The organism is Pseudomonas cichorii (assembly GCF_003700275.1).
GTDB lineage: Bacteria > Pseudomonadota > Gammaproteobacteria > Pseudomonadales > Pseudomonadaceae > Aquipseudomonas > Aquipseudomonas cichorii_B.
On sequence record NZ_RBRE01000103.1, the window covers coordinates 1 to 57,671 of the forward strand.

The window sequence follows — 57,671 nt, forward strand, 5'->3', positions numbered from 1 at the left end:
TTCAGGCGCACATATAAACCGACCATGACCAGCGCGGCGCTGAGCAGGAAAGGAATTCGCCAGCCCCAATCACGGAATTGCTCGTCGTCCAGCGTCAACGCCAGTGCCAGGAACAGGCCATTGGCGGCCAGGAATCCAATCGAGGGGCCCAGTTGCGGAAACATGCCGAACCAGGCGCGTTTGCCCTTGGGCGCATTTTCGGTGGCCAGCAGTGCTGCGCCGCCCCATTCACCGCCCAGTCCCAGGCCCTGGCCGAAGCGCAGCAGGCAGAGAATGATCGGTGCCCAGGCCCCGATGGTCGCATAGCCCGGCAGTACACCAATCAGGGTGGTGCAGACGCCCATCAGCAGCAATGAGGCGACCAGCGTCGATTTGCGGCCTATGCGGTCACCGAAATGGCCGAACAGTGCCGAGCCCAATGGGCGGGCGAGGAAGGCTATACCAAAGGTCAGGAACGACGACAGCATCTGTGCGGTGCCGGAGGTCTGCGGAAAGAACACCGGACCGATCACCAGCGCCGCTGCCGTGGCGTAGACATAAAAATCGTAGAACTCGATGGCGGTGCCGATGAAGCTGGCCGTCGCTACGCGGGTTGCCGAGTTGGTGGGTGGTGTTTGAGTGTCGTCGTTTTCGTTGAGTGTGGCGGTGCTGGTCATGCGGTTATCCCTGACAGTCATCTTGCCTGGCGTTTATCACGCAGCGGCAAGTATTCATTCTTGTGATTGTGGGCAGCAGCGCTGAGCAGATTGGCCCGGTTGGGCCTGGAGGCAATGGCAAGGCTCGGGGATGGGAGCGTGCCAGGGAATATACGAGTCGTTCAGGCTGAATGACTGGCCGTCTGCGCTGGGTGCGGGTAGCACGCGCGACGGCTGGCTGGGTAAGCGCAAGGATTATAGGAAGGGCTTCGCTCGCGAAACAAGTAGCCACATCTCGTCGGGATTCAGTTAAAGACCAGACTCGGTGCGTTCTGCCACATCATGACGCGCTTCACGCGATTGTCCTCGGTTTCCAGGATTTCCAGCCGGTACGGGCCGATCTTAAGGCACACCGGACCTTCGGGTATGGTTTCCAGCGCTTCGGTCACCAGGCCGTTGAGGGTCTTGGGGCCGTCGGAAGGCAGGTGCCAGCCCAGGCTTTTGTTCAGCTCGCGAATCGATGCGGCGCCTTCCACTTCAAGGCGACCGTCGGCCTGACGGGTGACGTGGGGGTTGTTGAGGGTCTGTTCGTTCTCGAACTCGCCGACGATTTCTTCGAGGATATCTTCCAGGCTGACAATCCCCAGCACTTCACCATATTCATCTACCACCACGCCCAGTCGGCGCTGTTGCTTGTGGAAGTTGAGCAGTTGCAACTGCAGGGGCGTGCTCTCGGGCACAAAGTAAGGCTCGTAGCAGACGGCCAGCAATTGCTCCTTGGTCAGTTCGCCCTTGGGCAACAGGTGGCTGATCTGGCGGGTGTTGAGGACGCCCTGCACCTGATTGATATCGTTGTGATAGACCGGCAGGCGAGTGTGGCGCGAAATGATCAGGCTTTCGATGATCTCTTCGATGGGGTCGTCGATGTTGACGCCATCCACTTCGTTGCGTGGTATCAGAATGTCGTTGACCGTAATGCTGTCCAGGGCATGAATGCCGGACAGTACATTGGCCCGCGGGTGATGCTCTTGAACGCCATCGTGGCTGGGCTTCTGAGCGTCCTCGGCAAAGTCCTGATCCTGGCTGGCGACCTGACGCATGCCGAAAAGGCGCAGCAGGTACTTGGCAAGGGCGCTGAATACGCGGGCCAGCGGCCAGACGATTTTCATCGGAATGTGCAGGGTGCCGTTGCCGAGCAATAGCGTGGCGACCGGGTAGCGGGCGGCCAGCCGACGCGGGATGAACTCGGCAAAGACCAGCATGACGCCTGCGGTGACGAGCCAGGCCACGGTCGGGCCATTATTGAACCAGCCACCGAGGGCGATCAGCGTGGCGATAACGGTGATCAGGGTCTTGATCAGCGTATTGCTGAAAATCAGGCTGTTGAGTTCAAAGGCCAGTTCGGGAAAGGCCGCCGCTTCGTGGGGGCGACTGCCGGCGCGCAAGGCCTTGAGCTGATGATGCGCGGTTTCGACTGCGGTCAGCAGTCCGGACCAGAGCATCAGGAGAGTCAGCACACCCAGAAGTGGGCCGATGGGCAGATTATCCATGATCGACGCCCGTCAGATATGCAGAATGAATTCGCGTACCAGCTTGCTGCCGAAATAGGCCAGCATCAGCAGGCAGAAGCCGCCCAGGGTCCAGCGAATGGCCTTGTGTCCACGCCAGCCGAGATGGTTGCGTCCCCACAGCAATACGCTGAACACTATCCAGGCCAGACAGGCTAGCAGGGTCTTGTGCACCAGATGCTGGGCAAACAGGTTCTCGACGAACAGCCAGCCGGAAATCAGTGACATCGACAGCAGTGTCCAGCCGGCCCAGAGAAAACCGAACAGCAGGCTTTCCATGGTTTGCAGCGGCGGGAAGTTCTTGATCAGTCCGGAAGGGTGCTTGTGCTTGAGCTGGTGATCCTGCACCAGCACCAACAGCGCCTGGAACACAGCGATGGTGAACATGCCGTAGGCCAGAATGGAAAGCAGGATATGACTGAGAATGCCCGGCTCTTCGATGATCGGCTGCACCGTGCCGCTGGGTGCGTACTGGGCCAGCAGGACGGTGGTCATGCCCAGTGGAAACAGCAGCACCAGCAGGTTTTCCACGGGAATGCGCGTGGTGGCGATCAGGGTCAGGGCTATCACCGAGACGGCGATCAGGCTGGCGGCATTGAAGAAGTCCAGGCCCATGCCCGCCGGGTTGGCCAGTTGCGAGTAAAGACCGATGGCGTGGGCAATCACGGCCAGTGTTCCCAGCAGGCCAAGCAGCCGCTTGTCGGGTTTGGCGGTCCGGCTCAGGCGGACGCCCTGATAGACGGTCGCAGCGGCATAGAGGCTGGCGGCGGCGAGGCTTGAGAGCAGGCTGGTGGATAAAGGGAACATAGATCCTGATGGACGGGCCTGAAAGACGCTGAGTTTGGCATACAACCGACATTTCACGAAAGACTACATAAGCAGTCTGCGTAGTGTCAGTTCCGCGGAGTCTTCGCTATAATCCGCGACCTGCTCAAGCCGCAGGCTCGCCGAGCGCCATTTTCTTCATCGCGGGCCGGGCCGCATCAACCGGGGTTCGACCAGAGCCTTAAAGGATCGCGCATGTTTGAAAACCTTACCGACCGCCTCTCGCAGACGCTGCGCCACGTAACTGGCAAGGCCAAGCTGACCGAGGACAACATCAAAGATACCTTGCGCGAAGTGCGTATGGCTTTGCTCGAAGCCGATGTCGCCCTGCCGGTGGTCAAGGACTTCGTCAACAACGTCAAGGAACGCGCCGTCGGCACCGAGGTGTCGCGCAGCCTGACGCCGGGCCAGGCGTTCGTGAAGATCGTTCAGGCCGAACTCGAAAGCCTGATGGGCGCCGCCAACGAAGATCTGGTGCTCAACGTCACGCCTCCGGCAGTGGTGCTGATGGCCGGTCTGCAGGGTGCGGGTAAAACCACCACGGCCGGCAAGCTGGCGCGCTTCCTTAAAGAGCGCAAGAAGAAAACCGTGATGGTGGTGTCGGTGGACGTCTATCGTCCGGCCGCTATCAAGCAGCTTGAAACCCTGGCCAACGATATCGGCGTGACATTCTTCGCCTCCGATATCAGCCAGAAGCCTGTGGATATCGCCCAGGCGGCCATCCGCGAAGCCAAGCTCAAGTTCATTGATGTAGTGATCGTCGATACCGCGGGTCGCCTGCACGTCGATGCCGAGATGATGGGCGAGATCCAGGCGCTGCATGCCGTGGTCAAGCCGGCAGAAACCCTGTTCGTGGTCGATGCCATGACCGGTCAGGATGCGGCCAACACCGCCAAGGCGTTCGGCGATGCGCTGCCGTTGACCGGTGTGATTCTCACCAAGGTCGATGGCGATGCCCGTGGCGGTGCTGCGTTGTCGGTACGTGCGATCACCGGCAAGCCGATCAAGTTCATCGGTATGGGCGAGAAGAGCGAAGCGCTGGAACCCTTCCATCCGGATCGTATCGCCTCGCGTATTCTCGGCATGGGCGACGTGCTCAGCCTGATCGAGCAGGCCGAGCAGACTCTGGATAAAGAGAAAGCCGACAAGCTGGCGAAGAAGCTCAAGAAGGGCAAGGGCTTCGATCTCGAGGATTTCCGCGATCAACTGCAACAAATGAAGAACATGGGTGGCCTTGGTGGCCTCATGGACAAGCTGCCAAGTATCGGTGGCATGAATGTCTCGCAAATGGGCAATGCCCAGGGCGCCGCCGAGAAGCAGTTCAAGCAGATGGAAGCCATCATCAACTCGATGACTCCTGCCGAGCGTCGTGATCCCGATCTGATCAGCGGTTCGCGCAAGCGTCGCATCGCCATTGGTTCAGGGACCCAGGTGCAGGACATCGGGCGCCTGATCAAGCAGCACAAACAGATGCAGAAGATGATGAAGAAATTCTCCGCCAAGGGCGGAATGGCAAAAATGATGCGCGGCATGGGTGGAATGTTCCCCGGCGGCGGCATGCCGAAGATGTGATTGCGCCGCGCGCAAGTTGCTTTGCGCGCGCTCATTCCGGAGGCCTGGCCTCCGGCAAGCCCGCATTCTGCGGGACTCAACACGCTGTCTGACGACAGCTTCATGGCAAATCTGCACGGCATGCCGACAGGCGCCGGAAAAAGACATTTGCAAAAGTCGGGATATTCCTTAGAATATGCGGCCTTTCGGGCACCTATGCCCGCTGTGCATCTTAGATTTGCAGCACCGACTACAGGAACGATGTTCAATGCTAACCATCCGTCTTGCCCTTGGCGGCTCCAAAAAGCGCCCGTTTTACCACCTGACCGTAACCGACAGCCGCAACGCTCGTGACGGTTCCCACAAGGAACAAATCGGCTTCTTCAACCCGATCGCTCGTGGTCAGGAAGTTCGTCTGTCCGTCAACGAAGAACGCCTGAACTACTGGCTGGGTGTTGGTGCTCAGACTTCCGAGCGCGTTGCTCAGTTGATCAAAGAGCACAACAAGGCCAAGGCTGCGGCCTGAAACCTATGAACGCGACGCCTGCATCTGCCGACGATCTGATCGTCATTGGCAAGATTTTCTCGGTTCATGGCGTTCGCGGCGAAGTGAAGGTTTATTCCTTTACGGATCCGGTTGATAACCTGCTGGACTACAACACCTGGACGCTACGGCGCGAAGGGCGAGTGGAAAAACAGGTAGAGCTGGTCAGTGGACGCTTGCAAGGCAAGTTCCTGGTCGCAAAGCTCAAGGATCTCGATGATCGCGACGAAGCTCGTCTTCTGTCCGGTTGCGAAATCTGCGTGCAGCGCAGCCTGTTCCCTGATCTGGACGATGGCGAGTACTACTGGTACCAGCTTGAAGGCCTCAAGGTCATCGACACGCTCGGGCAATTGCTCGGCAAGATCGATCACCTGCTTGAAACCGGCTCGAACGATGTAATGGTGGTCAAGCCCTGCGCGGGCAGTCTGGATGATCGCGAGCGTCTGTTGCCCTATACGGAGCAATGTGTGCTGGCAATCGACCTGGGCGCCGGCGAGATGAAGGTGGATTGGGATGCGGACTTCTAAGTGCCATGGCTAGCCTACGCATAGAAGTCATCAGTTTGTTCCCGGAGATGTTTTCCGCCATCAGCGAATACGGCATAACCAGCCGAGCGGTGAAACAAGGGCTCATGCAGCTGACTTGTTGGAATCCGCGGGACTACACCACTGATCGTCATCACACTGTGGATGATCGCCCATTTGGCGGTGGTCCGGGCATGGTGATGAAGATCAAGCCCCTTGAAGATGCTCTGGTTCAGGCCAGGCAAGCGGCGGGGGATGCGGCGAAGGTGATTTACCTGTCGCCACAAGGCCGCAAACTGGATCAGTCGGCGGTACGCGAACTGGCGCAGGAGGAAGCGATTATCCTCATCGCCGGTCGTTATGAAGGCATTGACGAGCGTTTTATTGATGCTCATGTCGATGAAGAGTGGTCGATTGGTGACTATGTACTGTCCGGTGGCGAGCTACCGGCGATGGTGCTGATCGACGCGGTTACGCGACTGCTGCCTGGAGCTTTAGGGCATGTGGACTCCGCGGAGGAAGATTCCTTCACGGACGGTCTGCTGGATTGCCCGCATTACACCCGACCTGAGGTGTATGCGGATCAGCGTGTTCCCGACGTGTTGCTAAGTGGCAATCACGCGCACATCCGGCGTTGGCGTTTACAGCAGTCCCTTGGGCGGACCTGGCAACGACGCGCCGATCTTCTGGAAAGCCGCTCGCTTTCTGGAGAAGAGAAGAAGCTGCTGGCGGAATACATCCGCGAGCGGGACGATAGTTAACGTATCGATGGTCGATCCATACGGATTACCTTAGGAGCACCAGCATGACTAACAAAATCATTCTTGCCCTCGAAGCAGAGCAGATGACCAAAGAGATCCCTACCTTTGCCCCGGGCGACACTGTTGTCGTTCAAGTGAAAGTGAAGGAAGGCGACCGTGCACGTCTGCAAGCGTTTGAAGGCGTTGTAATTGCCAAGCGTAACCGTGGCGTGAACAGTGCTTTCACTGTTCGTAAAATCTCCAACGGTGTTGGCGTTGAGCGTACTTTCCAGACCTACAGCCCGCAAATCGACAGCCTGGCTGTGAAACGTCGCGGCGACGTTCGCAAGGCCAAACTGTACTACCTGCGTGACCTGTCCGGTAAAGCAGCTCGCATCAAGGAAAAACTGTCCTGATACAGTTTTTCGATGCATAAAAAAAGCAGCCTGCGGGCTGCTTTTTTGTGGCCGGGTGTTTAATCATGCAACTCATCTGTCGCAATACGAAGCCCGAGTCAAAATGCCTGCCATCGACCACCCTCTGATTGACCGTTTTCTGGATGCGCTGTGGCTGGAAAAGGGTTTGTCCGATAACACCCGCGACTCTTATCGCAGCGATCTGGCCCTGTTCAATGGCTGGCTGCAGGAGCGTAACGTGGACTTGATCAGTGCCGGGCGCGATGTGATTCTCGATCACTTGTCCTGGCGGATGGATCAAGCCTACAAGCCCCGTTCGACCGCCCGCTTTCTGTCCGGAGCGCGTGGTTTCTATCGTTACCTGCTGCGCGAGCGGCTGATTGGCGTCGATCCGACCTTGCTGATCGACATGCCGCAACTGGGCAAGCCATTACCCAAATCCCTTTCTGAAGCCGATGTCGAAGCCCTGTTGGCGGCTCCCGATCTGAGCGAACCCATCGGCGAGCGTGACCGGGCGATGCTGGAAGTTCTGTATGCTTGTGGCCTGCGGGTCACCGAACTGATCAGCCTGACGCTTGAGCAGGTCAATCTGCGCCAGGGCGTGTTGCGTATCATGGGCAAGGGTAGCAAGGAGCGTCTGGTGCCCATGGGCGAGGAAGCCATCGTCTGGGTCGAGCGTTACATGCGCGGCGCCCGTGACGAGCTGTTGGGCGGACGCCCCAGCGACATCCTGTTCCCCAGCCTGCGGGGCGAGCAGATGACGCGGCAGACCTTCTGGCATCGCATCAAGCATCAGGCGGCGGTCGCCGGTATCGGCAAATCCCTGTCGCCTCACACCCTGCGCCATGCCTTTGCCACGCATTTGCTCAATCACGGTGCCGACCTGCGGGTGGTGCAGATGTTGCTGGGACACAGCGATCTGTCCACGACCCAGATTTATACCCATGTTGCGCGTGCCCGATTGCAGGATATGCATGCCCGGCACCACCCGCGCGGCTGAACATCCCTGTAACTTATGTCCCCGTACTTATGTCAGTGCAGGTCGGTGTTACAGGCCTTATGTGATAGGCTTTGCCGGTTTCGCAGATTGAAGCTGGCGTCCGCCGTTTTCGGCGCCACCGGTCTGTCCGCCGTTATAGGAGTTTTCATGCGCTTGCCTCATGTTTTTGCTGCCGCCATTATTGCTCTGGCTGGCTCTTTCAGTGCGTTCGTCCAGGCTGATGCGGTACCCGATCAAGCCATTCGCAAGACTCTGGAATCGCTGCAACTGGAACTGCCTGTAGAGAGCATCGCAGCCAGCCCGCTCAATGGCCTCTATGAAGTCAAACTCAAGGGCGGCCGGGTTCTTTATGCCAGTGCCGATGGCCAGTTCGTGGTGCAGGGCTACCTGTTCCAGATCCAGAACGGCAAACCGGTCAACCTGACCGAGAAGACCGAGCGTCAGGCTATTTCCAAAACCATCAATGGTATTCCGACCAATGAAATGGTGGTTTACCCGGCCATCGGTGAAACCAAGTCGCACATCACCGTCTTTACCGACACCACCTGTCCTTATTGCCATAAGCTGCATGAAGAAGTGGCCCAACTGAACAAGATGGGTATCGAAGTGCGCTACCTGGCTTTCCCGCGTCAGGGGCTGGGTTCGCCGGGCGACCAGCAATTGCAGGCGGTGTGGTGTTCCAAGGACCGCAAGCAGGCCATGGACAGCATGGTCGAGGGCAAGGACATCAAGGCCGCGAAGTGCGAAAACCCGGTCAGCAAACAGTTTGAAATTGGTCAGTCGATTGGTGTGAATGGCACGCCGGCCATCGTTCTGGCTGATGGCCAACTGATTCCTGGCTATCAGCCTGCTGCTCAGGTTGCAAAGCTGGCGCTGGGCGCCAAATAATCCTGCCTCGTCAGGGCAACCTGATGGGCATGGGGTGACGTCGTGACGTCGCCCCGCTAAACATCTGGAGCTGCATGGCGACATGCGGCTGTTTTCCACGGCCGACTTCGGGGCGGCCGTTTTTCGGGGAGTTCATCAGTGAAACCGGTCAAAGTAGGCATCTGTGGGCTGGGTACTGTCGGTGGCGGTACCTTTAACGTACTTCAGCGTAACGCCGAGGAGATTGCCCGCCGTGCCGGGCGTGGAATCGAAGTTGCGCAAATTGCGGTTCGTACAGCTAACCCCAACTGCCAGATTACCGGTACCCCGACCACTACCGACGTGTTCGCGGTGGCGGAAAATCCTGAAATCGATATCGTCGTCGAGCTGATCGGTGGCTACACCGTTGCCCGTGAACTGGTGCTCAAGGCTATCGAGAACGGCAAGCATGTGGTCACCGCCAACAAGGCGCTGATCGCGGTCCACGGCAATGAAATTTTCGCCAAGGCTCGCGAGAAGGGCGTGATCGTGGCATTCGAGGCCGCTGTTGCCGGTGGTATCCCGGTCATCAAGGCCATCCGTGAAGGTCTGTCGGCAAACCGCATCAACTGGGTCGCCGGGATCATCAACGGTACCGGTAACTTCATCCTGACCGAAATGCGCGAGAAAGGCCGTACCTTCCCTGACGTACTGGCTGAAGCCCAGGCGCTGGGTTACGCCGAAGTCGATCCGACCTTCGACGTCGAAGGCATCGACGCTGCGCACAAGCTGACGATTCTGGCTTCCATCGCATTCGGTATCCCGCTGCAGTTCGACAAGGCCTACACCGAAGGCATTACCAAGCTGACCACTGCCGATGTGAACTATGCCGAAGCGCTGGGTTATCGCATCAAGCACCTGGGCGTTGCGCGCAGCACCGAGCAGGGTATCGAGCTGCGTGTTCACCCGACGCTGATCCCGGCCGACCGCCTGATCGCCAACGTCAATGGCGTGATGAACGCGGTCATGGTCAATGGCGATGCATCGGGCTCGACCCTGTTCTACGGCGCTGGCGCCGGCATGGAGCCAACCGCTTCTTCCGTGGTCGCCGATCTGGTGGACGTGGTACGTGCCATGACCTCCGACCCGGAGAATCGCGTTCCGCACCTGGCCTTCCAGCCGGACTCGCTGTCCGCTCACCCGATCCTGCCGATCGAAGCGTGCGAAAGTGCCTACTACCTGCGCATCCAGGCCAAGGACCATCCAGGAGTGCTGGCCCAGGTTGCAAGCATCCTGTCCGAGCGCGGCATCAATATTGAATCGATCATGCAGAAAGAAGTCGAAGAGCAGGACGGGCTGGTGCCAATGATTCTGCTGACGCATCGCGTACTCGAGCAGCGCATGAACGATGCAATCACGGCTCTGGAAGCCTTGCAGGATGTAGTGGGCCCGGTTGTACGGATCCGTGTCGAACATCTGAATTAATGATAGCGGCAAGCTTCAACCGGCAAGCTGCAAGTAGAAGCCCGTGTGCTCTTGCTTGAAGCCTGTAGCTTGAAACTTGCAGCTCAAACCAAAGGTTTGAAAAAAATGCGCTATATCAGTACCCGCGGCCAGGCGCCGGCGTTGAATTTTGAAGATGTGCTGCTTGCCGGTCTGGCCAGCGATGGTGGTCTGTACGTCCCGGAAAACCTGCCACGTTTCACGCAGGAAGAAATCGCCTCATGGGCGGGCCTGCCGTATCACGAGCTGGCTTTCCGGGTGATGCGTCCGTTCGTGGATGGCTGCATCCCGGATGCCGATTTCAAGAAGATCCTGGAAGAAACCTACGGCGTGTTCGCCCACAGTTCGGTTGCGCCACTGCGCCAGTTGAACGGCAATGAGTGGGTGCTTGAGCTGTTCCATGGCCCGACCCTGGCGTTCAAGGACTTTGCCCTGCAACTGCTCGGTCGTCTGCTGGACTATGTGCTGGCCAAGCGTGGCGAGCGTGTGGTCATCATCGGTGCGACTTCAGGCGATACCGGCTCTGCCGCGATTGAAGGCTGCCGTCGTTGCGACAACGTCGATATCTTCATCCTGCACCCCAACAAGCGTGTTTCGGACGTTCAGCGTCGGCAGATGACTACCATCTTCGGCGACAACATCCATAACATCGCCATCGAAGGCAACTTCGACGATTGCCAGGAAATGGTCAAGGCCAGCTTCGCCGATCAGGGCTTCCTGAAAGGTACACGTCTGGTTGCGGTCAACTCGATCAACTGGGCGCGGATCATGGCCCAGATCGTCTACTACTTCCATGCGGCCCTGCAGTTGGGTGGCCCGGCGCGTTCGGTTTCGTTCTCCGTGCCTACCGGTAACTTCGGCGACATCTTCGCCGGTTACCTGGCACGCAACATGGGGCTGCCGGTCAATCAACTGATCGTGGCCACCAACCGTAACGACATCCTGCACCGCTTCATGAGCGGCAACCAGTACGTCAAGGAAACCCTGCACGCGACACTGTCGCCTTCGATGGACATCATGGTGTCGTCGAACTTCGAGCGTCTGCTGTTCGATATGCATGGTCGCAGCGGTGCCGCGATTGCCGGCCTGATGGATACCTTCAAGCAGGGTGGCGGTTTCAGCGTCGATGAAGACCGCTGGACCGAAACACGCAAGCTGTTCGATTCGCTGGCAGTCAGTGACGAGCAGACGTGCGAGACCATCGCCGAGGTGTTCGCCCGAACCGGTGAAGTGCTGGATCCGCACACCGCTATCGGGGTCAAGGCCGCGCGTGAGTGCCGTCGCAGCCTCGACACGCCGATGGTGATCCTCGGAACGGCCCATCCGGTGAAATTTCCTGACGCCGTTGAGAAAGCTGGTGTAGGAAAAGCTCTTGAGCTCCCTGCACATTTGTCTGATTTGTTCGAGCGCGACGAACGCTGCACCGTTTTGCCAAATGACCTCAAAGCCATGCAGGCCTTTGTCAGCCAGCACGGCAATCGTGGTAAAGCGTTATAACGGAATCGTTGTGTAACAACTTTAGGCCCGCCACTTGGCGGGCCTTCTCATTTTCACGTGCCAAACTTTGGAGGTTTTTGAGTTCATACGGATGAGTCAATTGTTGTGAAACAGGCAAGTATGCAAGGTGAAGTCAGGAGGACAGGCAACCTGATCACCGGACGTGCATGGCGCACGATTTTATTCCTGTTGGCGCTGTCTTTCGGTCAGGCCGCAAGTGCCGTACAGAATCTGCAGTTTACGCTGAGTGCACCCTTTGTCCTGCTGGACGATTTGCCCCTCGATGCGGCTGAACGCCAGTGGCTGGAGCAGCGCAAGGTGCTGCGGGTCGGAATTGCCAGTGCCGACTACGAACCCATCGATATCACCAGCGACCGCAACCGTTATCAGGGCATCAGTGCCGACTACCTGAGCCTGATTGGCGACAAGCTGAACATGCCGATCCAGGTGACCGGCTTTTCCAAGCGCGAGCAGGCGATTGCGGCATTGCGCAGTGGCAGCATCGACATGATCACCAGTGCCAACGGTTTCGAGCGCGCCGTGCAGGGGCTGGCATTTTCCCATGAATACATGCCCGACTCTTCAGTGGTGGTCGGCCGAGGCAGCGATCCGAGCCCGTCGTCGGGACTGACAGGCAAGAAAGTCGTGTTGCTCGATGGATATGCCGACTCAAGGGTTGTGCATAGCACCTATCCCTACAGCGAAATCATGATCGCGCCCAATCTCTATAGTGCGCTGGAAGCCTTGAGCCAAGGGGAGGTCGACGCCTTTATCGGCAATGAAGTGATTGTGCGTTCCTATAACGCATTGCGGCCGTATCTGGGCCTGCAGGTCAAGTTCGAGAGTGCATTGCCGCCAGTGGGTTTCGCCTTTGCCGTGCGTGAGGACGATCAGCGCCTGCTGGGCTTGATCAACCGCGTTCTGAGCAGCCTCGATCCTGCGGTCGGGCGCGAGGTGCTGGGGCGCTGGACCCAGGGGCTGGGGGCCGATGTGGGCGGGCAGCGCATCACCCTCTCCGGGGCAGAAAGGCTCTGGGTCAGCAAGCACCCTGGCGTGACGATCTCGACTACCCAGCATCCGCCTTATGTCTACAAGGACAATAACGGCAACTGGGTCGGGCTGAATGTCGATGTGCTGGCGCGTATCTCGCGCATGACCGGCCTGCAGTTCATCTACAAGGAAGTACCTTCGACCCAGCAGAGCCTCGAAGTACTGAAGGCCGGAGAGGCTGAAATGAATACCACGATGGCCGAAAATGCCGAGCGCCGGCAGTTTCTGGATTTCACCTATGCATTCGGTGGTAATAGCTGGGTATTCGTCGTGCGCTCGGACAGTTCTTCGCAAGTATCCCTGAGCAGTCTTTCCGGGCGAATACTGGCCTTGCCTGCAAGGCATGCGCTGGAAGGCGACATCCGGCGCAATTTCCCGGGGATTGAGCTTCGGCTGGTCGCCACGTACGCCGAGGCGCGCAAACTGGTGGAAAGCGGTGAAGCGCATGCCACGATCCAGAACGAGGCCGGGGCCTATCTGTTTCCGGCCGGTCGCTTGAAAGTGGCACGCAGTGTCGAAGGCAAGTGGTCCCCCGACCGTTTTTCAGTGATCAAGTCGCAACCCGAACTGCTCAGCATCCTGAACAAGGCCCTTGAAGCGTTTCCGGTGGCCGAGATGCGCTCCATTCGCATGAAATGGTTGGGTTCGGTACTGCCTCAGCCTTCGCTCTGGAGCCGGATCCCGCAGTGGGTATTCTGGATTGTGGTGCTGGCCTTGTTGCTCGGCATGGTATCTCTGGTCTGGAGCAGCCGGCTCAAGGTCCAGATTCACCAGCGGCTCAAGGCAGAAACCCAGCTCAATGACCAGTTGGCTTTCAAGCATGCGTTGTTCGATGGCATTCCCAATCCCATTTATGTCCGTGACCTCAAGGGGCGGCTGATCTCCTGCAACCGCAGCTATGAAGAAAGCTTCGGTATCAGCTTCGAGCAGATGAATGGCCGCCGCCTGATCGATGTCGAGTTGATTCCGCGCTCCGTCGCCGAACAGATGCACGCCGACTATCTCAAGCTATTGGAAACCAGGCGGCCGATCTTTGCCGACAGAACCATGGAGTTGTCAGGCAAACAGGTCGATGCCTGGCAATGGACGGTGCCTTTCTTCGGTGCCGATGGCCAGTTGCAGGGTCTGCTGGGTGGCTGGGTCGATATCACTGAACGCAAGCAGCTGGCAGCTCAGCTTGAAGAAGCGCTGCGGCATGCCGATCAGGCCAGCGAGGCCAAGAGCGCGTTTCTGGCCAGCATGAGTCACGAGATTCGTACACCCATGGGTGCCATCATCGGCCTGCTGGAGCTGGAATGTGAACAGGCATTGCGGCGCGGCGAAACGCCCTCGCAAAGCATTCAGGTGGCGCATCGATCGGCCAGGGAACTGGTCGCGTTGATTGGCGACAGTCTCGATCTGGCCCGGATCGAGGCCGGAGGCATGCAACTGTCCTTGTCTGCGACCGCGTTGCATCCGTTTTGCGAGGGGATTGTCCAGCTGTTCTCGGCCCTTGCCGTGCAAAAAGGCGTGGAGCTGAGACTAGAGTTTGCCAGTCAGGCCCAGGGCGACTATTGGCTTGATCCGCTGCGGTTGCGTCAGGTGTTGCATAACGTGCTGGGCAACGCCTTGAAGTTCACCCAGCAGGGCTCCGTGGTGCTTACCGTCAGCGTGCTTGAGGAGCACAGCGAGGCGTCGCGTATCCAGATAGTTGTCCAGGACAGCGGAGCAGGGATCGATCCTCGCCGTCAGGAACAGATCTTCCAGCCTTTCATCCAGGCCAGTGCCGAAATTGCCGCTCGCTACGGCGGCACCGGGCTTGGCCTGAGTATCTGCCGTCAGCTTGTGGAACTGATGAACGGGAAAATCAGCCTGTGCAGTGAGCCGGGGCAGGGCACGCAAGTAACTGTCGAACTCACCCTGACACGTGTAAAGCGCCTGAGCAGCGTGCAGGACGAGCCGAGGATGCAGGACCCGCAGCCAGGCCAGCGCAGTCTGCGTTTGCTGGTAGTGGATGACATGTCTGCCAACCGTCTGGTGCTGACCCAGCAATTGGAATTTCTCGGCCATCAGGTGGTGCCCGCCGAAGGCGGCGCGCAGGCGCTGGAGTTATGGCGTGAAGCGGGGTTCGATGCGGTGATCACCGACTGCAACATGCCCGGAGTCAGCGGTTACGCACTGACCGAAGCGATCCGCAATATCGAGGCGCAGGAACAGCTTCCACGCTGTCCGGTCATTGGTTGTACGGCCAATGCGATGAAGGACGAAGGTTCTCGCTGCGAACGTATCGGCATGGACGGCCTGCTGGTCAAACCCTTGTCTCTGGAGCGTTTGTCGGCGGAGCTGGCAAAGGTCATTCGCGAACAGACATTCGACATCGGCACTTTGCGGCGCATGACCCAGGCCAATGAGCAGCAGATGCAGCGCCTGCTGGGAGAACTGTGGAAAAACCTGCGCCATGAACGTGAGCTGTTGCAGCCTGCCATCGGTGCCTGTGACTGGAAGGCCTTGAGCGCCTCCCTGCATCGTTTGAAAGGTGCTGCCTGTCTTGTCGATGCGGTGCCTCTGGCCAAGGCCTGTGCAGCGCTGGACGCCAGCGTGAAGAGCGAGTCCGGGTCGACCCTGATCGAGCGTTGGCCGGTGCTGGATGCTTCGATTGAAAGCTTGCGGGCGGATATCGAGTTACAACTGGAGCAGGTGCCCTGATTTTAGGACTTGTCTTATGGGGCAAAGACACAAGGTTGCCTAGAGTACGGTTACTTTCGCCCCAAGGCCGTGATCTGGAAATATGACCGTGCGCTCTCTCAAAGTACTGATCCTCGAAGACAATCCTTTTCAATTGATGGCTCTGCATCAGATGCTCAATGCCAATCAGGTTTTCGACGTGCTGACCGCCGACAGCGTCGAAGTCGCCAGGCAGTCGTTGCTCAATCGTGGGGGCGTCGATATCGCCATCTGTGACCTGCAGATGGACGGGGCTGATGGCCTGGAGCTGATTCGTCATCTGGCGCAGACGGGCCAGGCCCGGGCGCTGATCGTACTGAGCAAGGCTTCGCAAACGGTGCTCGATGGCGTGGTGCAATTGGCCCGCAGCCAGGGCCTGGAAGTGCTGGGCTACTTGCAGAAACCGGCGTCAGCAGCGCTGCTGTGCGATTTACTTGAGGTCTATGAGCCGATCCCTGAACAGCGTTCGTCGAGCTCTCAGCCTTATCCGGTGTTCTGTGGCGAGCAATTGCTGGTTGTGGCGCCCGGCCAGAATGGTCCTGACCCGCAAGCACTGGCTGAGCAATGGGTCGCCCATTTTCAACCCAAGGTCAGTGTTGATGGCGATGTCCTGGGTGTCGAGGCACTGGTTCGTTGGCAGCATCCCGTGCATGGATTATTGGCCCCCGGCAGCTTCATGAGCGCAATCGAACATGCCGGACTGCTGGTGCCATTGACCTGGCGTGTGCTTGAGCAGGCCCTGCAACTGTCCGCCGATGTCCGCGGCTGGCAGGGCGAAGCCTTGCCGGTGGCGGTGAATATTGCTCCTCAGGTGCTGGAGCAGACAGATTTCGCTTCGCGAATCATGGCGCTGCTAAACCGCTATGAGTTGCCGGCAAGCGTGTTGACACTCGAAATTCTAGAACATGACGCCCGGCAACCCAGGGTCTGGCAGCTGGAAGCGCTATTGCGCCTGCGCATGCAGGGCTGCAAGTTGTCCATCGATGATTTCGGGATGGGCGCCTCGAACATTCAGCGGCTTTTACAGCTGCCGTTCTCTGAGCTGAAGATTCCCACCGAGTTCGTCCGGGGCATGGCGGACGATCCGCGCAAGTCGGCAGTGGTCGCCGGGGCGATGTTCATGGCGCGGCGCCTGTCGATGGACATCGTGGTGGAAGGGGTGGAAAACATCGATGACTTTCACAGCCTGCTGGTCCTGGAGACGCCTGCGATTCAGGGGTATTTCGTCTCGCGGCCGCTGTCTGCGACAGATCTGGCGTGCTGGCTCAGGGAACGTAAAAAGTACAATCCTTACCAGCAAAGAAAGCTCAGGACAGGCCATGCTCCTGCAGGTAAATGAAAAACGCGGCTTCGTTGCCCAGGCCGAGCTTGCGCATGGCACTGACTTTTTGCGCACTGACGGTCTGTTTGCTGCGGTTCAGTTGCGTGGCGATTTCCCCGACGGCATTGCCGGCGGCCAGCAGACGCACCACTTCCAGCTCTCTGGGGCTCAACTGATCGAGTGCTTTGAGCCGGTCGCTCCCATGATCCTCGGCTTCGAGCAGAATCCGCTGCACCGAATCGGCCATGAACACTTTATTGCGACGAATGCTCCGGATCGCCGCCGGCAACTCGCCGGCCACGCTGGCCTTGCTCAGCAGCCCTTGTACATTGAGCGAGAGCATCGCCCGGAACAGCCCGGCATTGCTCAGGGTTGTCACCACGATAACCGGTAGCCTCGGGAAGTGGCGATGAATGCGTTGTAGCAGGCGCAAGCCATCGTTCTGCCGCTCGGCAGGCATCATGAAGTCCGTGACCAGCACATCGCAGTCATGGTTTTGCAGTTCCTGCAACAGTTCGTCCGGGCAGCAGGCCTGGGCGACGACATGCGCGGCATGGTCTTGCTCGATCACCACCCGCAGGCCGATCAGAAAGATCGGATGGTCATCGGCGAGGATGATCCGCAAGGGACGATCAGTGGAAGCGCTCAATGTATTGCTCCATCGAAGGGCAGCTAACGTCATTGCACATGATGTTGCTGTTTGGGGATCGCCTTGAGCTAGAGCGGGTTTGTAGGATTCTGGATGTTTGTACGGGTGAATATTCCTATAGCTGATGAGCTGATCTGATCCGCGGTTTTTTCCTTGTCATATTTGGCAGGCATGCTCGGTCATCTGAGCCGTCCAGTCATCCGTGCAGGCAAAAGAACTTTCCGCGCTTGCCGATGGTCAGTGATAAGCACCTTTGCATTCAAACTGTTGAGTGGTGATCCAGATGGAAAATATCAGCTTACTGTTAAGTGAAGCGCTGGCTCCCTACCAGGCCAGCCTCAGCCCGGAAGGTTCTCGTGGAGAGCGCCTGGTGACGCTGAAAGATGCGGCAGGTGCCATTGTGATCGAGCGCAGTTTCAGTGCCGATCAATTACGCGACAAGCGCCAACTGACCGATGTCGTGGACGGTTTGCGCCGGGATCTGATGGTTGCCGAAGGGCGGATCGAGCCTTGTGTGATTGCTGCAACGCGCCATGCAGCCATGAGTCGTGCGTTCGTTGCCCCGGCGTTTGCCTGAGTCTTGAACGAGTCAGGAACCTTATCCGTCAACCGCGTTCAGATTAATTGTGGCAGGTACGATCATTGTGCTCCGGTGATCGAAAACCTCCCAGGTGTTTGCCCCGGGCAGTCTTCCCCTCTGCCCGGGGTTTCTTTTATCTAATTTGCCTCGAAGAACGCCTTGGCGTCACGGATGTATTGCGGGCGAAATTCCGGCTCCAGCCAGTTTGCGTAGAGATTCAACAAGCTGGTTTCGCGCAGGCTGCGCATTTCCCGGTTGATGATTTCCATGGCTTGCCGGCCTTTGGGGTTATCCGAGCAGCCAATGTGGGTGAACTGGTATTTGGGCGTGTCCTTGACTGGCAGGAACACCAGTTCTTCCGGATTGATTCCCTGATGCATGGCCTGGGCGCGAGCTTCGGGCCAGTAGCTGATCAATGCCTGCAGGCGCCCTAGCCGCTCCATCTGCAGCAGGCTGCCGACCGCATCGTTGCCATAGTGCTCGCTCAACTCCTCCCGCGGCGTGTGGCTGAGAATCTCATCGATCACGATCCCGTAACTGCGCTCGGCCACAACACCCAGCTTGATGGTCTTGCTGTTCATCAGTGCGAGCAGATCGATGTGGTCGTCGGTAATGAACGGCGTGAATAGCTGCATGTCGTTCTTGCGCACCACCAGTCCGTTGCTGAGCACGATGTAGGTCGGAATCGAAAAGACGATGGTCCTGGCCCGTAACGGAGTCCACAACAAGGTGGGGTCGCAGGTGAGTGTAGGGTCGTTGAGCATCTGTGTGCCACGTGCTCGATTGACCCGCATCAGCACATGTTCGTACTCGGGCATCCGGGCGGTCAGGATCGGCATGAATTGATCGATGGCTCCCTGCCCTTGGTAGGGCCCGGAAAATATCGTTGCGGGCGGCATGTCACGCAGGAGCCAGATCAGGGTCTCTTTAGCCTGGCTGATGCAAGGTAACCCGGACAACACCATTGCCAGCAGTAGCCGGGCCAGATGCGATCTTGCAGACTGCGAGGCAAGAGAAGACATTCCCTGGTTTCATCCCCGAAAATTATTGTTCAAGTGAACAGACGGTGATTGGATCGTTGTTGCGCCGCTGGCGTCACAAGTCCTTTGATTCCTGACATCCGAGTCAAGATGATGGCCTTTTCCGCTGCCTTAAGTTGCATCAATGTTCACGATCAGGCCAGTGGATTTTGCAGGCCGCGCGAATGCTCTGGCTGCCGATTGCCTGCCAAGGTCGTTCGCCGGCCCGGTATCGGTTAGACTTGCGCCTTTTCCCCGACTCTAGAAGCCCGTTCATGGCCCAGCCGTCCACGACCTACAAGTTTGAACTGAACCTCACCGATCTTGATCGTGGAGTCTATGAAAGCGTCAAGCAGACCATCGCCCGCCACCCGTCCGAGACGGAAGAGCGCATGACCGTGCGTCTGCTCGCCTATGCCTTCTGGTACAACGAGCAATTATCGTTTGGTCGTGGACTGTCTGAAGTAGACGAACCAGCCCTTTGGGAAAAAAGTCTCGATGACCGTGTCCTGCACTGGATCGAGGTGGGCCAGCCCGACGCCGATCGCCTGACCTGGTGTTCGCGACGTACCGAGCGCACCAGCCTGTTGGCCTACGGCAGTCTGCGGGTCTGGGAAGGCAAGGTGGTTCCGGCGGTCAAGAATCTGAAGAACGTCAACATCGCAGCGGTACCGCAGGACGTTCTGGAAGAGCTGGCCAAGGATATGCCGCGGGTCATCAAATGGGATGTGATGATCAGTGAAGGCACCGTGTTCGTGACCGATGATCGCGGTCAGCACGAAGTGCAGTTGCAATGGTTGGCCGGTGAGCGCGGCTGACCGCCTGGCTCTGACCGACCCGATCCGATTGTTGAAACCATAGAGAATCAGCTGAACCGCATGCGCATCGAACCTCGTCTGTTGCCCGACACCCTGCCTTTTCTGGGCGACCTGCCGCCCTTGCTTACCCGGCTGTACGCTTCAAGAGGGGTGATGTCCGAAGCTGAACTGGACAAGGGCCTGAAGCGACTGATTCCCTGGCAGCAGCTCAAGGGGATCGATGCGGCTGTCGAGTTGTTGGTTGTTGCGCTTGAGCAGCGCCAACGGATCCTGATCGTCGGTGACTTCGATGCCGACGGTGCTACCGCCAGTTCGGTCGGCGTATTGGGGTTGCGCCTGTTTGGCGCGGCACATGTGGATTATCTGGTGCCCAATCGTTTCGAGTACGGTTACGGCCTGACCCCGGAAATCGTCGCTGTGGCCCTGCAGCGTCAGCCGCAATTGCTGGTTACCGTGGATAACGGCATCTCCAGCGTCGAAGGTGTGGCAGCGGCCAAGGCAGCGGGGCTGCAAGTGTTGGTCACTGATCACCACTTGCCCGGTCATGAACTGCCGCTGGCCGATGCCATCGTCAACCCCAACCAGCCCGGTTGCACCTTCCCGAGCAAGTCGCTGGCCGGTGTCGGGGTGATTTTCTACGTATTGATGGCCTTGCGCGTGCGTTTGCGCGAGATCAACTGGTTCGAGAGCAATCAGCGCGCCGAGCCGAACCTGGGTGATCTGCTGGATCTGGTGGCATTGGGCAGCGTTGCCGACGTGGTGCCGCTGGATGCCAACAACCGCATCCTGGTGCATCAGGGCCTGATGCGTATTCGTGCTGGCCGTGCCCGTCCGGGATTGCGGGCGATTCTCGAAGTGGCGCGTCGCGATCCGTCGCGCATCACCTCGACCGACCTGGGGTTCATCCTCGGCCCGCGCCTGAATGCTGCCGGTCGTCTGGATGACATGAGTCTGGGCATCGAATGTCTGCTCTGTGACGATCCGCTCATGGCGCGGGAAATGGCCGTGCAACTGGATGAGCTGAATCAGGACCGCAAGTCCATCGAGCAAGGCATGCAGCGCGAAGCACTGGCCCAGCTCAAGGATCTGCCGGTGGAGTCCATGCCGTTCGGCCTGTGTCTGTTCGAGCCGGACTGGCATCAGGGCGTGATCGGTATTCTCGCTTCGCGCATGAAAGAGCGTTATCACCGTCCGACCATTGCCTTCGCCAGTGCCGGTGAGGGCGTGCTCAAGGGCTCGGCTCGCTCGGTGCCCGGCTTTCACATTCGTGATGCGCTGGACGCAGTTGCCGCCCGTCACCCGCACCTGATCAGCAAGTTCGGCGGGCATGCCATGGCGGCCGGCCTGTCCTTGCCGGAAGAAAACTTTCCAATGTTTGCCGAAGCCTTCGATCTGGAAGTGCGTCGTCAACTCAATGAAGACGACCTCACGGGCCGCTTGCTGTCCGATGGCACTCTGGCGGTCGAAGAGTTTCATCTGGAACTGGCGCGAGCCCTGCGTAACGCCGGTCCATGGGGCCAGCATTTTCCCGAGCCGTTGTTTCATGGCGTCTTTCAGTTGGTCGAGCAGCGTGTGGTCGGCGAGCGTCACCTGAAAATGGTGCTCAAGACCGAATGCGGCAGTGTAAAGCTCGATGGCATTGCCTTCGGCGTTGATCGCGACATCTGGCCCAATCCCAATATTCGCTGGGTAGAGCTGGCCTACAAGCTGGATCTCAACGAGTTTCGCGGCAATGAAACCGTGCAGTTGATGGTGACCCATATCGCGCCCCGCTAGTCAGGCGGAACCCGGCCTCTTTTCATGTTGTCGACTAGGCTCTGTAGACGAAAAAAGTCCAGCGCCTGATTTTCAACTTGAGAGGTCGCCATGAGCCTGCTGCTTGAACCCTATACCCTTCGCCAGCTCAACCTGCCCAACCGTATCGCTGTCTCGCCCATGTGCCAGTATTCTAGTGTCGATGGCCTGGCCAACGACTGGCATCTGGTCCATCTGGGCAGTCGCGCCGTGGGCGGGGCAGGGTTGGTGTTCAGTGAAGCTGTCGCGGTTACCGCAGACGGTCGCATCACGTCCCAGGACCTTGGCCTGTGGAGCGATGAGCAGATCGAGCCGTTGCAGCGCATCACCCGTTTCATCACCGCCCAGGGCTCGGTAGCCGGTATCCAGCTGGCTCATGCCGGTCGCAAGGCCAGCACCTGGCGTCCCTGGCTGGGCAAGCACGGCAGCGTGCCCGAGAGCGAAGGTGGCTGGAAGCCATGGGGACCATCGGCAATTGCTTTCGACCCGCAACATACAGCGCCGGTGCAACTGAGCGAAGCGCAGATCCAGGGCGTGATCCAGGCCTTTGTCGATTCCGCCCGTCGTGCGCTGATCGCCGGATTCAAGGTGGTCGAGGTTCACGCTGCCCATGGCTATCTGCTGCATCAGTTTCTCTCGCCGCTGAGCAATCAACGTACCGACCAGTATGGCGGCTCGTTTGAAAACCGTATCCGCCTGACCCTGGAAGTGACTCAGGCCGTGCGCGATGTCTGGCCGGAAGAATTGCCGCTGTTCGTCCGGGTGTCAGCCACCGACTGGGTGGAAGATGGCTGGAACCCCGACGAGACGGTGGAACTGGCGAGTCGTCTGAAAGCGTTGGGTGTCGACCTGATCGATGTTTCTTCGGGCGGTACTTCGGCCAATGCCGAAATTCCGGTCGGTCCCGGTTACCAGACGCGCTTTGCCGAGCGGGTCCGCAAGGAATCAGGGATTGCCACCGGTACGGTCGGCCTGATTACCGAGCCGGCCCAGGCCGAACATATCCTGCGTACCGGTCAGGCCGACATCATTCTGCTTGCGCGGGAGTTGCTGCGTGACCCGTACTGGCCGCTGCATGCCGATGACGATCTGGGTGGACGCAAGGCGGTCTGGCCCGCGCAGTATCAGCGAGCGACTCATCGTGACCAGCCGATCCATGAGTCTGATCTGCGCGACTGAGCATTGCAGCGCAACGGCTCAGGAAAGCTCCTGAGCCGATCCATCGAGCAGTGCCGTGATGCGGCTGCTCAGGGCGGTGATGGAGAACGGCTTGGTCAGGATATGCATACCCGGCTCCAGGTTATCCTGGTCCAGGGCGGCGTTTTCGGCGTAGCCGGTCACGAACAGCACCTTCAGCTCAGGACGCACCGTTCTGGCCGCATCGGCCACCTGACGCCCGTTCATGCCGCCCGGCAGACCGACATCGGTGATCAGCAAGTCAACCGCCGCTTTCGATTGCAGAATCACCAGGGCTGCGGCTCCCTGCTCGGCCTGCAGCACGGTATAGCCTTGCTCTTCGAGGACTTCGGTCATCAAGGCGCGTACGGCCGGTTCGTCATCCACCACCAGAATGGTTTCGCTGCCAGTGGCCGGCCTGGGCTCGGATCCCAGGCAGATGGCGTATTCGACAGGTTCGCTTTCGCCGACGAACTGCGGCAGGAGGATACAGATCTTCGAGCCCTTGCCGGGCTGCGAGTCAATGCTGACACCGCCGCCGGATTGCCGGGCAAAGCCATAGACCATCGACAGACCGAGGCCCGTGCCCATGCCGATGGGCTTGGTGGTGAAGAACGGATCGAATGCCCGACCCACCACTTCTTCGGACATTCCGGTGCCGGTATCGCTGACGCACAGCGCCACATAATGCCCAGCCTGCATTTCATGTCTGGCCGCTGTCGAGGCATCCAGGTAGCGGTTGCCGGTTTCGATGATTATCGTACCGCCGTCCGGCATGGCATCCCGGGCATTGATACACAGATTGAGCAGCGAGTTTTCCAGTTGATGCGGGTCGACCATCGTTGCCCACAGATCTTCGGTGGGCCTTACCTGCATGTCGATGCCAGGCCCGACGGTGCGGCGGATCAACTCCTCCATGCCGGTGACCAGTTGATCGACATGCGTGGCTTTCGGGGCCAGCGTCTGGCGGCGGGAGAAGGCCAGCAGCCGATGAGTGAGGGCTGCCGCACGCCTGGAGCCTTCCAGGGCCGAGGTGATATAGCGTCCCAAGTCCATGCGGCCCTGGTTCACCCGTGACTGAAGCAGCTCGATATTGCCGGTTATCCCCATCAGCAGATTATTGAAGTCATGTGCCAGGCCACCGGTCAGTTGCCCGACAGCCTCCATTTTCTGCGACTGGCGCAAGGCTTCTTCAGCCACGCGCAAGGCTTCGGAATGCAGCCTTTCCTGAGTGATGTGCTTGCCCAGCGCGAAGATCAGGCTATTGCCCGGCGCAGCGGTCCAGCCAAGCCAGCGATAGCTGCCATCCTTGTGCATATAGCGGTTTTCAAACAGCGGCAGCACTTGGTCAATGGCATGCTGCAGAGCGTCCTGGGTCCTTGATACATCGTCAGGGTGAACCAGATCCAGGATCGATGTTCCGACCAGTTCCTCCGGCTCTCGTCCCAGAATCACGCCCCAGGCCGGGTTGACCCGCAGGAAATAACCGCTGAAGTCGACCATTGCCAGCAGGTCCGGGGAAATCTCCCAGAACGTATTCAATTCGGCAGTGCGCTGTTCCAGCTGGGCGGACTGATGCTTTTCCAGTTCGATCAAGTTGCTGATCAACGCCTGGCGTTTGCGCTCGCTGGACTCCAGCGCCTGCTGATCCAGGACGTGGCGAGTGGTTTCATTGGTGATGCAAAACACGCCGACGGTCACGCCATGCTCATCAATGACCGGGGAAAACGAGAACGACCACCAGGTTTGTTCGGGTTCGCCGTAGCGTGCCATGGTCAGGGGCATGTCCGTGCAATGACAGGATTTTCCGGCAATGGCGTCCTCGACCAGAGGCGAAACCTGATCCCAGACATCGGCCCACAGTTCGGCAATCCGCTCGCCGATGGCCTTGCCTTTGCGCGGTCCGAGAATGGGGGTGTAGGGATCGTTATGGAAGAAGATCAGTTGCGGCCCCCAGAGCAGATACATGGACTCCGGCGAGTTCAGCATCAGGTTCAGGGTGCTTTTCAATGAGGCAGGCCAGTGCTCTATCGGCCCCAGAGGTGTCTGGCTCCAATCCTTGTCCCGGATAATCCGGGCCGCTTCACCTGTGCCAGCAGGAAAACCAGTGCTTGAGGTCACGTCAGGCAGGCTCCGGTACGGCAACGCTGGTGGAATGGGCTGTTCATAGGCTTTCAGGACCGATTATCAATGCGCCGGGCTACGGCGTAAGGTCTTCTTGAGTGAGTTGACCCTTGAAACGGATCAGGGTTGCACCTTCGGCGGGTTTAACTTTTCCTGCTCTTTACGAAGGCCTTGTTGCTCTCGGGGGCAGGCCATCTGCAACATTCAGATGCACACCTGAAATCAACCGTTCGAGACTTCGCTTTAACCTGCTGGTCAATGAATCATCTGACAAGCCTTATGGAGGTTTCTTATGAATACCCGTGGTTTACTCGATCAGTTGCTCAAGTCTGGTCAAAGCATGTTGCAAGACAAGGTCAGCGGCAAGTCCGGCAAGCGTTCTTCGGGCAGCGATGCACTGGTCAAAGGCCTCGGCAGTCTGATTTCCGGTTCCAAATCCGGTAGCAGCAGCGGCGGATTGGGCAGCCTGTTGTCCGGAGCCGGCGGTGGCGCATTGGCGGCCGGGGCGATGAGTCTGCTCAAGGGCAAGCGTTCGTCCGGGATGGGTGGCAAGGTCTTGACCTATGGCGGGCTGGCAGCACTCGGTGTGCTGGCCTACAAGGCCTATAACAACTGGCAGGCCAGCCAGGGCGTCAGCGCGCAGCGCGAGCCACAGACCATCGACCGCTTGCCCGAGTCTCAGGCCGAGGAACACAGCCAGGCGATCCTGCGGGCTCTGGTGGCGGCCGCCAAGGCGGACGGGCATGTCGACGAGCGTGAACGTGAATTGATCGAGGGCGAGTTCAGCAAGCTGAGCAACGATAATGAGCTGCAACACTGGCTGCATGCCGAGTTGAACAAGCCTCTGGACCCTTGCGAAGTGGCGCGGGCGGCAAAAACGCCGGAAATGGCAGCCGAAATGTACATCGCCAGCGTGATTCTGGTGGATCAGGAACACTTCATGGAAAGGGCGTATCTGGACGAGCTGGCGCGCCAGTTGAAGCTGGCTCCGGGGCTTCGGGCCGAGCTGGAAGAGCAGGTGCGTCAAGCGCAGTAAACGGCTTTTTGCCGTTGACAGGCAGTCGCTATCCAGCCCCCGTGGCAAGCCTGAATGAAGCCTTGTACAAGGACGCACTCGGGCTTGCGGACCCTCAGGGTTTCCCGCTTACAACTCCCCCGTCGCAGGCCGTTTTTTCGGGCAACGATTGCAGGCCTCCCTGCCTTGCCAGCCCGCCAATAACGGCACTTTCAATTTCCTTTGGTGGCAACACGCTAATACCCAAAAGGCTGGGCTATACTCAGGCCGCTTGGACCGTCTGTCGGTCCGCTTCTTGAACACGGCCAGAAGCCGTTGTTGAACTCTTGAGGGCTGACTGTGAAGAACTGGACCCTGCGCCAAAGGATTTTGGCGAGTTTTGCCGTCATCATCGCGATCATGTTGTTGATGGTGGTGGTGTCTTATTCGCGCTTGTTGTCGATCGAGTCGAGTGAGGAACAGGTCCGTCTGGATGCACTTCCAGGTGTCTATTACAGCACTCTGGTCCGCAGTTCATGGGGCGAGAGCTATATTCGCACCCTGGAGCTGATCGGCGAAGGCCGCGCCCGCCCGCTGACCAAGCAGGAGCAGGACCAGTTCGAAGCTTTCGACGATAACCTTCAGAACCAGATCGACGGTTACAAGAAGTCCATTTTCGATGACGCCGAAAGGGCCAACTTCGCCCTGTTCGAGAAGCGCCGTGAAATCTACAGCCGCCTGCTCAAGGAAGTTCATACCGCTTACGGGGCGGGCGATTATCCCCGTGCTCGTTCGGAATTCTATGAGCAGGTGAACCCGGTCTGGAGTGACGGGCGCAAACAGCTCAACGACATCATCGTCGCCAACAAGCTCCTGGCGGACAAGGCCACCGAGAACATCGTTTCCGCGGTATTGGGCGCCAAGATCAGCATGGTCTTTTCCCTGTTGATCGCGATCATCGCGGCCGGTGCCTGTGGCTTGCTGCTGATGCGCTCGATCACCTCGCCGATGCAGCTCATCGTGAAAATCCTCGACACCATGCGCACCGGCGACCTGAGTTCGCGCCTGAATCTGGCTCGCAAGGATGAGTTCAATACGGTGGAAACCGGTTTCAACGACATGATGACCGAGCTGACGGCCCTGGTAGCCCAGGCCCAGCGCTCTTCGGTGCAGGTGACCACCTCGGTGACCGAAATCGCCGCCACCTCCCGCCAGCAACAGGCCACAGCCACTGAAACTGCGGCCACTACCACTGAAATCGGTGCTACTTCGCGGGAAATCGCTGCCACTTCCCGGGATCTGGTGCGCACCATGAGCGAAGTCACCTCGGCCGCCGATCAGGCTTCGGTCCTCGCCGGTTCCGGTCAGCAAGGTCTGGCGCGGATGGAAGACACCATGCATCAGGTGATGGGGGCAGCCAGTCTGGTCAATTCCAAGCTGGCGATCCTCAACGAGAAGGCCGGCAACATCAATCAGGTGGTGGTGACCATCGTCAAGGTCGCGGACCAGACCAACCTGCTGTCGCTCAATGCTGCCATCGAGGCCGAAAAGGCCGGTGAATACGGTCGCGGTTTCGCGGTAGTTGCTACTGAAGTGCGGCGTCTGGCCGACCAGACTGCCGTCGCTACCTATGACATCGAACAGATGGTGCGCGAGATCCAGTCGGCGGTATCGGCTGGCGTGATGGGCATGGACAAGTTCTCCGAAGAAGTGCGTCGCGGCATGTTCGAGGTTACCCAGGTGGGCGAGCAGCTTTCGCAGATCATTCATCAGGTGCAGGCCCTGGCGCCACGGGTGCTGATGGTCAACGAGGGCATGCAGGCCCAGGCTACGGGCGCCGAGCAGATCAATCAGGCATTGGTGCAGTTGGCCGATGCCAGCAGTCAGACTGTCGAGTCATTGCGTCAAGCCAGTTTCGCCATCGACGAGTTGAGTCAGGTAGCGGTAGGGCTGCGCAGTGGCGTTTCGCGTTTCAAAGTGTGAATCCGGCCATGATGGATCACTCGTCCAAACGCCAGGGTCCTGCGCCGGTCGTGAACAAGCTGTTTCTGTTGTTCCGTATTGGCGAGGAACGTTACGCGCTGGAGGCGATTGAAATTGCCGAAATCCTGCCGCGTGTGAAACTCAAGGCCATCGCTCACGTGCCGCATTGGGTGGCGGGGATCTTTGCCCATCGTGGTGAAATCGTGCCGGTCATCGATATCAGTGCGCTGAGTTCGGGGCAGGCGGCACCGGCCCGTACCAGCACCCGCATGGTGCTGGTGCATTATCGACATGACGCGGCGCATCCTGCGCAGTTGCTCGGTCTGATCCTGGAGCAGGCGACCGAAACCCTGCGCTGCCCGGCTTCGCAGTTCAAGGAGTATGGCCTGGAGAATCGCCTGGCACCCTATCTGGGGCCGGTGCGCGAAGACGAGCTGGGACTGCTGCAATGGATTCACGTCCAGGAATTGCTGACCGAGCCGGTGCGCGAGCTGCTGTATCCCATTGCGCCGCTCGACCTGGAGCTTCTTGAGGATGCGCCATGAGCGATGACTCGCGCTTTTTCGCTTTCCTCAAGGATCGCATCGGCCTGGACGTCACTTCCGTGGGGGAGGCGATCATTGTTCGGGCGTTGCGTCAGCGCTTTCAAACTACCCATTCGCTGGACGACGAAGCCTATTGGCAGTTGCTGCTGAGCTCGGCCGAGGAACAGCAGGCCCTGATCGAGGCAGTGATCGTTCCCGAAACCTGGTTCTTCCGTTATCCCGAGTCCTTCCTGACCCTGGCCAGGCTGGTTGCGGAGCGTCTGCTGCCGCTTGGCGATGCAAGGCCGTTGCGGATTCTCAGCCTGCCATGCTCGACAGGCGAAGAGCCGTATTCGATTGCCATGGCACTGCTGGATGCCAATATCGGCATCCAGCATTTCAGGATCGATGCCATCGACATCAGTCCCTTGTCGATTCAGAAGGCCTGTCGCGGCATCTATGGCAAGAACTCGTTCCGGGGCAGCGATCTTGGCTACCGCGAGCGTTTTTTCAAGCCGGTGGAAGATGGCTACCAGATCGAGGAACGGGTACGGGCGCGGGTCAACTTTCAGTCCGGCAATCTGCTTGACCCGAATCTGGCGACTCAGGAGCCTTACGACTTCGTGTTCTGCCGCAATCTGGTGATCTATTTCGACCAGCCGACGCAACGGCATGTCTTCAAGGTGCTCAAGCGTCTGACCCGGGAGGATGGCGTGCTGTTCATCGGTCCGGCCGAAGGTAATCTGCTGGCACGTGTCGGCATGCGTTCTACCGGGATCGCCCAATCTTTCGCGTTCCGTCACGCACCTGTGCAGAGTGAGTCTGTGCTGGCCGAACCGGTACCGATTGCCCGCACCGTGGCTCCGCCGCCAGCTCGCGAACCTTCGCCGCGGCCTTATGCGCCCGCCAATCCTCCAGTGGCTTCCAGGCCGGCGCCCATCACCAGCGGCAAGGACGAGACAGCTGCCCAGTTAGCGAGCATCGCCAGCCTGGCCAACGAGGGCAAAAGCGCCGAGGCGCGGATTGCCTGCGAGCGTTACCTGCAACAGCACGAGCCGGTGGCGCAAGTGTTCTACTGGCTGGGGCTGCTCAGCGAAGTGGAGGGCAATGCGGCGCAGGCTCAAGGCTTCTATCGCAAGGCGCTGTACTTGCAGCCGCAGCACGCCGAATCCCTGGCGCAACTGGCTGCGCTCCTGGCTGCCCAGGGCGACAGCGCCGGTGCGCGTCGCCTGCAGGACCGCGCGGCGCGTGGTGCCAATAAACAAGGAAGCAACCGATGACGGGGCTGTCCAATCTTTTGAGTCTGACTCACGACGACGCCCAGGCCATCGATGATTGCTGGAACCGTATCGGTATTCACGGTGACCGTTCCTGCCCGGTGCTGCCGGAGCATATTCATTGCCGCAACTGTGCGGTGTACTCCGCTGCGGCTACCCGGCTGCTCGATCGTTACTCTCTGCAGCAGGAGCACCGTGACCAGTTCCAGGGCAGCCAGTTGCTGCGTGATGTCCAGACCCGCTCGATTCTGGTTTTCCGTCTGGGTGACGAGTGGCTGGGGCTGGCGACCCGCAGTCTGGCGGAAGTCGCGCCTGACCAGCCGATCCACTCGCTGCCGCATCAACGCTCCCGTGCCCTGCTCGGGGTCGCCAATGTGCGCGGTGCGCTGGTGGCCTGCATATCCCTGGTCGAGCTGCTGGGGCTTGATAGCAACACGGTCATTGCAACATCCGGACGAATCGTCCCGCGCATGCTGATCATCGCCGCAGAAGGCGGGCCGGTGGTGGTGCCGGTGGATGAGGTCGATGGCATTCATGCCATGGAAGAACGGGATCTGAATGCGGCGTCGGCTTCCGGTACGCACGCCAATGCACGATTTACCCGCGGCGTCCTGCAATGGAAGGGCCGCAGTCTGCGTTTGCTCGATGAAGAAGAGTTGTTGGCGGCGATCAACCGGAGCCTTACATGACCCCAGATGAAATGCGCGATGCCTCACTGTTCGAGCTGTTTACTCTGGAGGCCGAAGCGCAGACCCAGGTGTTGAGCGCCGGCCTGCTGGAACTGGAACGCAACCCGACCCTCGCCGATCAGCTTGAAGCCTGTATGCGCGCAGCTCACTCGCTCAAGGGCGCGGCACGGATCGTCGGGGTCAATTACGGGGTCAGCGTGGCGCATGTCATGGAGGACTGCCTGGTCAGCGCCCAGGAAGGACGACTGCTGTTGCAGCCCGAGCATATCGATGCCTTGCTGTCGGGCACCGACTTGCTGATGCGCATTGCCACCCCGACCGACAGCAGCGTCGGGCAGGGCGATATCGACAGTTATGTCGAGCGGGTTAATGCGTTATTGGCTTCCGGCGTCGGAGCGGGGCGTTCGGTCAGTGTGCCGCTGGCGGATCCGTTACTGGACCCGTTGACGGCCAGCGAGATGCCGCTGATCGAGCCATTGCTGGTGCCTGTGCCGGGTAGCAATGGTTCGAGCCTCGATGCCCTGGCGGCCGGTTTGCGCCTTGATCCGCCTGCCGAACCTGCTCCGCTCGAACCGTTGCCGGCCGAGCCTGTTGCTGCCGAGCCAGAACCGACAACGCCTGCAACGCGCGAGCGGCGTGTGTCCGATGGTGGCGAGCGGGTCTTGCGGGTGACCGCCGAACGACTCAACGGGCTGCTCGATCTGTCGAGCAAGGCCCTGGTCGAAACCCAGCGCATGAAGCCCTTGCAGGCTGGCATGCAGCGTCTCAAGCGCCTGCAGGCTGGCAGTGACAGGGCGCTGGAGGCGCTGAGCGCCTGTTTCAGCGAAGCCGGGCTGGAGCCTGATGCGCAGAAGGCTCTGGACGATGCCCGCGATTTCCTGTCCCAGGCGCAGCAGATGCTGATGCAGCAGTCTGCCGAGCTGGATGAGTTCGGCTGGCAGTCGGGGCAGCGCGCTCAGTTGCTGTACGACACTGCACTGGCCTGTCGCATGCGCCCGTTCGCCGATGTGCTCAACGGTCAGGCGCGCATGGTGCGTGATCTGGGGCGTGAGCTGGGCAAGCAGATACGATTGAAAATCGAGGGTGAAAAGACTCAGGTCGACCGCGATGTCCTGGAAAAACTCGAAGCGCCGCTGACACACCTGCTGCGCAATGCCGTGGACCATGGCATCGAATCTCCCGAACGCCGCCGCGAACTGGGCAAGGACCCTGAAGGACTGATTCACCTGCGCGCCTCCCATGAAGCCGGCCTGCTGGTGGTGCAACTCAGCGACGATGGCAACGGTGTCGATCTTGAGCGTCTGCGGCGCAATATCATCGAGCGCAAACTGTCGCCTGCGGAAACCGCCGCGCAGTTGAGCGAAGAAGAACTGTTGAGCTTTCTGTTCCTGCCCGGTTTCAGCATGCGCGACAAGGTCACCCAGATCTCCGGCCGCGGCGTCGGCCTGGATGCCGTACAGCATATGGTTCGCCAGATGCACGGCAGTGTCGAGCTGCAGCAATGGTCGGGTGAGGGCAGCCGCTTCCGCATCGAGATGCCCCTGACGCTTTCGGTGGTGCGCAGTCTGGTGGTGGATGTCGGCGGTGAGGCGTACGCCTTCCCGCTGGCGCATATCGAGCGCATGCGGGATCTGCAACCCGAGGACATCGTGCAACTGGAAGGGCGCCAGCATTTCTGGCATGAAGACCGACACGTCGGGCTGGTTTCTGCCAGCCAGTTGTTGCATCGTCCGCAAACCCCGAGAAGCGAAGAAGCGCTCAAGGTCGTGGTGATTCGCGAGCGTGACGCGGTTTATGGCGTGGCGGTCGAGCGCTTCATCGGCGAGCGCACGCTGGTGGTCATGCCGCTGGATGCGCGACTGGGCAAGGTTCAGGATGTGTCCGCAGGTGCTCTGCTCGACGACGGTTCGGTGGTGTTGATCGTCGATGTCGAAGACTTGTTGCGGTCGGTGGAGAAACTTCTCAATACCGGACGCCTCGAACGTATCGACCGGCGCAATCGTCAGGTCGACCATGTGGTGCGCAAACGGGTCCTGGTAGTTGATGACTCGTTGACGGTTCGTGAACTGGAGCGCAAATTGCTGGTTGGCCGCGGTTATGAGGTGGCTGTTGCCGTTGATGGCATGGATGGCTGGAATGCCTTGCGTGCCGAGGACTTTGATCTGCTGATTACCGATATCGATATGCCACGCATGGACGGTATCGAGTTGGTGACCCTGGTTCGTCGTGATACTCGTTTGCAATCTTTGCCAGTGATGGTGGTTTCCTACAAGGATCGTGAAGAAGACCGGCGCCGTGGCCTGGATGCGGGCGCTGACTATTATCTGGCCAAGGCCAGCTTCCACGACGATGCCTTGCTCGATGCCGTCGCGGAATTGATAGGGGGCGCACAAGAATGAAAATAGCCATCGTCAATGACATGCCCATGGCCGTGGAGGCCTTGCGTCGTGCATTGGCGTTCGAGCCCGAGCATCAGATCGTATGGGTCGCCGCCAATGGCGCCGAAGCGGTCCAGCGCTGTGCCGAACTCACGCCTGACCTGATTCTCATGGACCTGATCATGCCGGTCATGGACGGCGTCGAGGCTACGCGCCAGATCATGGCGGAGACTCCCTGCGCTATCGTTATTGTGACTGTTGACCGTGAACAGAACGTCCATCGTGTGTTCGAGGCAATGGGCCATGGTGCGCTGGATGTGGTGGATACACCGGCAATCGGTGCCGGCAATCCACGCGAGGCCGCAGCGCCATTGTTGCGCAAGATATTGAATATCGGCTGGCTGATCGGCCAGCGCACCAGCCGTGAGCGCGTTGCGATGCCATCGCTGCGCAAGGTTGCCATGCGTGAAGGGCTGGTTGCCATCGGCTCGTCTGCCGGAGGCCCGGCGGCCCTGGAAGTGTTATTGAAAGGGCTGCCGGCGAACTTTCCGGCGGCTGTCGTGCTGGTGCAGCATGTGGATCAGGTATTTGCTGCGGGTATGGCAGACTGGTTGTGTACGGCTTCGGGATTGCCGGTGCGCCTGGCCTGTGAAGGCGAGCCGCCGCAACGCGGCCAGGTGCTGCTGGCCGGGACCAACCACCATATCCGCTTGTTGAAGGACGGGACGCTGGCTTATACAGCCGAACCTGTAAACGAAATCTACAGGCCTTCGATCGATGTTTTCTTCGAGAGTGTGGCCCGCTATTGGAATGGTGATGCTGTGGGTGTTTTATTGACCGGCATGGGGCGAGATGGAGCTCAGGGTCTGAAAATGATGCGTGAACAGGGCTATCTGACGATTGCCCAGGATCAGGCCAGTTCCGCGGTTTACGGCATGCCCAAGGCTGCCGCTGCAATTGATGCCGCTGTCGAGATTCTGCCGTTGCAGACTATCGCGCCTCGTCTGAGCGAGGTCTTCGCCCAATGATTGTTCAGGTGAGTTCAGCCGCCGCAGGTGACCAGGAGACACATCATGCATGACGTGCAGCCCGAAGAATTGAAGGCGCCTGATGAAAACTCGGCGATGGTACTGCTGGTAGACGATCAGGCGATGATCGGTGAAGCGGTACGTCGCGGCCTGGCCAATGAAGAGTCCATCGACTTTCACTTCTGTGCCGACCCGCATCAGGCCATTGCCCAGGCAGTGCAGATCAAGCCGACGGTGATCCTGCAGGATCTGGTCATGCCCGGTCTGGACGGTCTGACACTGGTGCGCGAATACCGCAACAACCCCATGACCCGGGATATTCCGATCATCGTGCTTTCCACCAAGGAAGACCCTATGATCAAGAGCGCGGCGTTCGCGGCAGGGGCCAACGACTATCTGGTCAAGCTGCCGGACACCATCGAGCTGGTGGCGCGCATCCGCTACCACTCGCGTTCCTACATGACCCTGCTGCAACGCGATGAGGCCTACCGTGCCCTGCGCGTCAGCCAGCAACAGTTGCTCGACACCAATCTGGTGCTGCAACGCCTGATGAACTCCGATGGCCTGACCGGCCTGTCGAACCGTCGGCATTTCGATGAATACCTGGAGCTGGAATGGCGCCGGGCGACTCGTGAGCAGAGCCAGTTGTCGTTGATGATGATCGACGTCGACTACTTCAAGGCCTACAACGACAACTTCGGTCACCTCGAAGGCGACGAAGCCTTGCGTCAGGTCGCCAAGGCGATTCGTGCCAACTGCAGCCGTCCGTCCGATTTGCCGGCCCGTTATGGCGGCGAAGAGTTCGCAATGGTCCTGCCCAACACCTCGCCCGGCGGTGTGCGGTTGCTGGCCGAGAAACTGCGGCAGAGCGTGGCGGGCATGAATATCCCGCACGTCGCCCCGGCGCCGGGTTCGACGCTGACGGTCAGCATCGGCGTGGCAACCGTGACGCCGCAGAACGGCCTCAACAGCCGCCAGCTGATTCTCGATGCCGACAAGGGCCTGTATCTGGCCAAGAACAGTGGCCGTAATCAGGTCGCGGTGGGGGGCTGAACTTCCTGCATGCAGTCCGATGCCATAAGGCATGCTCAACGGGCTGCTTTCAGGGGGCAGGCTGAGGTATACTCGTCGGCTTTGAAAATTTCGCCTGCGAGTGCTGCCCACCATGGAAATCAACCCGATCCTAAACAGCATCAAGGACCTGTCCGAGCGCTCCGAAACCATTCGGGGGTATCTTTGACTACGATCACAAACATGATCGTCTGACCGAAGTAAACCGCGAGCTCGAAGATCCGAACGTCTGGAACAATCCCGAATACGCACAGAATCTGGGTCGCGAGCGTGCCTTGCTGGCGCAGATCGTCGAAACCCTGGATGACATGACCTCGGGTCTGGCCGACGCCAGGGACCTGCTGCTGATGTCCGCCGAGGAAGAAGACCAGGCCGCCGTCGACGATGTGGCTGCTGAAGTCGAGCGCCTGCGCGAACTGCTGGAAAAGCTGGAATTCCGTCGCATGTTCAGTGGCGACATGGACCCCAACAACGCTTACCTGGATATCCAGGCCGGTTCCGGTGGCACCGAAGCCCAGGACTGGGCCAACATCCTGCTGCGCATGTACCTGCGCTGGGCCGACAAGCGCGGTTTCGATGCAACCATCATGGAGCTGTCCGCCGGTGAAGTCGCCGGTATCAAGGGCGCGACCGTGCACATCAAGGGCGAGTACGCCTTTGGCTGGCTGCGTACCGAAATCGGCGTGCATCGTCTGGTCCGCAAGAGCCCGTTCGACTCCGGCAACCGTCGCCATACCTCGTTCTCGGCGGTCTTCGTTTCTCCGGAAATCGACGACAACATCGAAATCGACATCAACCCGGCAGACCTGCGGATCGACACGTATCGCTCCTCCGGTGCCGGTGGTCAGCACGTAAACACCACCGACTCGGCGGTACGTATCACCCACGTTCCGACCAACACCGTGGTCAGTTGCCAGAACGAACGTTCCCAGCATGCGAACAAGGACACCGCGATGAAGATGCTGCGGGCCCGTTTGTACGAGCAGGAAGTGCAGAAGCGCAACGCGGCGTCCCAGGCCCTGGAAGACACCAAGTCCGACATCGGCTGGGGTCATCAGATTCGCTCCTACGTTCTGGATGCCTCGCGCATCAAGGACCTGCGCACCAACATCGAGCGCAGCGACTGCGACAAGGTGCTCGACGGCGACCTGGACGAATACCTGATCGCAAGCCTCAAGCAAGGCCTGTAAGAACGCGCAGCCACCTCTGTTCTCCAGAGCGTGGCTTGCCCGCGATCCCCTGCCGATGGCGGGGGACAACGAACCTGTGATGGAAAATCTAAAGACATGAGCGACCAACAACTCGACCCGCAAGCCCTGCAACAGGAAGAAAACACCCTGATCGCCCTGCGCAAGGAAAAGCTTGCTGCCGAGCGCGCCAAGGGTCAGGCCTTCCCCAACGACTTCCGTCGCGACAGCTACTGCAACGATCTGCAGAAACAGTATGTCGACAAGACCAAGGAAGAGCTGGCCGAAGCAGCGATTCCAGTCAAGGTTGCCGGTCGCATCATGCTTAACCGTGGCTCGTTCATGGTGATCCAGGACATGACCGGTCGCATTCAGGTCTATGTCAACCGCAAGACCCTTGACGAAGAAACCCTGGCGGCGGTCAAGACCTGGGACCTGGGCGATATCATCGCGGCAGAAGGCACCCTGGCCCGTTCCGGCAAGGGCGACCTGTACGTCGAAATGACCAGCGTGCGCCTGCTGACCAAGTCGCTGCGCCCACTGCCGGACAAGCACCACGGCCTGACCGATACCGAACAGCGCTACCGTCAGCGTTATGTCGACCTGATCGTCAACGAAGACGTGCGCGAGACGTTCCGCGTTCGCTCGCAGGTCATTGCGCATATCCGCAGCTTCCTGATGAAGCGTGACTTCCTGGAAGTCGAAACGCCGATGCTGCAGACCATTCCTGGCGGCGCGGCAGCCAAGCCGTTCGAGACGCACCACAATGCCCTCGACATGGAAATGTTCCTGCGGATCGCGCCGGAGCTGTACCTCAAGCGCCTGGTCGTCGGCGGCTTCGAGAAAGTGTTCGAGATCAACCGCAACTTCCGTAACGAAGGCGTTTCGACTCGTCACAACCCTGAATTCACCATGTTGGAGTTCTACCAGGCTTACGCCGACTACGAAGACAACATGGACCTGACCGAAGAGCTGTTCCGCGAACTGGCGCAACTGGTTCTGGGCACTACCGACGTGCCGTATGGCGACAAGGTGTTCCACTTCGGCGAGCCGTTCGTGCGTCTCTCGGTGTTCGACTCGATCCTCAAGTACAACCCCGAGCTGACCGCGGCCGACCTGAATGACATCGACAAGGCACGTGCAATCGCCAAGAAGGCCGGTGCCAAGGTGCTGGGCTTTGAAGGCCTGGGCAAGCTGCAGGTGATGATTTTCGAGGAACTGGTCGAGCACAAGCTGGAGCAACCGCACTTCATCACTCAGTACCCGTTCGAGGTTTCGCCGCTGGCGCGCCGCAACGACGACAACCCGAACGTCACTGACCGTTTCGAGCTGTTCATCGGTGGCCGTGAAATCGCCAACGCCTACTCCGAGTTGAACGACGCGGAAGACCAGGCCGAGCGTTTCCAGGCCCAGGTGGCCGACAAGGATGCCGGTGACGACGAAGCCATGCATTACGACGCCGATTTCGTACGCGCCCTGGAGTACGGCATGCCGCCGACTGCCGGTGAAGGGATCGGTATCGACCGTCTGGTGATGTTGCTCACCAACTCACCGTCGATTCGCGACGTGATCCTGTTCCCGCACATGCGACCGCAAGCGTAATCAGTTGCACAACAAGCCGCCCGAACAGGGCGGCTTTTTTATAACGCCCGGTTTTTCGCGAATGAATTTGCTCCCGCCTGCAGGGGCGAATTCATTCGCGAAAAACCCTGTCAGACCAGAAAGGAAACCCGTCGTGACAATCGCTCAAGAAGGTGCCGCCGGCGTTGCCAGCGCCGTGGCCAGGAGTGTCAGGTATCAGGGCCGCAAGGCCAGTCGGGAAGGGAGCGAGCAGCGTCGGCAGAAGATTCTCGATGCGACCATGCGCATTGTGATTCGCGATGGCGTCCGCGCAGTACGGCACCGGGCTGTGGCGACCGAAGCTGGCGTACCGCTATCGGCTACCACCTATTACTTCAAGGACATCGACGATCTGCTGACCGATGCCTTCGCCCAATATGTCGAGCGCAGCGCTGCCTATCAGGCGCGGCTCTGGCACAACACCGAAGCCGTCCTGCGCGAAATGATGACCCGCGGCACCGCCAACCCGGCTGACCGCGTGCGTCTGGCCGATGATATTGCGCGGATGACCATGGAATACATCCGCCATCAGTTGCTGACCCGCCGTGACTACCTGATCGCCGAGCATGCCTTTCATCATGAAGCCCTGATCAACCCGCGGTTGGCTATTCTGGTCGTTGCCCATCAGCGAATCCTGCTGCAGGGTGCCTGTCAGTTTCTGCAGGTCATCGGCTCGTCGCAGCCCGATCAGGATGCTCAAGTGTTGACGGGGATTATCCGCCGGATGGAATATCAGGGTCTGCTTCATGGTCCGCACTACCATGCGGACGAAGAAATACTCGCTATTCTCACTCGCCAGATGCGTCTGGTGCTGGGGATCGATGCCTCGGTTCTCACCTGAGAGGCCCCTTTTTCTGGAGAGCTTCATGAAAGCCTGGCGTGTATTGATTGCGCTTTCGTTCCTGCTCTTGAGCGGTTGCCTGGTGACCTTCCAGGACAGCATTCCTGTCGCAGACGCGGCTCCCGCCGGTTTACTGGGCGCCTGGAGCAGCAAGAATGCCTGGGGCGAGCCGCTGGAGCTCGAGGTTTCCCGAGTGACCGGCAACCTCTACAAGGCTGTCAGCTATCGTAAAGGTGATCGCAAGCATCGCGATGAGTACCGTTTTACGGTGACCGAGCATGGCAGCCGCTGGTATCTGTCGGCGCAACTGCCGGAGAAATATGGCGCTCACCACGTAATGGCTGGCTTTGAGGTGACTGATGGCCATGAATTGGTTGTCTATAACCTGGACCTGGATCGATTCAGGCAATGGGTAGAGCAGAAAAACCTCAACGGTCAGTCAGTGGAAAGCGGGATAGGACAGGGCCTGCTGATCACCAGTCCTCTGGATCAGGTGTTCGGCTATCTCGACGATCCGGCCAATTCCGATGTTTTCCTGGAGGTCGCACGCTATCAGCGTGTACCCAAGTAGTAGGGCAATAGCCCGCCAGCCAAGGAGTACCGGGTGGACGAGTACCAGCAAACCATTCGTGGGTTATCGGATCGAATCGTCGTTGCCCAGACGCCGATTCGTGTACTGGATGCGGTGAAGTGGGACGAAAAAGTACGCAAGGATTTTCTGGCCGCCAAAGGCAAGGCACTCCCCGCCGTTGATCGTGCCTACTACGAGAATCGCCCGTTGGGCTTCGATTCCGGGGCATTGAAGCTGGAATTCCAGAACATCGAGCGCGATATCACCCGCCAGTTGGGGCAATTCAACCCGGTCGGGCAGATCATGCGCCGCATGTGCAAGGAATACCGCATGGTAATCCGCATGCTCGAAGCGCGCGGCACGCCGGATTTCGGACTGATCTCCCAGGAACTGTATGGCGCCGCGTCGGATGCCTTCCATGCCGGCGATCCGACCCTGGCCGACCTGGGTTTGATGCTGTCCGATTACCTGAACAACATTGCCGGGCGTGGCGACCTGAAGGACGAGCCGAAGATCCTGACCGCCAAGGATGCCGTGGCCTTGCTGCAAACCCGCTTGAACCGAGTGTTTGGCGAGGCCGAGGAAACCATTCGGGTGTTCGAGTCCGACGGTATCGTCGCCGATGCCGCAGCCGGTGCGGATTACATCAAGATCCGCACCGACGCGATGTTCAACGAGCGCGATGTCCGGGCGCTTGAGGTCCATGAAGGGCTGGTGCATGTCGGTACCACGCTCAACGGCCAGAACCAGCCGATCTGCACCTTCCTCTCCAAGGGGCCGCCCTCGTCGACGGTGACCCAGGAAGGCCTGGCGATCCTCATGGAAGTCATCGCGTTTGCGTCCTACCCCAGCCGCCTGCGCAAGCTGACCAACCGCACCCGCGCCATTCACATGGCCGAGGAGGGCGCCGATTTCCTGCAGGTCTTCGAGTTCTATCGCGAGCAGGGCTTCGGCATGCCGGAAAGCTACGGCAATGCCAGCCGGGTTTTCCGCGGCTCGACGCCCAACGGGCTGCCATTCACCAAAGACTTGTCCTACCTCAAGGGTTTCATCATGGTTTACAACTATATTCAGTTGGCCGTGCGCAAGGGCAAGCTCGAACAGGTCCCGTTGTTGTTCTGTGGCAAGACCACCCTCGAAGATATGCGTACCCTGCGCCAACTGGTGGATGAAGGGCTGGTGGTGGCGCCCAAATACCTGCCTGACCAGTTCCGTGACATGAACGCGCTGTCGGCCTGGATGTGCTTCTCCAACTTCCTCAATCACTTGAGCCTGGATCGCATCGAAGCTGATTATTCGAATATTTTGTAGCGCCTTGTTCGCGAATGAACTGGCTCCCGCAGCCTGCGGAAGTGAGTTCATTCGTGAACACTTCCCTGAAGGAATCCCACTTGAAGCTGATCAGCATCCTTGTGTTGATCTTCAGCCTCACCGGCTGCAGTTCGATGCTGTTCTACCCGGAACCCGGTTTGCCGCTCACGCCTGACAAGGCTGGTCTTCAATACCGCGACGTAACCCTGACCGCCGCCGACGGCACGCGCCTGCATGCCTGGTGGCTTCCGGCCAGGGAGGGTGTGCCGGTAAAGGGCACGGTGCTGCACCTGCATGGCAATGGCGGCAATCTGGCCTGGCACCTGGGCGGCAGCGGATGGCTGCCGGAGCAGGGTTATCAGGTCCTGATGCTGGACTACCGCGGTTACGGGCTGTCGCAGGGCGAACCGAGCCTGCCCGCCATCTATCAGGACCTGCAGACCGCATTCGACTGGCTGGATGCCGAGCCGCAGGTGCAAGGCAAGCCGCGGGTGGTATTGGGGCAGAGTATTGGCGGCGCGCTGGGTGTGCACTATCTGGCGCAACACCCTGAACAGCGCAGCAAGCTGAAGGCGCTGATCCTGGATGGTGCTCCAGCCAGCTATCGCGATGTCGCTCGCTACACGCTCGGCACTTCCTGGCTGACCTGGCCTCTGAAAACGCCTTTGTCATGGCTGATCCCCGATGCCGACAGCGCCATCAATGGCCTGCCGCAACTCAAGGGCACGCCGATGCTGATTTTCCAGAGCATGGACGACACCCTGGTGCCGCTGTCCAACGGTATCAGCCTGTATCAGGCCGCGCCGCTGCCGCGGGTGCTGCAACTGACCCGTGGCGGACACGTGCAGACCTTTGCCGATCCGCTCTGGCGTCAGGTGATGCTGCGCTATCTGGATGATCCGCAGCATTTCAACGGGCTGCGGCGCCTGGCCGAAGTCCCCAATTATCCGCAACCGAATGTGCAGAGCGAACCGGCAGAGAAGAGTCCTCAATGAGCGAAGAGCGTAACCTTATTCCACTGATCCTCACCGGCGTCGGCACCATCATCGGTACGGTCGGTTGCCTGTGGTTCTATGGCTATCTGCATTTCGCCAAACCCGAAGACGCCTTGCTGCTCAGTGATTTCACCATGCTCAAGACCGTACCCGGCGAAGACTACAAGATCGCCGTGGCGCCGGCCGCAGAAGTGGCGCAATGCATCGATGGCGTGCTGGTGCTGTTCGACACGTCGCAGAAAGGCCTGTCGGGTGTGCTGGTCAACAACAAGAAACAGGCCGTACGCTGCGCCGGACAGGAAACCCCTCAACAATTGAAACCCTGAACGGCCAATCGCAGCAGCCCATTCATTCGCGAAAAGGCTTTATACGATCATGGATGCATAGGCCCCTTCGCGGATGAATCCGCTCCCACAATATTTTTTGCAGACACTAAAAAGCCCCGCCTGCGCAATGCGGGCGGGGCTCTGGTTAGCAGGCTCTGGCGCTTAACGCAGCGAAGAGCGCGGTGCTACCGGTTGGTTGTCGTTGGAAATGGTCACTTCCACACGACGGTTCATGGCGCGGCCGGAGTTGCTGGTGTTGTCGGCAACCGGATATTCCTTGCCATAACCCTGAGCCACGATGCGGGTCGGGTCTACGCCCATTCTGACCAGAGCGGCACGTACCGAGTTGGCACGATTTTCCGACAGCGTCTGGTTGTAGGCGGCGGAACCGGTGCTGTCGGTGTAGCCTTCGACAATCACTTTACGGTCCGGGTTTTCCTGCAGGAACTGCGCGAGTTTGCTGATGTTGCCGTGTGCGCCTGGCTTGAGTTCGGCACGGTTCAGGTCGAACAGCACGTCACCGAAGGTCACCAGGGTGCCGCGTTCGGTCTGCTTGGCGTTCAGGCTGTTCTTGAGCTGGGCGATCTGTGCGTCGCGAGCGTCCAGGCGGGCCTTGGCGCGCTCTGCCGAGGCGTTCTGCAAGGCTGCTTCGGAAGTCCGCAGGTTGATCGTTTCCTTGGCCAGCTCAACGCGCTGGTTGGTCAGGTAAGCGAGCTGGTCGACACGTTTCTCGTCTTCCTTGTCGCGGAAGGCCTTGTCAGCCTTGTCCAGCCAGTCACTGGCGTCCTTGGTTTCAAGGGCTGCGACCTGAGTGGATTGCGGGTTGCTTTGCAGGGCGGAGAAGTTGCTGCGCGCCTGTTCCAGATTCGGGTTCGGTTTGGTGGCACAGGCCGCCAGGGCTACGCTCATGGCCAGCAGGGCAGGGATCATCAATTGTTTGCGCATAATAGGATCGTCCTTTAATCAATTACCAATGCATGAAAAACGCAGGGTGCGATCTGTGCTTATTGCACCTGACGCAGGCCTTCTTCACGTAGTTCGTTGACGCCCTGACGAGCATCCTGCACGGCTTTTTCGGCCTTGGCAGCCTGCGCCTTGCGCTCGGCTACACGAGCATCCCATTCGGCTTGCTCGGCGAGCCTGCGGGCTTCGTCATATTTCTCGTCATGCATGGCGAGCTCGGCCTGTTTCAGTTTGTCCTGGGCCGACTTCATTTCCACCGCTGCGTACTCGGTCCCGCCAGCGCTGACTGCACTGTTGACGGCCGACTGAGTCACCGCGTACTGCTCGGTTGGAGGATTACCCGCGCAACCGGCCAGAATGAAGGTGCTACCCAGGGCCAGCGCAGCCAGTTTCAGCCCGCGCAGGCTTTTGAACTTGGATTTGGCAGTAAGGGTGTTCATGGTGATCAACTCCATTGTCAGACTCCGAACGTGGTTATCCATGACAGTCAGTTTTCCTGGCCGGAAGGCTTGAGGTAGTGTTCCTGCTGCCTTTGGGCTTTTCCTGTAATGGTCAATGGCTCCGACCTGTAGGTTTTTTGAATAGTTCAGTTGAATTTTTTCAACACATTGCGGATCTCCCCGGCAACCTGTGCATTCGGTCAGGTTTTGCCCCGTCTGCACGGGCCCGTAAAGCAGCATGGCCCTGCTGTACACAAGGCCATGTCGGCGGTTACCGCGATACAAGAATTTGTCGCGGCACAGGTTTTTGGTGCACTGTTGGGCTCTGTGTTCAGTGACGACTACCCAATACAACAAACGGGAGAGAGAACGATGGCCGATATCGATGCGCGCTTGCGCGAAGACGTTCACTTGCTGGGTGAGCTGTTGGGGAACACGATTCGCGAGCAACACGGGCCGGCCTTTCTCGACAAGATCGAGCGTATCCGTAAAAGCGCCAAGGCTGGCCGGCGCGGCTCTGCGGCGGGTGCCGAGCAGTTGAGTTCCAGTGTCGACAGCCTTGACGACGACGAACTGTTGCCGGTGGCGCGAGCGTTCAACCAGTTCCTGAACCTGGCCAATATCGCCGAGCAGTATCAACTGATGCACCGCCGCGATGATTCGCAGCCGCAGCCTTTCGAGACCCGCGTACTGCCGGAACTGCTTGAGCGCCTGAAAGCCGAAGGCCACTCTCCCGAAGCTCTGGCGCGCCAGTTGGGCAAGCTGGAAATCGAACTGGTGCTCACTGCGCACCCCACCGAGGTGGCGCGTCGTACCCTGATCCAGAAATACGACGCCATTGCGGCGCAACTGGCGGCTCTGGATCATCGCGACCTCAACAGTATCGAGCGCGGGCAGATCACCTCTCGTCTGCAACGCTTGATCGCCGAAGCCTGGCACACCGAAGAAATCCGCCGTATCCGGCCCACGCCCGTGGATGAAGCCAAATGGGGCTTCGCGGTCATCGAGCACTCGCTGTGGCACGCCATGCCAAGCTATCTGCGCAAGGCCGATCAGGCGCTGCAGGCCGCAACCGGGCTGCATTTGCCACTGGAGGCCGCGCCGATCCGCTTTGCCTCATGGATGGGTGGCGACCGCGACGGCAACCCGAATGTCACGGCCAGCGTTACCCGCGAGGTCTTGCTGCTGGCGCGCTGGATGGCCGCCGATCTGTTCCTGCGCGATGTCGACCAGTTGGCCGCCGACCTGTCGATGCAACAGGCCAGCGATGCGCTGCGCTCCAGCGTTGGCGACAGCGCCGAACCTTATCGGGCCGAGCTTAAACGCCTGCGGGAACGACTCAGGGCGACCCGCAACTGGGCCAATGCTTCGCTGACTGCGCCACAGCCCGCTCCCGAGGCGGTGCTGCACGAGAATCGCGAGCTGCTTGAGCCGCTGCAGTTGTGCTACCAGTCGCTGCATGAGTGCGGGATGGGCGTTATCGCCGATGGTCCGCTGCTCGACTGCCTGCGTCGTGCAGTGACCTTCGGGCTGTTTCTGGTACGCCTGGATGTGCGCCAGGATTCCAGCCGACACAGCGCGGCGATGAGTGAAATCACCGATTATCTGGGGCTGGGTCGTTACGAGGACTGGGATGAACAAACCCGCATCGACTTCCTGCTGAGCGAATTGAGTAACCGCCGTCCGCTTCTTCCCGGCCATTTCAAGCCCGCTGCCGATACCGCTGAAGTCCTGGCCACTTGTCGCGAAGTGGCGACAGCTCCGGCGGCCTCGCTGGGTTCCTATGTGATCTCCATGGCCGGCGCTGCATCGGACGTGCTGGCGGTGCAACTGCTGCTCAAGGAAGCCGGCCTGCAACGGCCGATGCGCGTGGTTCCGCTATTCGAGACTCTGGCTGACCTCGACAATGCCGGGCCGGTGATCGAGCGTCTGCTGGGCTTGCCGGGCTATCGTTCACGGTTGCATGGCCCGCAGGAAGTGATGATCGGCTATTCGGACTCGGCCAAGGATGCGGGCACCACCGCCGCAGCCTGGGCGCAGTATCGGGCCCAGGAACGGCTGGTGGAAATCTGTCGCGAGCAGCAAGTCGAACTGCTGTTGTTCCATGGCCGTGGTGGCACGGTCGGCCGCGGCGGTGGTCCGGCTCACGCGGCGATTCTGTCGCAACCGCCGGGTTCGGTGGCGGGGCGTTTCCGCACCACCGAGCAGGGTGAAATGATTCGTTTCAAATTCGGTCTGCCGGACATTGCCGAGCAGAACCTCAACCTGTATCTGGCCGCTGTATTGGAAGCGACCCTGCTTCCGCCCCCTCCGCCGGAACCGGCCTGGCGGAAAATGATGGATCACTTGGCGGCCGATGGCGTGAATGCCTATCGGGCGGTGGTGCGGGAAAACCCTGAGTTCGTCGAGTATTTCCGTCAGGCGACGCCCGAACAGGAACTGGGACGCCTGCCGCTGGGCAGCCGCCCGGCCAAGCGACGCGAAGGCGGCGTGGAGAGCCTGCGGGCCATTCCATGGATCTTCGCCTGGACCCAGACGCGCCTGATGCTGCCCGCCTGGCTCGGTTGGGAAGCGGCCCTGAGCAAGGCGCTGGAACGTGGCGAAGGCGAGGTGCTGGAGCAGATGCGCGAGCGCTGGCCATTCTTCCGCACCCGTATCGATATGCTGGAAATGGTCCTGGCCAAGGCCGATGCCGACATCGCGCAACTCTACGATGAGCGTCTGGTGGGGGCCGAACTGCAGCATTTGGGCACTCACCTGCGCGGCCTATTGTCGCAGGCGTGCGCGGTGGTGCTGGGGCTGACAGGGCAATCGAAGCTGTTGGCGCACAGCCCGGAGACGCTGGAATTCATCAGTCTGCGCAACACTTATCTGGACCCGCTGCATCTGCTCCAGGCCGAACTTCTGGCCCGTTCCCGGCATCGCGAATCGAGTCTGGACAGTCCTCTGGAACTGGCTTTACTGGTGTCTGTTGCGGGCATTGCAGCCGGATTGCGCAATACCGGCTGACACGCCGTTATTCAACAGGCAGTCGCTGTAGTGGCAAGCCGGATATGCTCCGGGTGTGCAGTGCACAGAGCGTCGAAGGTCGGACTGGTTCGTGCAAGGCGGCGCAACTGCCGCCATGCCGCGGGTTGCTGCGACTTTTGGCGTCTTGTGCGGCCTGTGTCTGCTGTGTATCTTGGTCAGCCTTTTGGCCTTTGGCCGACGTTTATTTTTTAGATTGGCCCAAGAGGCGAATCCGACGATTGACTATAAAAATTTGAGGAGCATGACGATGCGCGTGATTCTGCTGGGAGCTCCTGGAGCCGGTAAAGGTACTCAGGCGAAATTCATCACTGAAAAGTTCGGCATCCCGCAAGTTTCGACCGGCGACATGCTGCGCGCAGCAGTCAAGGCTGGCACTGAGCTGGGCCTGAAGGCCAAAAGTGTCATGGACGCGGGCGGCCTGGTTTCCGATGATCTGATCATCGGTCTGATCAAGGATCGTCTGTCCCAGCCTGATTGCAGCAACGGTGTACTGTTCGACGGCTTTCCACGCACCATTCCGCAGGCTGAAGCCCTGTTGAAAGCTGGCCTGGACATCGACCATGTACTGGAAATCGCAGTCGACGACGAAGAAATCGTCCAGCGCATGTCGGGCCGTCGTGTGCACGAAGGTTCCGGACGCATCTACCATGTGCAGCACAATCCGCCAAAGCAGGAAGGCATCGACGATGTCACCGGCGAGCCGCTGGTGCAGCGCAAGGATGACGTGGAAGAAACCGTGCGTCATCGCCTGTCGGTCTACCATTCGCAGACCAAGCCGCTGGTTGAGTTCTACAACGAACTGAGCAAGAAGAACGGCAAGCCGAAGTGCAGCCACATCGCTGGCGTCGGTTCCGTTGAAGCGATCACTGCCAAGGTGCTCGCTGCCCTGACCTGATCCGTCAAGGCCTGACCTCAACAATGGCCCGCTTGCGGGCCATTTGTCATTTATACTGCGGCACTTTTTCCCACGAAGACGGATACACCGATGACCACCTTGCTGGCCCTGGACACCGCCACTGAAGCCTGCTCGGTCGCTTTGCTGCATGACGGCAAGGTACTGAGCCACTATGAGGTGATCCCGCGTCTGCATGCCCAGCGCCTGCTGCCCATGATCAAGGACCTTCTGGCCGAGGCTGGTATCGCCATGTCGGCGCTGGACGCCATTGCCTTCGGACGTGGTCCGGGAGCCTTTACCGGCGTGCGTATCGCCATCGGTGTGGTCCAGGGGCTTGCGTTCGCGCTGGAGCGGCCGGTGTTGCCGGTTTCCAACCTGGCGGTCCTGGCGCAGCGTGCCTACCGCGAGCACGGCGCCTTGCAGGTCGCCTCGGCCATCGATGCGCGGATGGATGAGGTCTATTGGGGCTGCTACCGTGAAACGGCCGGTGAGATGCGTCTGCTGGGCAGCGAAGCGGTCCTGCCGCCCGAACAGGCGGCACTGCCTGTGGATGCCAGCGGTGAATGGTTCGGTTCCGGTACGGGTTGGGGTTATGCCGGGCGCATTCCGGTTTCACTGATCGGACAGGATGCCAGCATGCTGCCTCATGCCCAGGACCTGCTGACCCTTGCCACCTTTGCCTGGAATCGCGGCGAGTCGATACCGGCAGACGATGCCCAGCCTGTCTACCTGCGTGACAAGGTTGCGACGCCCAAGGCCCCGAGGATTCTGTAAAGGCAGGGCAAGTTCGCAAGATCACGGACAGGTAGAAAAAGCTATAGAAATATCAATTAGCCATCTACCACTTGTCGGCTAATTAGTCTGTTATGCCCGGCGGCGTAAACAATCTGCAATATGTGTGGTCTAGTTATCGTTCACGAATTTGCCAAGTTCCGGCCTGTGACGTTAAATTGCCACTACAAGACGCCGAGTAGATATCGATGCGCATAGACGGACCCTCATCACGTTCATACCCCATCAAGCGAAAGCCGAAGAAGGTCCCCGCGACCGTTGAAGGCTCCTTCGAGGAAATTGATGGCGATATGGAGTTGCCGCCACCACCCGCCCAGGCTTCGCGCCGCGAGGCTTCGGGTGAAGCGCAGATTGGCTCGACTGCCAACGTTCCTGCCCGTCCGCAGGATATTATCTTCCCGCGCTCCATGAGCACTCGTGTTGCCAACGCTCTGGCCAGCTATTTGACCACTGCCAGCTTTGTGGATTGGGACCTTGAAGTATCGGGGCTCGATCTGCACGTCTGATTGTGTCCAGCCTGCCTTATTACCTCGGTTGTCCGTCATGGAGCGAAAGCGCATGGCGTGAGTCGTTCTACCCCGAAGATGCACGTCCCGCCGATTTTCTGCGCTTGTACGCTCAGGTCTTCAACGTCGTTGAAGGCAACACCACCTTCTATGCACGTCCCGCAGCCGCCACGGTGCAGCGCTGGGCCGAAGTCCTGCCCAAGGATTTTCGCTTCACTGCCAAGTTCCCCCGCGATATCAGCCACGATGGCGACTTGCGCCTGCAACTGGACGCCGCAGAAGCCTTTGTGAAGCTGCTTGCGCCACTGGGCGAACGAGTTGCACCGTTCTGGCTGCAATTGCCGGCCAGTTTCTCGCCACAACGTCTGGCGGAACTGGTGGGGTTTCTCGATGAGCTCAAGGTGCCTTTGGCGGTGGAAGTGCGGCATATGGCATTTTTTGCAAAGGGCGACGAAGAGCGAATGCTCAACCGCCTGCTGCTGGACCGTGGCGTGGAGCGTATCTGTCTGGACTCGCGGGCCTTGTTCAGTTGCGTATCCAGTGATCCGGCGGTGTTGCATGCCCAGTCGAAGAAACCCAAGGTGCCGACACGCCCGGCTGCTCTGACCCAATTCCCGCAGGTGCGCTTCATTGGCCGTCCGGTGCTGGAAGACAACGACCCGTTTCTGACCCAGTGGATCGAAAAGGTTGCGCTCTGGATTGAGGAGGGTCGTACTCCGTATGTCTTTCTACATACCCCGGACAACCTGAAGGCTCCTGACCTGGCCATGCGTTTTCATCGGTTCCTGATGGCGCGTCTGCCGGGCCTGCCGCCCTTGCCCGAACTGGATCGTGGCCCACAAGTGGAGCAGTTGGGCTTGCTCTGAGGTCAATGGTTGTGGGTTCAATAAGCGCCCATTCATTTTGACTTGCAAAGGGCATGGCCAATGGACTCTCAACTACAGCGAGCACAAGTCTTCAAGGCATTGCATGAACGCGATGGCGCTTTTGTGATTCCCAATCCATGGGATGCCGGTTCTGCAAAATTGTTGGCCTCGCTGGGCTTCGAGGCCTTGGCGACCACCAGTGCCGGATATGCCTTCACGCTTGGGCGGGCCGATGCCGAAGGTGCTGTCAGTCGCGATGAAACCCTGGAAAATGTCGCCGCTATCGTGGCCGCCACTTCGTTGCCGGTAGCCGCCGATCTTGAGAACTGCTTCTGCGACAGTCCCGAGGGTTGCGCTGAAACCTTGCTACAGGCTGCAGCCACCGGGATTGTCGGTGGTTCCATTGAAGATGCCAGTGGCGATGCGACCCGGCCCATCTATGACTTCGATCTGTCTGTCGAGCGGGTCAGGGCAGCGGTGGCCGCAGTGCGCAGTCTGCCGTTTCCCTTTGTGTTGACTGCCCGTGCCGAGAATCTGCTGCACGGCCGACTGGATTTTGCCGACACCTTGCGCCGTCTCGAAGCCTACGCCGAAGCCGGAGCCGACGTGCTGTATGCGCCGGGGTTGCGTACACGCGAGGAAGTCATGGCCGTGGTCCGTGTCGTCGCGCCAAGACCTGTGAATGTGCTGATGGGGTTGAGCGGTGTCACGCTGTCGGTGGCAGATCTGTCCGAGTGTGGCGTCAAGCGTATCAGCGTGGGGTCTTCCATGGCGCGCGCAGCCTTTGCCGGGCTTTACCGGGCAGCGCAGGAAATTCGGGGTCAGGGCACCTTCACTTACGCAGAGCAGACTGTGCCGTTCGCTCAGCTCAATGCTCTGTTCAAAAACTGAAGATGCGGGTTTTTCTGGCATGCCTGCTGCTGTGCGCGGCTGGAGTTGTCGCGGTCTGGCGCAACTGGATCGACGTGCCGCCGCAATGGAACCCCTGGGCGCCTCTGGATGTGCAGCTTGCGCCTAACCTGCTGACGCCTTTCAAGCTGGCGCGCCTGAAGGATGACCCGGCGTTGTGCGACCTGGCGCTGGGCTCATCGAGCCTGCGTTTCAGCCGTCAGGCCGACAGCGACCCGTCTGCCCGCTGTCCCTTGCAGAACACCTTGCGCATCCAGGGCGGCGATGTCGCGCTGAGCAGCAGCTTCCTGGCCAGTTGTCCGCTGGCAGTGGCCTACGCGCTGTTCGATATCCATACCTTGCAGCCAGCCGCGCAGGCGGTATTTGGTCAGCGGGTTACGCGCATCGATCACCTGGGCAGCTTTGCCTGCCGCAATATCTATAACCGTGCCGACAGCCGTCTCAGCCAGCATGCGACGGCCAATGCGCTGGATATCGCCGGGTTTCGCCTGGCCGACGGGCAGAGAATCAATCTGCTCAAGGACTGGAATGACGACGGTGACAAGGGCAGGTTTCTAAGGAAGGTGCGCGACGGAGCCTGCAAGAATTTCAGTACGGTGCTCGGGCCGGAGTACAACGCCGCGCATCGTGACCATTTTCATCTGGATATGGGGTTGTGGCAGGTCTGCCGTTAAGCCGCCAGACGCAGGTTTTGCAGGATCAGTGGACGAGCCCAGCCGTTTTCATAGTCGAACTGGCGCTGTTGGGCCTGCATGGTGACTTCGTCCAGTGGCAGGGCAGGCTTGTCAGCAAGCTCCCACTCGAACTCGGCGATCGGCAGGTGCAGAGGACGCGGCTGAGGGCCTGGGCCTGGATTGCCGTTGTAGTCGTAAGGATTGAGTACTGTCGGGCGCACCCAGTTGCTGTCGAATTCCAGGTGACGCTGCTGTTCGATCAGTTCGCTGATGCTGAAAGGCTCGGCAGCCGGTGGCAGCAGGTCCAGTTCAAATTCGGCAATCGGCAGGAACAGCGGCTCTGGCGGCTTGACCTGGGTGTCGCTGACCGGGCAGCCACGTTGTTCGACGATCTTGCTCAGGGTGCGGGCGCCAGTCACCGGCTCGCCGGTTTCGCCGTCGACTTCGATCTTGATCGGTGCTTGTTCAGGTTTGCTGCCATCACCGATCTGTTCTGCCATCGCCCGGGCAAATGCATCCGACCACAACTGCGTGACACCGGTCAGGGTGCGGCTGTTGCTGAGGCTGTAGTCGCCTGCGTGCGACAAGTAGCCGATGGATGATTGAACAATCTCTGACATAGCGATCAGTACTGGCCTTGGGTCTGGCAGAATGCCGGATACTTGGTTATCGGCAGATTTTGCCGATCATTAACATTTTTTGAGTGTGTGCAGCGAATGAGTGAGCAACAAGCGGGCAGCCGCATACGGGTCGAAGCCCTGACGATGAGCGGCCAGGAACAGGCCGCGCAATGGGCGCAGCGCCTGAACCTGCCTTTGCAGGACGAGCAAGCGGATTTTGTCCTGCAGGTCACCGACGATGGCCTGCAGTTGCAGCAGTTGGGCGATGATGTGCCAGGGCCGGTGCGCGTGGATTTTGTCGAAGGCGCAGTGGCGCATCGGCGTCTGTTCGGCGGCGGCAGCGGGCAGATGATTGCCAAGGCAGTCGGTATTCAGCCCGGCGTACGGCCCAGCGTGCTGGATGCCACGGCCGGCCTGGGCAAGGATGCGTTCGTCTTGGCCAGCCTGGGCTGTGAAATGAGCCTGATCGAGCGTCAGCCGATCATTGCTGCACTGCTGGAGGATGGCTTGCTACGCGGACGCCAGGATGGCGACGTGGGCGCGATCATAAGCCAGATGCGTCTGCTGACGGGCAACTCCATCGAGCTGATTCGGGCCTGGGAAGGCGAGCCGCCACAGGTGATCTATCTCGACCCGATGTTCCCGCATCGGGAAAAGACCGCTCTGGTAAAGAAGGAAATGCGCCTGTTCCGCCCGCTGGTTGGCGATGACATGGACGCTCCTGCGCTGCTGGAAGCGGCTCTGGCCCTGGCGACCCACCGGGTAGTGGTCAAGCGCCCGCGCAAGGCGCCCTGCATCGATGGCCCAAAGCCGGGCTACGCGCTGGACGGCAAGTCCAGCCGGTATGACATCTATCCGAAGAAGGCGCTCAAGCCTGCCCAGAAGCAGGCTGACTGAGCTGTTCCAGGCTCTACGCCCGGTGCGCGCGCATGAACAGCGCCACCACTTCCTGCACATGCCGCTCGGCGCTGTCAGCGTCGGGCGGTGCGCCACAGCCGACCAGCAGGCGGAAGTTGCTCAATCCCTTGACCATGTTCAGAAAGTGCTCGGCGGCGGTTGCCGGTGAATCGATGCGCAGGCTGCCAGCCTTGTCGATCCGGGCCAGCAAGCGTTCCATTTCATCGAGAATGCGCTGCGGACCTGCCTCGAAGAAGATCATCGACAGCTTGGGGTCTTGGGTGCCCAGAGCCACCATCAGTCGATGCAGCTCAAGGGATTCCGGGCTGTTGATCAGCTTCTGAAAGGCGCGGGCGATATTCAACAGCACCGTTTCTACCGGCAGATCACCGCTCAGCGGCACGAACAGGGCAGGCATCTGCTCTTCGCAGCGGGCGACCACGGCGGCAGAGAACAGTGTCTCCTTGTCGGTGAAATGGCTGTAGACCGTGAGCTTGGACACACCGGCTTCGCTGGCGATGCTGTCCATGCTGGTATTGGCATAGCCATGGCGCACGAAAAGGTCCTTCGCGGCTTCGAGAATGGCTTTGCGTTTTTCCAGATCCTTTGGACGACCTGGACCTGTAGGTAATGAACGATCGGGCATATTCGTTTAAATAATGAACTGGAGAGTTTGGAAAATTTTAATATACTCGCCAGTACAATTATTCCAAGCCTACTGTGCGAAGGTTTACATCATGTTTCGCGATGTCCTGTCTCTCGTCGTGCCCGTCTGTCTGTTTTCGTTGCTTACTGCCTGCGGTCAGGAAGTGACGGCTCCTGCCGTGGTGCGTCCCGCCATGGTGGTTCAGCCACTGCCTTCCTCTCAATCGATGGACAGCTATCCCGGCGAGGTGCGCGCCCGTTTCGAGCCGGAGCTGGCGTTCCGTATCGGTGGCAAGGTCAGCAAGCGGCTGGTCGAGGTCGGCCAGCGGGTCAAGGCCAACCAGCCACTGGCTGAACTGGATGCCCAGGATGTGCGCCTGCAACTGGAAGCGACCCGTGCGCAGGTCGCCGCTGCCGAAGCCAATCTGACCCTGGTGCGTGCCGAGCGTGATCGCTACAAGACCCTGCTGGATCGGCAGATGGTCAGCCGCTCGCAGTACGACAACGCGGAAAATCTCTATCGCTCGGGTGAGGCCCGGCTCAAGCAGATCAAGGCCGAGTTGACCGTTGCCGATAACCAGACCGGTTACACCGTATTGCGCGCCTCGCAGGATGGCGTGATTGCCGGGCGTTCGGTGGAAGTCGGCCAGGTGGTCGCCGCAGGTCAGACGGTATTTACCCTGGCAGCAGACGGCGAGCGTGAAGTCCTGATCAGTCTGCCGGAACAGAACTTCGCCCGCTTCAAGGTCGGCCAGCCGGTTTCGGTCGAACTCTGGACCCTGCGTGATCAGCGTTTTGCCGGGCGGATTCGTGAGCTGTCACCGGCAGCCGATCCGCGTTCGCGCACCTTTGCTGCACGCATCGCTTTCGCTACCGGACAGATTCCTGCCGAACTGGGCCAGAGTGCCCGGGTTTTCATTGCGGCAGAACATGCCGTGCCGCTGTCGGTGCCGCTCTCGGCGGTTACTGCGGAACAGGGTGTCAATTATGTCTGGCGGGTCAGCCCTGACAGCACGGTGCAACGTATCCCCGTGCAACTGGGAGCATACGGCCAGGAAACCGTGCCGGTGCTCGAAGGCCTGAAGGAAACCGACTGGATCGTCGCCGCTGGCGTGCATGTGCTGCGCGAAGGTGAACAGATACGTCCGGTGGACCGCAGCAATCGTGCGGTCAAAATGGCTGCCAGGGAGTAGGTCCGGATGCATTTCAATCTTTCCGAATGGGCGCTGCGTCACCGCCAGGTCGTCCTGTATCTGATGATCGTGCTCGCGGTTGTCGGTGCGCTTTCCTACACCAAGCTTGGGCAAAGCGAAGATCCACCCTTTACCTTCAAGGCCATGGTCATCCGTACGCTATGGCCGGGAGCGAGTGCCGAGGAAGTGGCGCGGCAAGTAACGGACCGGATCGAAAAGAAACTGATGGAAACCGGTGAGTACGAGCGGATTTCTTCGTTTTCGCGTCCTGGCGAGTCGACCGTCACGTTCATTGCTCGCGATTCGATCTTTTCTTCGGCGGTGCCCGAACTCTGGTATCAGTTGCGCAAGAAAATCGGCGATATCCGGCAGACCTTGCCCGAAGGCGTGCAGGGGCCGTTTTTCAACGATGAATTCGGCACCACCTTTGGCAATATCTATGCGCTGAGCGGCGAAGGCTTCGACTATGCGGTGCTCAAGGATTACGCCGAGCGTATCCAGATCCGTCTGCAGCGGGTCAAGGACGTCGGCAAGGTCGAACTGATCGGCCTGCAGGACGAGAAGATCTGGATCGAACTGTCGAACGTCAAGCTGGCCACTCTGGGCCTGCCGATGCAGACCGTGCAGCAGGCTCTTGAGGCGCAGAACGCGGTATCGTCAGCGAGCTTCTTTGAAACCCCTGCCGAACGTATCCAGTTGCGGGTCAGCGGTCGCTTTCAGTCGGTTGACGAGATTCGCAACTTCCCGATTCGGGTCGGTGATCGCACCTTGCGCATCAGCGATCTGGCCGAAGTACATCGCGGCTTCAACGATCCACCGGCACCGCGCATGCGTTTCATGGACGACGATGCCATTGGCCTGGCGGTGGCGATGAAAGATGGCGGCGATATTCTGGTGCTGGGTCGCGCCCTGGAGGCCGAGTTCGCCCGGCTGCAGAACAACCTGCCGGCCGGGATGCAACTGCGCAAGGTTTCCGATCAGCCGGCTGCGGTGAAAACCGGCGTGGGCGAGTTCGTCCAGGTGTTGGCCGAGGCGCTGGTCATCGTCTTGCTGGTGAGCTTTTTCTCCCTCGGCTTACGTACCGGCATGGTGGTTGCGCTGGCGATTCCGCTGGTCCTGGCGATGACCTTCGCCACCATGTATTACCTGGGGATCGGCCTGCACAAGATTTCCCTCGGTGCACTGGTGCTGGCGCTGGGCTTGCTGGTGGATGACGCGATCATTGCTGTGGAAATGATGGCGATCAAGATGGAGCAGGGTTACGACCGGTTCAAGGCGGCCAGCTTCGCCTGGACCAGTACAGCGTTCCCGATGCTGACCGGCACCCTGATCACGGCGGCCGGTTTCCTGCCGATTGCCACGGCCTTGTCGAGTACCGGCGAATACACCCGCTCGATCTTTCAGGTGGTGACCATTGCCCTGATCGCTTCCTGGATTGTCGCGGTGATGTTTGTGCCGTATCTGGGGGACCGCCTGTTGCCGGATCTGGCGAAGATTCATGCCGCCAGGCATGGCTCGCACGCGCCCGATCCTTATGCCACGCCGATGTACAGGCGGGTGCGGGCTCTGGTCGGTTGGTGTGTGCGGCGCCGCAAGACGGTGATTGTCGCCACCGTCGCACTGTTCGTGTTGTCGGTGCTGATGTTCCGCTTCGTGCCCCAGCAATTCTTCCCGGCCTCCGGGCGCCTGGAACTGATGGTCGATCTGAAACTGGCCGAAGGCTCATCTCTGCACAACACCACCGAGCAGGTCAGCCGACTGGAACAGATGCTCAAGAATCATCCGGGGATCGATAACTATGTGGCCTATGTGGGCACCGGTTCGCCGCGTTTCTATCTGCCGCTGGATCAACAGTTGCCAGCGCCCAGCTTTGCCCAGATCGTGGTGCTGACCAAGAGCATCGAAGACCGCGAAGCCCTGCGCAGTTGGCTGATTACCAGCCTCAATGAGCAGTTTCCTACCCTGCGCTCAAGGGTGACACGCCTGGAAAACGGCCCGCCCGTGGGTTATCCGGTGCAGTTCCGGGTGACTGGCGAACATATCGAGGTGGTCCGGGCTCTGGCTCGTCAGGTGCGCGACAAGGTCAGTGAAAATCCGCATGTCTCCAATGTCCATCTGGACTGGGAGGAGCCGAGCAAGGTCGTGCATTTGAATATCGATCAGGACCGGGCGCGGGCGCTGGGCGTTACCACTGCGGATCTTTCGGCCTTCCTGCGTCAGTCGCTTACCGGTTCTGGCGTCAGTCAGTTCCGTGAGGACGATGAACTGATCGAAATCCTGCTGCGAGGCACCCGCAACGAGCGCGAGCAACTGGGCACACTGTCGAGCCTGGCGATCCCCACGCAAAACGGCACCAGCGTCGCGCTGTCGCAAGTGGCTACCCTGGAATATGGCTTTGAAGAAGGCGTCATCTGGCATCGCAATCGCCTGCCCAGCGTGACCGTGCGTGCCGATATCTATGGCAAGGAACAGCCGGCGACTCTGGTCCGGCAGATCTCGCCAACCCTGGAGTCGGTACGCGCCGAACTGCCGGATGGTTATCTGCTGGAAGTGGGCGGCACCGTGGAAGACTCGACACGCGGGCAGAACTCGGTGAACGCTGGCGTGCCGCTGTTCATCATGGTGGTCCTGACCTTGCTGATGATCCAGTTGCGCAGCTTTTCACGCATGTTCATGGTCTTCGTGACTGCGCCGCTGGGTCTGATCGGCGTCACGCTGTTCCTGCTGATCTTCAATCAGCCATTCGGCTTTGTCGCCATGCTCGGCACCATCGCCCTGTCGGGGATGATCATGCGCAACTCGGTAATCCTGGTGGACCAGATCGAACAGGATATCGCCAGCGGCATGGATCAGTGGAGCGCGATCATCGAAGCCACGGTACGTCGTTTCCGGCCGATTGTGCTGACTGCACTGGCAGCGGTGCTGGCGATGATCCCGCTGTCACGCAGCCTGTTCTTCGGGCCGATGGCAGTGGCGATCATGGGTGGTCTGATTGTCGCGACGGCGCTGACCCTGCTGTTTCTGCCAGCGCTGTATGCAGCGTGGTTCCGGGTCAAGCGCCAGGCTTGATGGCTGGCCTTTTTCGCGAATGAATTCGCCACCGCGTAGGAACGAATTCATTCGCGAAGGGGTGTTGCGTTAAAGCGCTCCGAATACCTTCTTCGCCAGACCGGTCGCTGCAGCAGCCGGGTTGGCGCGAATGCTTTCTTCCTGCTTGGCGATCATCTCGAACAGGCCGTTGAGCGCCTGTTCGGTGACATAACCTTCGATATTGGCGCTTTTGGTATCCAGCACGCCCAGGGTTGCGGCCTGACCGGCGAAGGCGTTGTATTTCTGGGCCAGACCGACCTTGTCGGTGGCTTGCTTGACAATCGGCAGGAACTTGGTGCGGATCTGTTCGCGGCTGCTGCTGTTCAGGTATTGGGTGGCCGAATCCTTGCCACCATTGAGGATGGACTTGGCGTCGGCCACGCTCATTTTCTTGACCGCATCCACCAGCAATGCCTGAGCCTGGGGAACCGCGGCTTCGGCGGCCTGGTTCATGCTGGCTTCCAGTTGATCGA

Annotated in this window: 51 protein-coding genes (1 of these 51 running past the window's edge); 40 read left to right on the forward strand and 11 right to left on the reverse strand. The window is 59.6% G+C overall.

Going from position 1 to position 57,671, the window contains the following annotated elements:
• From ALQ04_RS26000 to ALQ04_RS26010, 3 genes are all read right to left on the reverse strand, one after another.
• A partial coding sequence (locus ALQ04_RS26000) for an MFS transporter (RefSeq protein ID WP_122318773.1) occupies window positions 1-656 on the reverse strand: 656 nt, incomplete at its 3' end.
• A 284-nt stretch (window positions 657-940) separates the two neighbouring features.
• Window positions 941-2,185: a transporter associated domain-containing protein gene (locus tag ALQ04_RS26005; protein ID WP_122318651.1), complete on the reverse strand. Its 1,245-nt coding sequence runs from the start codon at window positions 2,183-2,185 to the stop codon at window positions 941-943.
• A 12-nt stretch (window positions 2,186-2,197) separates the two neighbouring features.
• Complete coding sequence (locus ALQ04_RS26010) at window positions 2,198-3,010, reverse strand: inner membrane protein YpjD (protein WP_122318652.1); 813 nt, start codon at window positions 3,008-3,010, stop codon at window positions 2,198-2,200.
• Window positions 3,011-3,223: 213 nt separating this feature from the next.
• Between ALQ04_RS26010 and ffh the strand changes: the two genes are divergently transcribed.
• The 11 genes from ffh to ALQ04_RS26065 all read left to right on the forward strand — a co-directional run bounded on the left by ffh (window position 3,224) and on the right by ALQ04_RS26065 (window position 16,741).
• Window positions 3,224-4,600 (forward strand): signal recognition particle protein, encoded by a 1,377-nt coding sequence (gene ffh, locus ALQ04_RS26015; protein WP_122318653.1) that lies wholly within the window; start codon window positions 3,224-3,226, stop codon window positions 4,598-4,600.
• A 247-nt stretch (window positions 4,601-4,847) separates the two neighbouring features.
• Window positions 4,848-5,105: a 30S ribosomal protein S16 gene (gene rpsP, locus ALQ04_RS26020; protein ID WP_025258884.1), complete on the forward strand. Its 258-nt coding sequence runs from the start codon at window positions 4,848-4,850 to the stop codon at window positions 5,103-5,105.
• Window positions 5,106-5,110: 5 nt separating this feature from the next.
• Window positions 5,111-5,650: a ribosome maturation factor RimM gene (rimM, locus tag ALQ04_RS26025; RefSeq protein ID WP_122318654.1), complete on the forward strand. Its 540-nt coding sequence runs from the start codon at window positions 5,111-5,113 to the stop codon at window positions 5,648-5,650.
• Between the two features lie 5 nt (window positions 5,651-5,655).
• Window positions 5,656-6,408 (forward strand): tRNA (guanosine(37)-N1)-methyltransferase TrmD, encoded by a 753-nt coding sequence (gene trmD, locus ALQ04_RS26030; RefSeq protein WP_122318655.1) that lies wholly within the window; start codon window positions 5,656-5,658, stop codon window positions 6,406-6,408.
• A 44-nt stretch (window positions 6,409-6,452) separates the two neighbouring features.
• Window positions 6,453-6,803 carry a 50S ribosomal protein L19 gene (rplS, locus tag ALQ04_RS26035; RefSeq protein WP_027902605.1) on the forward strand — a complete coding sequence of 117 codons (351 nt, stop codon included), beginning with the start codon at window positions 6,453-6,455 and terminating at the stop codon, window positions 6,801-6,803.
• A gap of 103 nt (window positions 6,804-6,906) precedes the next feature.
• Window positions 6,907-7,803, forward strand: a complete 897-nt coding sequence (xerD, locus tag ALQ04_RS26040; protein WP_122318656.1) for a site-specific tyrosine recombinase XerD — start codon at window positions 6,907-6,909, stop codon at window positions 7,801-7,803.
• A gap of 147 nt (window positions 7,804-7,950) precedes the next feature.
• The gene (dsbC, locus tag ALQ04_RS26045; RefSeq protein WP_122318657.1) at window positions 7,951-8,691 is read left to right on the forward strand and encodes a bifunctional protein-disulfide isomerase/oxidoreductase DsbC; all 741 of its coding nucleotides are present in this window, start codon (window positions 7,951-7,953) and stop codon (window positions 8,689-8,691) included.
• A 138-nt stretch (window positions 8,692-8,829) separates the two neighbouring features.
• Complete coding sequence (locus tag ALQ04_RS26050; RefSeq protein ID WP_122318658.1) at window positions 8,830-10,134, forward strand: homoserine dehydrogenase; 1,305 nt, start codon at window positions 8,830-8,832, stop codon at window positions 10,132-10,134.
• A gap of 105 nt (window positions 10,135-10,239) precedes the next feature.
• The gene (gene thrC / locus ALQ04_RS26055; RefSeq protein ID WP_122318774.1) at window positions 10,240-11,649 is read left to right on the forward strand and encodes a threonine synthase; all 1,410 of its coding nucleotides are present in this window, start codon (window positions 10,240-10,242) and stop codon (window positions 11,647-11,649) included.
• Between the two features lie 120 nt (window positions 11,650-11,769).
• On the forward strand, window positions 11,770-15,384 hold the full coding sequence (locus ALQ04_RS26060; protein WP_122318659.1) for a transporter substrate-binding domain-containing protein: 3,615 nt from the start codon (window positions 11,770-11,772) through the stop codon (window positions 15,382-15,384).
• A gap of 88 nt (window positions 15,385-15,472) precedes the next feature.
• Window positions 15,473-16,741, forward strand: coding sequence for an EAL domain-containing protein (locus tag ALQ04_RS26065; RefSeq protein ID WP_122318775.1), 1,269 nt, complete (start codon window positions 15,473-15,475; stop codon window positions 16,739-16,741).
• Here ALQ04_RS26065 and ALQ04_RS26070 read toward each other — a convergent pair.
• Window positions 16,710-17,372 (reverse strand): response regulator, encoded by a 663-nt coding sequence (locus ALQ04_RS26070; protein ID WP_122318660.1) that lies wholly within the window; start codon window positions 17,370-17,372, stop codon window positions 16,710-16,712. The genes ALQ04_RS26065 and ALQ04_RS26070 overlap by 32 nt on opposite strands.
• A gap of 283 nt (window positions 17,373-17,655) precedes the next feature.
• Between ALQ04_RS26070 and ALQ04_RS26075 the strand changes: the two genes are divergently transcribed.
• Window positions 17,656-17,949 (forward strand): DUF3509 domain-containing protein, encoded by a 294-nt coding sequence (locus tag ALQ04_RS26075; RefSeq protein ID WP_122318661.1) that lies wholly within the window; start codon window positions 17,656-17,658, stop codon window positions 17,947-17,949.
• Window positions 17,950-18,089: 140 nt separating this feature from the next.
• On the opposite strand, the gene ALQ04_RS26080 is transcribed toward ALQ04_RS26075, so the two are convergent.
• Window positions 18,090-18,974 (reverse strand): TIGR02285 family protein, encoded by an 885-nt coding sequence (locus ALQ04_RS26080; RefSeq protein WP_122318662.1) that lies wholly within the window; start codon window positions 18,972-18,974, stop codon window positions 18,090-18,092.
• Between the two features lie 272 nt (window positions 18,975-19,246).
• Here ALQ04_RS26080 and ALQ04_RS26085 point away from each other — a divergent pair, with 272 nt between their 5' ends.
• The 3 genes from ALQ04_RS26085 (at window position 19,247) to ALQ04_RS26095 (ending at window position 22,762) form a co-directional block, all read left to right on the forward strand.
• Entirely contained in the window at window positions 19,247-19,789 is a 543-nt protein-coding gene (locus ALQ04_RS26085) for a YaeQ family protein (protein ID WP_122318663.1), read from the forward strand.
• A 60-nt stretch (window positions 19,790-19,849) separates the two neighbouring features.
• Window positions 19,850-21,565 (forward strand): single-stranded-DNA-specific exonuclease RecJ, encoded by a 1,716-nt coding sequence (gene recJ / locus ALQ04_RS26090; RefSeq protein WP_122318664.1) that lies wholly within the window; start codon window positions 19,850-19,852, stop codon window positions 21,563-21,565.
• Between the two features lie 90 nt (window positions 21,566-21,655).
• Window positions 21,656-22,762 carry an NADH:flavin oxidoreductase/NADH oxidase gene (locus tag ALQ04_RS26095; RefSeq protein ID WP_122318665.1) on the forward strand — a complete coding sequence of 369 codons (1,107 nt, stop codon included), beginning with the start codon at window positions 21,656-21,658 and terminating at the stop codon, window positions 22,760-22,762.
• An 18-nt stretch (window positions 22,763-22,780) separates the two neighbouring features.
• On the opposite strand, the gene ALQ04_RS26100 is transcribed toward ALQ04_RS26095, so the two are convergent.
• Entirely contained in the window at window positions 22,781-24,880 is a 2,100-nt protein-coding gene (locus tag ALQ04_RS26100; protein ID WP_122318666.1) for a PAS domain-containing sensor histidine kinase, read from the reverse strand.
• A 295-nt stretch (window positions 24,881-25,175) separates the two neighbouring features.
• Between ALQ04_RS26100 and ALQ04_RS26105 the strand changes: the two genes are divergently transcribed.
• From ALQ04_RS26105 to ALQ04_RS26175, 15 genes are all read left to right on the forward strand, one after another.
• The gene (locus tag ALQ04_RS26105) at window positions 25,176-25,919 is read left to right on the forward strand and encodes a tellurite resistance TerB family protein (protein WP_122318667.1); all 744 of its coding nucleotides are present in this window, start codon (window positions 25,176-25,178) and stop codon (window positions 25,917-25,919) included.
• Window positions 25,920-26,237: 318 nt separating this feature from the next.
• Window positions 26,238-27,860, forward strand: coding sequence for a methyl-accepting chemotaxis protein (locus tag ALQ04_RS26110; RefSeq protein WP_122318668.1), 1,623 nt, complete (start codon window positions 26,238-26,240; stop codon window positions 27,858-27,860).
• A gap of 8 nt (window positions 27,861-27,868) precedes the next feature.
• Entirely contained in the window at window positions 27,869-28,405 is a 537-nt protein-coding gene (locus ALQ04_RS26115; RefSeq protein WP_122318669.1) for a chemotaxis protein CheW, read from the forward strand.
• Entirely contained in the window at window positions 28,402-29,664 is a 1,263-nt protein-coding gene (locus ALQ04_RS26120; protein ID WP_122318670.1) for a protein-glutamate O-methyltransferase CheR, read from the forward strand. The genes ALQ04_RS26115 and ALQ04_RS26120 overlap by 4 nt, the downstream gene beginning before the upstream one ends.
• Window positions 29,661-30,350, forward strand: coding sequence for a chemotaxis protein CheW (locus tag ALQ04_RS26125; RefSeq protein WP_122318671.1), 690 nt, complete (start codon window positions 29,661-29,663; stop codon window positions 30,348-30,350). The genes ALQ04_RS26120 and ALQ04_RS26125 overlap by 4 nt, the downstream gene beginning before the upstream one ends.
• A complete protein-coding gene (locus ALQ04_RS26130) occupies window positions 30,347-32,749 on the forward strand; it encodes a hybrid sensor histidine kinase/response regulator (RefSeq protein ID WP_122318672.1) in 2,403 nt (800 codons plus the stop codon). Before ALQ04_RS26125 ends, ALQ04_RS26130 begins: the two co-directional genes overlap by 4 nt.
• Window positions 32,746-33,756: a chemotaxis response regulator protein-glutamate methylesterase gene (locus ALQ04_RS26135; protein WP_122318673.1), complete on the forward strand. Its 1,011-nt coding sequence runs from the start codon at window positions 32,746-32,748 to the stop codon at window positions 33,754-33,756. The genes ALQ04_RS26130 and ALQ04_RS26135 overlap by 4 nt, the downstream gene beginning before the upstream one ends.
• Before the next feature lie 45 nt (window positions 33,757-33,801).
• Complete coding sequence (locus ALQ04_RS26140; RefSeq protein ID WP_122318674.1) at window positions 33,802-34,809, forward strand: PleD family two-component system response regulator; 1,008 nt, start codon at window positions 33,802-33,804, stop codon at window positions 34,807-34,809.
• Between the two features lie 112 nt (window positions 34,810-34,921).
• A protein-coding gene (gene prfB / locus ALQ04_RS26145) for a peptide chain release factor 2 (RefSeq protein WP_122318675.1) occupies window positions 34,922-36,017 on the forward strand; the annotation gives its coding sequence in 2 pieces (ribosomal slippage) (window positions 34,922-34,993 and window positions 34,995-36,017; 1,095 coding nt in all).
• Window positions 36,018-36,113: 96 nt separating this feature from the next.
• Window positions 36,114-37,616: a lysine--tRNA ligase gene (lysS, locus tag ALQ04_RS26150; protein WP_122318676.1), complete on the forward strand. Its 1,503-nt coding sequence runs from the start codon at window positions 36,114-36,116 to the stop codon at window positions 37,614-37,616.
• A 133-nt stretch (window positions 37,617-37,749) separates the two neighbouring features.
• Window positions 37,750-38,475: a TetR/AcrR family transcriptional regulator gene (locus ALQ04_RS26155; protein ID WP_122318677.1), complete on the forward strand. Its 726-nt coding sequence runs from the start codon at window positions 37,750-37,752 to the stop codon at window positions 38,473-38,475.
• A 25-nt stretch (window positions 38,476-38,500) separates the two neighbouring features.
• Window positions 38,501-39,046 carry a hypothetical protein gene (locus ALQ04_RS26160; protein WP_122318678.1) on the forward strand — a complete coding sequence of 182 codons (546 nt, stop codon included), beginning with the start codon at window positions 38,501-38,503 and terminating at the stop codon, window positions 39,044-39,046.
• A gap of 33 nt (window positions 39,047-39,079) precedes the next feature.
• Window positions 39,080-40,357 carry a flavohemoglobin expression-modulating QEGLA motif protein gene (locus ALQ04_RS26165; protein ID WP_122318679.1) on the forward strand — a complete coding sequence of 426 codons (1,278 nt, stop codon included), beginning with the start codon at window positions 39,080-39,082 and terminating at the stop codon, window positions 40,355-40,357.
• A gap of 80 nt (window positions 40,358-40,437) precedes the next feature.
• Window positions 40,438-41,352, forward strand: coding sequence for an alpha/beta hydrolase (locus ALQ04_RS26170; RefSeq protein WP_122318680.1), 915 nt, complete (start codon window positions 40,438-40,440; stop codon window positions 41,350-41,352).
• Window positions 41,349-41,678: a hypothetical protein gene (locus ALQ04_RS26175; protein WP_122318681.1), complete on the forward strand. Its 330-nt coding sequence runs from the start codon at window positions 41,349-41,351 to the stop codon at window positions 41,676-41,678. Before ALQ04_RS26170 ends, ALQ04_RS26175 begins: the two co-directional genes overlap by 4 nt.
• 162 nt (window positions 41,679-41,840) lie before the next feature.
• Here the strand turns inward: ALQ04_RS26175 and ALQ04_RS26180 are convergent, their stop codons facing one another.
• Both ALQ04_RS26180 and ALQ04_RS26185 read right to left on the reverse strand, forming a co-directional pair.
• Window positions 41,841-42,623, reverse strand: coding sequence for an OmpA family protein (locus tag ALQ04_RS26180; RefSeq protein ID WP_122318682.1), 783 nt, complete (start codon window positions 42,621-42,623; stop codon window positions 41,841-41,843).
• A gap of 59 nt (window positions 42,624-42,682) precedes the next feature.
• Window positions 42,683-43,096, reverse strand: a complete 414-nt coding sequence (locus ALQ04_RS26185) for a DUF4398 domain-containing protein (protein ID WP_122318683.1) — start codon at window positions 43,094-43,096, stop codon at window positions 42,683-42,685.
• Window positions 43,097-43,453: 357 nt separating this feature from the next.
• Here ALQ04_RS26185 and ppc point away from each other — a divergent pair, with 357 nt between their 5' ends.
• The 7 genes from ppc to ALQ04_RS26220 all read left to right on the forward strand — a co-directional run bounded on the left by ppc (window position 43,454) and on the right by ALQ04_RS26220 (window position 50,753).
• Window positions 43,454-46,090 carry a phosphoenolpyruvate carboxylase gene (gene ppc / locus ALQ04_RS26190; protein ID WP_122318684.1) on the forward strand — a complete coding sequence of 879 codons (2,637 nt, stop codon included), beginning with the start codon at window positions 43,454-43,456 and terminating at the stop codon, window positions 46,088-46,090.
• A 268-nt stretch (window positions 46,091-46,358) separates the two neighbouring features.
• A complete protein-coding gene (gene adk / locus ALQ04_RS26195; RefSeq protein WP_122318685.1) occupies window positions 46,359-47,006 on the forward strand; it encodes an adenylate kinase in 648 nt (215 codons plus the stop codon).
• 90 nt (window positions 47,007-47,096) lie between these two features.
• Entirely contained in the window at window positions 47,097-47,780 is a 684-nt protein-coding gene (gene tsaB, locus ALQ04_RS26200; RefSeq protein ID WP_122318686.1) for a tRNA (adenosine(37)-N6)-threonylcarbamoyltransferase complex dimerization subunit type 1 TsaB, read from the forward strand.
• A gap of 206 nt (window positions 47,781-47,986) precedes the next feature.
• Entirely contained in the window at window positions 47,987-48,304 is a 318-nt protein-coding gene (locus ALQ04_RS26205; RefSeq protein WP_122318687.1) for a hypothetical protein, read from the forward strand.
• A gap of 2 nt (window positions 48,305-48,306) precedes the next feature.
• Window positions 48,307-49,170: a DUF72 domain-containing protein gene (locus ALQ04_RS26210; RefSeq protein WP_183142283.1), complete on the forward strand. Its 864-nt coding sequence runs from the start codon at window positions 48,307-48,309 to the stop codon at window positions 49,168-49,170.
• Between the two features lie 60 nt (window positions 49,171-49,230).
• Complete coding sequence (locus ALQ04_RS26215; RefSeq protein WP_122318689.1) at window positions 49,231-50,061, forward strand: oxaloacetate decarboxylase; 831 nt, start codon at window positions 49,231-49,233, stop codon at window positions 50,059-50,061.
• Between the two features lie 2 nt (window positions 50,062-50,063).
• Window positions 50,064-50,753, forward strand: coding sequence for an extensin family protein (locus ALQ04_RS26220; protein ID WP_122318690.1), 690 nt, complete (start codon window positions 50,064-50,066; stop codon window positions 50,751-50,753).
• Here ALQ04_RS26220 and ALQ04_RS26225 read toward each other — a convergent pair.
• On the reverse strand, window positions 50,750-51,373 hold the full coding sequence (locus tag ALQ04_RS26225; protein ID WP_122318691.1) for an energy transducer TonB: 624 nt from the start codon (window positions 51,371-51,373) through the stop codon (window positions 50,750-50,752). The two genes, ALQ04_RS26220 and ALQ04_RS26225, sit on opposite strands and share 4 nt — an antisense overlap.
• A 96-nt stretch (window positions 51,374-51,469) precedes the next feature.
• Here ALQ04_RS26225 and ALQ04_RS26230 point away from each other — a divergent pair, with 96 nt between their 5' ends.
• Window positions 51,470-52,270 (forward strand): class I SAM-dependent methyltransferase, encoded by an 801-nt coding sequence (locus ALQ04_RS26230; protein ID WP_122318692.1) that lies wholly within the window; start codon window positions 51,470-51,472, stop codon window positions 52,268-52,270.
• Between the two features lie 13 nt (window positions 52,271-52,283).
• On the opposite strand, the gene ALQ04_RS26235 is transcribed toward ALQ04_RS26230, so the two are convergent.
• Window positions 52,284-52,916: a TetR/AcrR family transcriptional regulator gene (locus ALQ04_RS26235; RefSeq protein ID WP_122318693.1), complete on the reverse strand. Its 633-nt coding sequence runs from the start codon at window positions 52,914-52,916 to the stop codon at window positions 52,284-52,286.
• Window positions 52,917-53,007: 91 nt separating this feature from the next.
• Between ALQ04_RS26235 and ALQ04_RS26240 the strand changes: the two genes are divergently transcribed.
• Both ALQ04_RS26240 and ALQ04_RS26245 read left to right on the forward strand, forming a co-directional pair.
• Window positions 53,008-54,108 carry an efflux RND transporter periplasmic adaptor subunit gene (locus tag ALQ04_RS26240; protein ID WP_122318694.1) on the forward strand — a complete coding sequence of 367 codons (1,101 nt, stop codon included), beginning with the start codon at window positions 53,008-53,010 and terminating at the stop codon, window positions 54,106-54,108.
• A gap of 6 nt (window positions 54,109-54,114) precedes the next feature.
• Window positions 54,115-57,177 (forward strand): efflux RND transporter permease subunit, encoded by a 3,063-nt coding sequence (locus tag ALQ04_RS26245; protein ID WP_122318695.1) that lies wholly within the window; start codon window positions 54,115-54,117, stop codon window positions 57,175-57,177.
• A 69-nt stretch (window positions 57,178-57,246) separates the two neighbouring features.
• Here ALQ04_RS26245 and ALQ04_RS26250 read toward each other — a convergent pair whose 3' ends face one another.
• Window positions 57,247-57,671: the 3' portion of a DUF4197 domain-containing protein gene (locus ALQ04_RS26250; RefSeq protein WP_122318696.1), read on the reverse strand. Its footprint extends 265 nt past the window's final position; only the last 425 of its 690 coding nucleotides appear in the window; its start codon lies beyond the right edge, outside the window — the gene reads right to left on this strand; the stop codon is at window positions 57,247-57,249.

Excerpts from the sequence above, each read along its gene's own strand:
- ALQ04_RS26005 (WP_122318651.1), bottom strand. The coding sequence starts at position 2,185 with ATGGATAATCTGCCCATCGGCCCACTTCTGGGTGTGCTGACTCTCCTG.
- ALQ04_RS26010 (WP_122318652.1), bottom strand. The coding sequence starts at position 3,010 with ATGTTCCCTTTATCCACCAGCCTGCTCTCAAGCCTCGCCGCCGCCAGC.
- ffh (WP_122318653.1), top strand. The coding sequence starts at position 3,224 with ATGTTTGAAAACCTTACCGACCGCCTCTCGCAGACGCTGCGCCACGTA.
- rpsP (WP_025258884.1), top strand. The coding sequence starts at position 4,848 with ATGCTAACCATCCGTCTTGCCCTTGGCGGCTCCAAAAAGCGCCCGTTT.
- rimM (WP_122318654.1), top strand. The coding sequence starts at position 5,111 with ATGAACGCGACGCCTGCATCTGCCGACGATCTGATCGTCATTGGCAAG.
- trmD (WP_122318655.1), top strand. The coding sequence starts at position 5,656 with ATGGCTAGCCTACGCATAGAAGTCATCAGTTTGTTCCCGGAGATGTTT.
- rplS (WP_027902605.1), top strand. The coding sequence starts at position 6,453 with ATGACTAACAAAATCATTCTTGCCCTCGAAGCAGAGCAGATGACCAAA.
- xerD (WP_122318656.1), top strand. The coding sequence starts at position 6,907 with ATGCCTGCCATCGACCACCCTCTGATTGACCGTTTTCTGGATGCGCTG.
- dsbC (WP_122318657.1), top strand. The coding sequence starts at position 7,951 with ATGCGCTTGCCTCATGTTTTTGCTGCCGCCATTATTGCTCTGGCTGGC.
- thrC (WP_122318774.1), top strand. The coding sequence starts at position 10,240 with ATGCGCTATATCAGTACCCGCGGCCAGGCGCCGGCGTTGAATTTTGAA.
- ALQ04_RS26060 (WP_122318659.1), top strand. The coding sequence starts at position 11,770 with ATGCAAGGTGAAGTCAGGAGGACAGGCAACCTGATCACCGGACGTGCA.
- ALQ04_RS26075 (WP_122318661.1), top strand. The coding sequence starts at position 17,656 with ATGGAAAATATCAGCTTACTGTTAAGTGAAGCGCTGGCTCCCTACCAG.
- ALQ04_RS26080 (WP_122318662.1), bottom strand. The coding sequence starts at position 18,974 with ATGTCTTCTCTTGCCTCGCAGTCTGCAAGATCGCATCTGGCCCGGCTA.
- ALQ04_RS26085 (WP_122318663.1), top strand. The coding sequence starts at position 19,247 with ATGGCCCAGCCGTCCACGACCTACAAGTTTGAACTGAACCTCACCGAT.
- recJ (WP_122318664.1), top strand. The coding sequence starts at position 19,850 with ATGCGCATCGAACCTCGTCTGTTGCCCGACACCCTGCCTTTTCTGGGC.
- ALQ04_RS26095 (WP_122318665.1), top strand. The coding sequence starts at position 21,656 with ATGAGCCTGCTGCTTGAACCCTATACCCTTCGCCAGCTCAACCTGCCC.
- ALQ04_RS26105 (WP_122318667.1), top strand. The coding sequence starts at position 25,176 with ATGAATACCCGTGGTTTACTCGATCAGTTGCTCAAGTCTGGTCAAAGC.
- ALQ04_RS26115 (WP_122318669.1), top strand. The coding sequence starts at position 27,869 with ATGATGGATCACTCGTCCAAACGCCAGGGTCCTGCGCCGGTCGTGAAC.
- ALQ04_RS26120 (WP_122318670.1), top strand. The coding sequence starts at position 28,402 with ATGAGCGATGACTCGCGCTTTTTCGCTTTCCTCAAGGATCGCATCGGC.
- ALQ04_RS26125 (WP_122318671.1), top strand. The coding sequence starts at position 29,661 with ATGACGGGGCTGTCCAATCTTTTGAGTCTGACTCACGACGACGCCCAG.
- ALQ04_RS26130 (WP_122318672.1), top strand. The coding sequence starts at position 30,347 with ATGACCCCAGATGAAATGCGCGATGCCTCACTGTTCGAGCTGTTTACT.
- ALQ04_RS26135 (WP_122318673.1), top strand. The coding sequence starts at position 32,746 with ATGAAAATAGCCATCGTCAATGACATGCCCATGGCCGTGGAGGCCTTG.
- ALQ04_RS26140 (WP_122318674.1), top strand. The coding sequence starts at position 33,802 with ATGCATGACGTGCAGCCCGAAGAATTGAAGGCGCCTGATGAAAACTCG.
- lysS (WP_122318676.1), top strand. The coding sequence starts at position 36,114 with ATGAGCGACCAACAACTCGACCCGCAAGCCCTGCAACAGGAAGAAAAC.
- ALQ04_RS26160 (WP_122318678.1), top strand. The coding sequence starts at position 38,501 with ATGAAAGCCTGGCGTGTATTGATTGCGCTTTCGTTCCTGCTCTTGAGC.
- ALQ04_RS26175 (WP_122318681.1), top strand. The coding sequence starts at position 41,349 with ATGAGCGAAGAGCGTAACCTTATTCCACTGATCCTCACCGGCGTCGGC.
- ALQ04_RS26180 (WP_122318682.1), bottom strand. The coding sequence starts at position 42,623 with ATGCGCAAACAATTGATGATCCCTGCCCTGCTGGCCATGAGCGTAGCC.
- ALQ04_RS26185 (WP_122318683.1), bottom strand. The coding sequence starts at position 43,096 with ATGGAGTTGATCACCATGAACACCCTTACTGCCAAATCCAAGTTCAAA.
- ppc (WP_122318684.1), top strand. The coding sequence starts at position 43,454 with ATGGCCGATATCGATGCGCGCTTGCGCGAAGACGTTCACTTGCTGGGT.
- adk (WP_122318685.1), top strand. The coding sequence starts at position 46,359 with ATGCGCGTGATTCTGCTGGGAGCTCCTGGAGCCGGTAAAGGTACTCAG.
- tsaB (WP_122318686.1), top strand. The coding sequence starts at position 47,097 with ATGACCACCTTGCTGGCCCTGGACACCGCCACTGAAGCCTGCTCGGTC.
- ALQ04_RS26205 (WP_122318687.1), top strand. The coding sequence starts at position 47,987 with ATGCGCATAGACGGACCCTCATCACGTTCATACCCCATCAAGCGAAAG.
- ALQ04_RS26215 (WP_122318689.1), top strand. The coding sequence starts at position 49,231 with ATGGACTCTCAACTACAGCGAGCACAAGTCTTCAAGGCATTGCATGAA.
- ALQ04_RS26220 (WP_122318690.1), top strand. The coding sequence starts at position 50,064 with ATGCGGGTTTTTCTGGCATGCCTGCTGCTGTGCGCGGCTGGAGTTGTC.
- ALQ04_RS26225 (WP_122318691.1), bottom strand. The coding sequence starts at position 51,373 with ATGTCAGAGATTGTTCAATCATCCATCGGCTACTTGTCGCACGCAGGC.
- ALQ04_RS26230 (WP_122318692.1), top strand. The coding sequence starts at position 51,470 with ATGAGTGAGCAACAAGCGGGCAGCCGCATACGGGTCGAAGCCCTGACG.
- ALQ04_RS26235 (WP_122318693.1), bottom strand. The coding sequence starts at position 52,916 with ATGCCCGATCGTTCATTACCTACAGGTCCAGGTCGTCCAAAGGATCTG.
- ALQ04_RS26240 (WP_122318694.1), top strand. The coding sequence starts at position 53,008 with ATGTTTCGCGATGTCCTGTCTCTCGTCGTGCCCGTCTGTCTGTTTTCG.
- ALQ04_RS26245 (WP_122318695.1), top strand. The coding sequence starts at position 54,115 with ATGCATTTCAATCTTTCCGAATGGGCGCTGCGTCACCGCCAGGTCGTC.